Here is a 57,671-nt window from a genome sequence, read left to right on the forward strand (position 1 = left end):
AGAGCTTCCTGCTCGAAGATGAGCTCGCTGTTCTCGAACTCGAACATGCGGTGGTACTGCTTGACCAGCGCATTGCGGGGCTCGGTGAGAATGCGAACCAGGTCGGCTTCCGAAAGCTCCTTCAGGTTCGTGATAACCGGGATACGGCCCACGAATTCGGGAATCATGCCGAACTTGTTCAGGTCTTCGGGGAGCACCTGCGCCAGCAGCTCGGCGTCTTCGTGCTTCTTGCTTTCGGGCAGTTCCGCATTGAAGCCAATGCCGCTCTTGCCCACGCGCTCGGCGATGATGTCGGACAGGCCCACGAAGGCACCACCCAGAATGAACAGGATGTTCGTGGTGTCGATGTGAATGAGCTCCTGCTGGGGATGCTTGCGGCCGCCCTGCGGGGGCACGCTGGCCTCGCAGCCTTCCACGATCTTCAGCAGGGCCTGCTGCACGCCCTCGCCCGACACGTCACGCGTGATCGACAGGTTTTCTGCCTTGCGGGCGATCTTGTCGACCTCGTCGATGTAGACGATGCCGATTTCCGCGCGGGGAATGTCGAAGTCGGCGGCCGTGATGAGCTTGAGCAGGATGTTCTCGACGTCTTCGCCCACGTAGCCCGCTTCGGTGAGCGTGGTGGCGTCGGCGATGGCGAACGGAACGCGCAGCGTGCGCGCAAGCGTTTGCGCCAGGAGCGTCTTGCCGCTGCCCGTGGGGCCCAGGAGCATGATGTTGCTCTTGGCGAGCTCGACGTCGTCGTCGGAAGCATCAGCATCGAGGCTGATGCGCTTGTAGTGGTTGTACACGGCCACGGAAAGCGCGCGCTTGGCTTCTTCCTGGCCCACCACGAAATCGCTGAGGCGATCGTAGAGCTCGTGCGGCGTGGGCAGGTTCTCCAAGACGTCGGCAGGAGCCGGCTCGCTGGACTCGTAGGACGCAGCGAGCTCGGGGTTCTCGTACGCATCGTGGGTGTTCATACCCATATCGCGCATCATGGCCTCTGCGCATACGGAGATGCACTCGTCGCAGATGCAGATGCCATTGGGGCCGCTAATCATGGAATTGACCTGCTGCGGCGTTTTACCGCAGAAGGCGCACCTGATGTCTTCCTCGCGGGTTCCGTCGTTCCTGTTTTTCGTCATTGAATTCTATCCTGCCCTATGTTCCCTCTGGGATTGTCTATGCGTTCTGAGCGACGCGGGAAGAGACCACCTGGTCGATGAGACCGTATTCCATGGCTTCCGTAGCGCTCATGAAGTTGTCGCGCTCGGTGTCGCGCTGGATGGTTTCCAGGCTCAGGCCCGAGTTGTCGGCCAGGATCTGGTTCAAGCGCTCGCGGATGTAGAGGATCTCCTTGGCCACGATGGCGATTTCGGTCTGCTGGCCCTGAGCACCGCCGGAAGGCTGGTGAATCATAACGCGGCTGTTCGGCAGCGCGTAGCGCTTGCCCTTCTTGCCGCTGGACAGCAGCACGGCAGCCATGGAGGCGCACTGACCAATGCAGATGGTGCTCACATCGCAACGGATGTAGTTCATGGTATCCAGAATGGCCAGACCAGCGGTGACGCTGCCTCCGGGGCTGTTGATGTACAGCGAGATGTCCTTTTCAGGATCGGCGGATTCCAGATGCAGCAGCTGAGCCACCACGGAATTCGCAACGTTATCGTCGATCGCCTCGCCCAGGAAAACGATGCGCTCGTTCAGCAGGCGGGAATAGATGTCGTAGCTGCGCTCGCCACGGGGCGACTGCTCGATGACATAAGGAATAAGCGCAGACTGCGGGGTAACAAATTCGTTCATAAACGACCTCTGTTCTTCCTTGACTCCTAATTGACTGCAGACATTATACGTAAGTGAAACGGGTTGACGACCCATGCCGCCAACCCGTTATCTTTACGCAATCGTGTTAATGCGACGTAACGTAACTACGGTTCCCCGTGCTGCTTATTCGGCAGCGAGAATAGCGTCGACCAGCTCAGCCTTCTTCAGACCCTTGACGTCGATGCCCATGCCCTCGGCCATTTCCTTCAGCTCGGCAACCTTCATCTTGTTGAGGGCCGTCTTGTTCGGCTTGTCGGAAGCGGCAGCTTCGGCCTTGGGCTCTTCGGCGGCAGCCTTCTTCTCGGCCTTCTTTTCAGCCTTGGGGGCAGCCTTCTTCTCGGCTTCTTCCGCAGCAACGCTGTTCAGCTTCTCGCCCGGCTTGAGCTCTTCGACCTTCATGCCTTCGATGATGGCATCGAGAGCACGGCTGCGGCGCATGCCCGCACGCAGGGAAGCGATGCGGCCAGCCTCGCGCCATTCGCGCTCGAGGGCAGCAGCGTCGTCGGAGCCAGCCTTTTCGAATTCAGCGGTGATTTCCTCATCGGTGATTTCGATCTTGGCGTTGCGAGCCCAGGCGTCGAGAGCAAGATCCTGCTCGGTGACATCCTTGGCCTGACGCTTCAGGTCGTCCTTGAAGGTGTCGGGGGTCATGCCCATCTGAGCCAGGTAGGCGTCGAAGGTCATGCCGGACTGCTGAATCTGCATGAAGAAGTTCTGCAGCAGGTTCTGCTCTTCCTGCTCGCACAGCGAGGCAGGAGCTTCGCCCTGCAGGCGCTCCTGGATGGCATACAGTGCTTCGTTCTCGCGCAGGCGAGGCATCATCTGGGACTTCTGATCCTTGATGCTATCGGCAACGCGGTTGCGCAGCTCTTCGACGCCACCTTCGAAGCCAGCCGTCTCGCGGGCCCACTCGTCGGTGATTTCGGGGAGGATGCGCTTCTTGACCTGGTTGACCGTGACCTCGAAGGCAACCTTGCCCTTGGTGCCGGCAGCCATCATGGAAGGCTCGGCAGCCATGTCGATCTCGAAGGACTTGGAATCGCCCTTCTTCATGCCCACCAGTTCGGCGTCGAAGCTAGCGGGGAACAGGCCCTGACCAAGCTGGTACAGGCGAGATTCGCTCTCGAGCGACTCGATGGCGTTGCCCTCTTCGTCCTTGGCGGAGATGGCCAGCTCGGCGAAGCTCTCTTCCTTGAGCTTCGTGTTGGCGGCAGCATCTTCGAACGTGTAGTAATAATTACGCAGCTCTTCGATCTGGTCGTCGATTTCAGCGTCGGTGGCTTCCTCGGAGGGGAGCTTCACGGAAATCTGATCGTAGCTAGAAAGCTCGAATTCGGGGCGGGTCTCCACGGTGACGGTGAAGCTGAAGGGCTTGCCGGCTTCGACCATGGCCTCGGCGTCCTCGAACTTGGGCTGGCTGATGGCGATAAGGTCTTCAGCATCCATAGCCTGGGGATACAGCGAGTTCAGCACATCGTCGGTGACGGTGGCCACCACGGCTTCCTTGCCCAGCACGTTGTCGATGACGGGACGGGGAGCCTTGCCCTTGCGGAACCCGGGGAAATTGTACTTGTACGCGAAGTCCTTGTACTGCTTCTTGATGCGCGCATCGACTTCCTTGGCGTCGATCGTGATCGTCAGCTTCTTCTGGTTGCCGTCCAGAGCCTGAACTTTGGTTTCCACTCGAAATCCTCCATCTGTTTTCTTAACCCAAGATGCGCATAAGCGCATTCGTGTACGTTTGTGCAGCTAAACGCTTTAATGTGTTGGTGCGGGTGAAAGGACTTGAACCTTCACGAGTTTCCCCACCAGAACCTAAATCTGGCGCGTCTGCCAATTCCGCCACACCCGCGCGTATTCTGCCAACGCGCGTATACGATACCTGTCTTGGGGCGAAGGATACAAAAGATTGCAAAATAAACGCACGCGCCACACAAAATAGCGGGGTGGCCGAAGCATTTCGACCACCCCACCCCATTGGCTCTTTTAAAGTTCGCCTAGTGCTCGCGGAACATGCCGCCCTTGGAATCGTCTTCCTGGCTGGCGCGCAGGGCTTCCTCGTCGGCGAAAACCGTCTGGTTCACGCGGTCGGTAAGCTCCTTGGCCATTTCGCGCAACTTGTACTTCTGCACCTTCTTCGCCGGGTTCATGGGGAACTCGTCCACGAAGAACACGCGCTTGGGCACCTTGAAGCGGGCGATGCGCGGGATGGCGTAGGCGCGAACGTCTTCCTCCGTCATGTCCTCGAAGCCAGGGCGCGTGCGGATGAAGGCACCCACGATCTCGCCCAGCTTCTCGTCGGGAATGCCGACGACCTGCGCATCGAGCACGCCCGGCATGGTGAGCAGGAAGTTCTCGACTTCCAGCGGGTAGATGTTCTCGCCGCCGCGGATGATCATGTCCTTGATGCGGCCAGTGACGCGGTAGTAGCCGTCTTCGTCGACCGTGCCCATGTCGCCCGAATGCAAGTAGCCGTCGGCGTCGATGGCCTCGGCCGTCTTGTCGGGCATCTTGTAGTAGCCCTTCATGACGTTATAGCCCTTGCAGCACAGCTCGCCATGCTCGCCGGGCGCGCACTCGTGGCCATCGTTCGGATCGACGACCTTCACGCTCACGGGCGGGTGCTTGCGACCCACCGTATGGCACTTGTGGTCGATGTCGTCGTCTACGCTCGTCTGCGTGAACACGGGGCTCGTTTCCGTGAGGCCGTAGCAGATGGTGATGTCCTTCATGTTCATCTTCTCGATGACCTCGGCCATGGTGGCGGGAGGACAGGGGCTACCAGCCATAATGCCCGTGCGCAGGCTGCTCATGTCGTACTGGCTGAAGTTCGGGTGATTCAGCTCGGCAATGTACATGGTGGGTACGCCATAGACAGCCGTGGCCTTCTCGCGGTCGATGGCGCGCAGCACCATTTCCGCGTCGAAGCTCTCCACGCCCACGATGGTAGCGCGATGCGTGAGGATGGCCATGATGCCCAGCACGCAACCAAAGCAATGGAAGTACGGTACGGGCAGGCAGACGCGGTCGTTCGGCGTGAGCTTCATGCCCTCGCCAATGAAGAAGCCATCATTGAGGATGTTGCGATGCGTGAGCATAACGCCCTTGGGGAATCCCGTGGTGCCGCTCGTATACTGCATCATGACCACGTCGTTGTTGTCGAACGACTTCGTGACCTCGTACAGTTCCTCTTCCGCTACGTGCTGGCCCAGCAGAAGCAGCTCGGGTACGCTGTAGAACCCACGATGCTTTTCAGGCCCCATGTAGATGAGGTTCTTCAGGAACGGGTACTCTTCCGTGTTCAGGTAGCCACGCTGCTGCGTGAGCGACTCGGGAATGAGCTCGCGCACGATTTCCTTGTAGTCGATATCGCGGAACGAGTCGATGATGCACAGCGCCTTCATGTCGCTCTGCTTGAGCACGTAGTCGAGTTCGTGGCTCTTGAACACGGGGTTCATGGTAACCATGACCACGCCGATCTTCGCGCAGGCATACATGAACGTGACCCAGTCGGGCACGTTGCGCGCCCACACGCCCAGATGATCACCCGGACGCATGCCAATGTAGAGCATGCCGCGCGCCAGGTTGTCGGTGCGCTCGTCGAATTCGGCGTACGTCCAACGCAGGTCGCGGTCGGGATACACCATGAACTCGTGATTGGGCTCGATTTCCGCACGTTCGCGCAAGTACTGGCCGATCGTCTTTTCGGAATGCATGGGGAAATCCTGGTCGCCCGGCAGCACCGGCGTACCATCGGCACGCGGAGACGGGTTGTCGAATTCCTTCTGCTGCTCGCGACGATGCGCGATTTCGGCCGGCGTCCAGCCGAATTCCTCACGCAGATGGTCGCGGTTGGTTTGCTTGTTCTGTTCTTCCGACATGGTTCTCCCCAGCCCTACACCGGCGTGTACACGCACGCCAGGAACTTCGCCGTCTGACCCTTATGGGCGCGCACCTGATGAGGCACGATGGAGTCGTAATAGATGGACTCGCCCGGATGCAGCACGTAAAGTTCCTTGCCATACTCGATTTCCACTTCGCCTTCCAGGCCGAAGAGGAATTCCTCGCCTTCGTGGCCCACCAGCTTGTGATCGAGCTCGCCCGAGGGGGAGATGGTGATGATAAAAGGATCCATGTGGCGCGAGGGATGGCCCGCGGCCAGGCTGAAGTAGGAAAGGTCGCCGGCATCGCTGGCGGTTTCCAGGCTCTTCATGCGCACGACTTCCTTCATCTGCGACTGCGAGATGTAGGCAGGGCCCAGATTGTCGTCATCGTCCATGAGCGTGCCCAGGCGAACGCCCAGGGCGCGGGTAATCTTAATAAGCGGGGCAAGCGACGGGGGCAATTCGCCAGCCTCAAGGCCCTGGATGGTCGCAAGATCGGCACCGGTGCGATCAGCAAGATCCTGCTGAGAGAGATGGTGCGCTTCGCGCAGCGTGGTGATTTTAGCGCCGAGCTTGTTTTCTTCGGTCATCCTGAACCTCCTCATTTGTAGCCGGGAACCGGCCCACCGCCCTTCGGTGGTTTTGCACATTCTAGTGCTTACTGGTACAGCTTACCGCAATTACACAATACTATCGCAGACTAAAGTACGAAATACCGATGCCATCCATGTAGATGCGAGAATGTTCTCGCCGAACAGGCAGAAAGTCATCCGCACGCGCCCCAGAGAGTGCTACAGTCGTTGAAACCTATTGAGCCAACCGATGCGAAGGAGGGTACATGCCACGCGTTTACAATTTCTCGGCCGGACCGGCAATTCTGCCTGAGCCCGTGCTCGCCCAGGCGGCAGCCGACATGATGGATTACCAGGGGTGCGGCATGTCAGTGATGGAAATGAGCCATCGCTCCCCCGCCTTCCAGGGCATCATCGACACTGCCGAAGCCGACCTGCGCGACCTTATGGGCATTCCCGAAAACTACGACGTGCTGTTCCTGCAAGGCGGCGACAGCCTGCAGTTTGCCGCGGTGCCCATGAACCTGGCGCTTGCCAAGCATGGCGTGGCCGACTACATCGTCACGGGTCAGTGGTCGAAGAAGGCGCAGCAGGAAGCAGCGCGTTTCATCGACGCGCGCATCGTGGCAACCGGCGCCGAGGACAACTTCAGCCATCTGCCCGACTGCTCCGACCTCCCCCTTTCGGAAGACGCCGATTATGTGTACCTGTGCCAAAACGAAACGGTGCATGGCCTGCGCTTCGCCCAACTGCCCGACACGAAGGGCAAGGTGCTCGTAAGCGACCAGAGCAGTATGTTCCTTTCCGAACCCGTTGACGTAAGCCAGTTCGGCCTCATCCACGCAGGCGTTCAGAAGAACGTGGGGCCCGCAGGCGTGCAGATCGTCATCGTACGCCACGACCTGGTACCCGAAGGCGACATCGACGGCGTGCCCGTCATGATGAACTACAAGACGCACGTGGACAAGAAGAGCCTGTACAACACTCCCCCGTGCTGGAATATCTACATGTGCGGCTTGGTGTTCAAGCATCTGAAGGAACTGGGCGGTCTGGAAGCCGTGCAGAAGATGAACCAGGAAAAGGCTCAGCTGCTCTACGACGCCATCGACGAAAGCGCGCTGTTCAAGGGCGTAGCCGCGAAGGAAGACCGCAGCATGATGAACGTCTGCTTCGTTACGGGCGATGCCGACCTCGACGCGAAGTTCGCCAAGGAAGCCACCGCCGCAGGCCTTACGAACCTGAAGGGCCATCGCAGCGTAGGTGGCCTGCGTGCGAGCATCTACAATGCCATGCCGCGCAAGGGCGTGGAAGCGCTCATCGCCTTCATGAAGGACTTCGAGGTTCAGAACCGCTAAGCGCAACCCAAAACCCAACACGAGAAACGCCGCTCCGATTGGGGCGGCGTTTTTGCTGGAAGCGGGTGACAGGGGGACGGTTCTACTGTCACCCCTCGAAATCGCGTATCACCGTTCAACTAGGTAAAAGGGATGACAGGATAACCGTCCCCCTGTCACCCTTACTACCCGACTAAGGTGACAGAAGGTACGTCCCCCTGTCACCCTGCGCGCTTCACCAGGAAGCAGCGGTGAATCTTGGGATTGCGCTCGAAATCGTGTGGGATGGTCTGTTCGCTTATGTCCTGCACGGAAAGCCCCGCCGCATCAAGCGCCGCGGCATCGATTTTGAACCCGCGCAGGTTGCAGCTGAATACGATGGTGCCCTCGGGCTTCAGCACGCGTGCGATAGCCTGCAGGAGCTTGGCATGATCGCGCTGCACGTCCCACGTGCGCTCGCCCATGGCCTTGCCGTTGCTGAACGTGGGCGGATCGCAGAACACCAGGTCGTAGCGATGTGAGGTGGCAGCCTCCTGCACGATCCAACTAGTGACGTCGGCACGCACGAAATGATGCGGCGCACCCGTGAAGCCATTGCGCTGCATGTTGCGCCGCGCGCGGTCCAAATACGTTTGCGACATATCGACGGTCGTCGTGGAAAACGCCCCGCCGCCAGCCGCATGCAGCGTAGCCGTACCCGTGTACGAGAACAGGTTCAGAAAGCGCGCACCTTCCGCCATCTTCCCCACCATCTGACGCGTCACGCGATGATCCAGGAACAAGCCCGTGTCCAAATACCCTGAGAAATCGAGTTCGACCAGGTAATCAGTCTGCTTCAGATAATCGGGCTCGGTGGTGAACGCCACGTGCGATTCGTGCTGCTCATGCGTGTACTGACCACCACCCTTGGCCTTGCGGCGCTGCTTGGCGAACACGTTTTCGGCGGGAACGTCGAGCGCGAAGGGAACCACGGCGAGCACGTCTTCGAAACGCACCGCTGCCTCGTCTTCGCCGATGGATGCAGGGGCCCGATACTCGGCTACCACGCAATAGCGATTGCCTTCCGACTCGCCCTTGCCCTCGAAGAGCTCGATGGCCACGTTGTACTCGGGAATATCGGCGTCGTACACGCGATAGCAGGCAATATGCTCGCGCTTTGCCCACTTGCGGCGTTCCTTGGCCACCTTGCGCACGCGATCGACGAACTGGCGCACCTTCGCATCATTCACCTCGACCACATGCTCGGCTCCACCATGGGCGTCGGGTACGGAAATCGTGGGCATACCGGCTCCTTGCAGTACGGGCGCCCCAGGCGCAGCTAACAAAAGAAAAGCTGGCATTCCGACAGGCACGAACAATGCCATACCGCGGAATGCCAGCGAAAAAGCGAAAGCGGAAGATTAATCCTCCAGGTAATCCTTCAGCTTCGAGCTGCGGCTGGGATGACGCAGCTTGGCGAGCGTCTTGCTCTCGATCTGGCGAATGCGCTCACGCGTAACGCCAAATTCCCTGCCCACTTCTTCCAGCGTGCGGGGATGGCCGTCCTGCAGGCCGAAGCGCAACATGATGACCTTGCGCTCGCGCTCTGCCAGGCCATCGAGCACCTTCGTGAGCTGTTCCTGCAGCATGCTGAAGCTCGCGGCATCGGGCGGCACGATGGCGGCATCGTCTTCAATGAAGTCGCCCAGCTGGCTGTCTTCTTCCTCGCCGATAGGCGTTTCCAGGGAAACGGGCTCCTGGCTGATCTTCTGGATTTCGCGCACGCGATCGGGCGTGAGATCCATTTCCTCGGCGATTTCTTCCGGGGTTGGCTCGCGACCAAGATCCTGCAGCAGACGACGCTGGATGCGCACGAGCTTGTTGATGGTTTCCACCATGTGCACGGGAATGCGGATGGTGCGGGCCTGGTCGGCGATAGCACGCGTAATGGCCTGGCGAATCCACCAGGTAGCATACGTGGAGAACTTGAAGCCCTTCGTGTAGTCGAACTTTTCGACGGCGCGAATGAGGCCCAGGTTGCCTTCCTGAATGAGGTCGAGGAAGAGCATGCCACGACCCACGTAGCGCTTCGCGATGGAAACGACCAGACGCAGGTTGGCTTCGATGAGCTGCTGCTTGGCGTCGAGGCCCACCTGCTCGATGCGAGTGAGGCGACGGCGCTCGCGGCGCTCGAGCTCGATGCCCTCGGCTTCAGCTGCCTCGAGCTTTTCGGTGGCTTCCACGCCAGCTTCGATCTTCATGGCGAGGTCGATTTCCTCGGAGGCATTCAGCAGAGGAACCTTGCCAATTTCCTTCAGGTACATGCGCACCGGATCGCCGGTGAGCAATGCGACGGAGGTATCGGAGGAACGACGGCCGCGGCCCGTGCGCGAACGCGCATGCGTCACCTTCGGGAGGTTGACGTTCGTAGTTGCCTTGAGTTCTTCCTCGGGGATACCTTCGAGCAGGTCGTCGCCATCCTTGTCAAGCGAATCCTCGCTCGACACGCCCTCGTCTTCGGGAGCTTCGTCGGTTACCGTTTCGGGTGCTTCGACGTCTTCCAGATCGATGGACTCTTCATGCTCGACATCTAGCGCTTTTTCAGAAGTTTTACGAGAGGCTGCTGCCACGTTACTCCCTTCACAGCTGTTTTTACCAACCCTGTTCACGTGAAACAGGGCATAGAGATACAGCAGAATACTTTACCACACTTGTACCGTTTTCCGCCCGTCGCGCGACAAGAACATCACAGTCTTGCAGGTCTGTTCCGGTTGCGGGTCCATCCCCGGGGCATCCCGAGTCGTTCCAGGCCGTCCCGGGGACCCCGAGGGGCGAAGCCCGCTGGCGCACCGCTCCGCTGCTCGCGTGGTTTCGGCCCCGCACGGGCCGAAACCTACGCTCGTGCGCTGCGCTGGTTCATGCTTTTACTGGGCGCTGTTCGGGATGGGGCCTTCGAGTTGCGTGAGGCTTCGCCTCCCGCCCTCGCCGGCCCCATCCCGAACGTAGCGCCTTTTAGAATGCTTTCACAGTGTCGCCTGCGGGCTTCGCCCCTCGGGGTCCCACTGCCACGATCGGGTAAACCCGCCGTGCTCGGCTTCGCCTTTGCACGGCGCAGCGGCGGGTACGGGTCGCAAGCATCAGGGGCTGGAACTCGATTCGCTTCGCTCGGCTGCGCCTTTGCTCAGCCGCATGACGGTACGGGCAGGAACCGAAGTGGTTGGGGCCTTACCTGCTTCGCTCGGCTGCGCCTTTGCTCAGCCGCATTGAATCGGGGTCGACAACGTTAAGGCCGATCGTGCATCTGCCTTTTGTACTTCTGGGGTTGGGGAACCCGTTTCCATCCCGAAAACGTTATGGGTTGGGGTTCTTGCGCAGCCGCGATGACAATGGGGCCGACAGCGTTAGTTCCGATCGCGCATCTGCCGTTTGTACTTCTGGGGTTGGGGAACCCGTTTCCATCCCGGAGCTGGATATTGCTGAGACGCTAAACCACTCCCGTATTGTCGAAGGCGGGGATGAAGCTTTCGGTAGCAGCACCGCCTTCTTGCCAGAAGTAATCGACCATTCCCAGAGTGTCAGCGAAGTCGAGGAGCTGGTCGTATTCATGCTCGGGGACTGTATGGTTGAGCTCGGGCAGGTTGGGGAAATCACGCATGGGCGTGTATTGGTTCATGATGCTGTAGAGCACGCTGGAACCGTATTCGTGCCAGAGGTAGTCGAGGATGTGCTTGCTTTCCTGCAAACGGCCGGGCATAAGCAAATGGCGGATGACGACACCGCGCTCCAGGCGTTCTTCCCCACCAAAGAGGCCAAACGCGGGCTCGCCCGCTGCCTCCGCCATCGCAGCCAAAGCCTGCGAAGCAACATCGAAATATTCGGGCGCATGGGAATACGTGCGTGCAGCATTGCTTTCGCCATCGCGCCAATAGCGGAAATCCGTGAGGTACACGTCAATGCAATCGGAATACTCGCGTATGGTCGAAGCATTCTCGTAGCCACTCGTGTTGCAAATGAACGGCAGCTCGAAGTGACGCTTGGCAACGCGCTTTCGCTCGAATTCGGAAAGGGCACCCGCTTGCACGCGCTGCTCAGGCAGCGCGTCTTCCATGCCCGCAAGCAATTGCTGCGCTTGGCGAATGAAGGGAAAATAATGGCTGGGCGTAACCAGGTTAATGTTCGCCGCGCCCTGCTCGCGCAGCTCAACGAAGATGCGCGCCAAGCGATCCACACTCACGTCGGTGCCGTGGTTGCCGCAGGCAATCTCGACGTTCTGGCAGAAGACGCACCGCAGAGGGCAATGGCTAAAGAACACAGCCCCGCTACCCGCACCCACGCTAATGGGAGGCTCCTCCCATTCATGAAGCGCGGCGCGCGCAATACGCAGCTCGCTAGCCGCGCCGCACACGCCGCGCTCCCCCGCCGCGCGGTTCGCACCGCACCGGCGAGGGCAGAGTTCGCACTTAGTTGGCAGAATAGCCACCGAAACCGCCAAAATCCTCTTCTTCATGATGATGGTGATGATGCCCACAATCGCACTCGCCATCATCATCGTCATCGTAATCGTCGGTAGCGCCCAGCGACGTATAGGCCTCCTGCGCGCGATTCCAGTCGAGACCGAACTTCGAGCTCTCCTCCTCGTCGCGATACACGAGGGAAAGCGCAGATGCGGCCATGTCGACACCACCAATGGTGGCAAGCAAGCGCAGCAGATAATCGGCCGCTTCAGACAGCGGAACAATAAGGTTGAACTCATCGGCGCAGGCCATGACGGTCTCGATCTCGCCAAGCAGCACCTCCACGGTGCACGTACTCGTGAAGGAATTCTCCTCGAGCGCATGTGCCAGGCTTTCGATCTGAGGCGATACCATCTGGGCACGCACGACGCGATCGGCCTCAGCCACGGAAGCGGAAAAGCCACCCGCCACACGGCAGAGCGCATCGGCTTCCATGAACGCCTGAAGCGCCATGATCTGTTGGATGGTGAACGAGCACTTGGCCAGCTGGGCATCGCCCGAGCCACCGCAGGGTTCCACCGTACCCACCAGAGCGGCAAGCATTTCGGCTACAGCATTGGCATCGGCTTCCTCGCCTGCCACCAGGGCAAGCAGGTTCTGCGGGCTGCCAAACGCATTCGGCAGCGTAACGTCGCGCACCACAAGCGGCGCCTCCACGACATGCAGGTCGTTCACCTGGGCAACCGCGGAAAGCTCACGCGCAAGCGACGGAGTGGCGGCGCTAAAATCAACCAGATAGGCACCGGGCTTCGCCTTCGAGATGATGCCATCCTCTTCCAGATAGACGTTCTCGAGCGACTCCTGCGACGTGCAGTACGTGAAGATGACGTCGGCACTGTCGACGTCGGATGCCGCAGGAAAGCCAGCGGCAGCAAGGTTCTGGGCGAGTACCTGGCAGATACCCTGATGACCCACGAAAACAAAAGACTTGGGCATATGCCCTCCTTTTCGTCGAAGCGGGATGCCTTGGCATCCCGCGTTGTTCAGACTAATTAGACTTAACCCTGTTGGCGATGCGATCGGAAACCGAAAGGTTCTTCCTGCGATCGTTGCCCCAGAAGCAACAGGAAAGCATGCCCGGCCCCACGTGGCAGCCGATGGTGGGCCCGATGTTCAAGTTCAAGAACATCGCCCCCTCGTCTTGCTTGGTGAGCAGCGCCTCAAGCTTATCCACATCGTGCGGAACATCGGCATTGCCCACGGCAATGGGCTTGCCAAGCGAGTCAACGTCACGGTTCTTCATATAGAAATCGACCATGCGCTTCATGCCCTTCTTGCGGCCGCGCGATGCGCCGATGATGGACAGCTTGCCCTGCAGATCGAACGTAAGCAGCGGCTTCACGTCGAGCTTGGTGCCCGCCACCGCAACGCTGGCGGGAATGCGACCACCGCGATGCAGGCATTCGAGGTCTTCCACCATGAAGATGATGTGCGTGAAGTACCGGGCCTCGAGCGCCCAATCGGCAAGTTCCCTGGCCGTCATGCCGCTCTGTTGCAGGCGCATAGCCTCCTGCACGAGCAAGCCAAGCGGCGTGGAACCAATAAGCGTATCGACCACGTAGAGCTCGATGCCCTCGCCAAATTCGCGCTTCATGCGATCGAGGGCCATAAGGGCACCATCGTATGCACCCGAAATGCCGCTCGACATGCACAGGTACACTGTGGGAACGCCCGATTCCACGGCAGCACGGAAGGCTTCCTCGTAGACCATCTGGCTGGGCTGCGACGTGGTGGGCATAGCGCCCTTGCCGATCCACTCGTAGAACTCATGAGGAGTGCGCGACTGGAACGAATCGTCTACGTAGCTGGCCATATTGTCGGAATACGAGAACGGCAGCATGGTCACGCCGGGAACATCCCACATTTCCTTGGGCAGGTCACAGCAAGAATCGATGATGAGATTGCACTTATAGTTCATGGTTGCTACTTACCCTTCACTCGGCGTGCGATGCGGTCGGCCACGGAAAGCTCTTCGCGGCGGTCGGGCCCCCAGAAGACCACGGCGAGCATGCCGGAGCCCACGTGGCTGCCAATGACGGGGCCAATGCTCGAATCGACGAACACGGCCGTGGGGTTCACCTTGCCGATTTCCCCACGCAGGCGCTCCATGTCCTTCGGACAATCGGCGTTGCCCATAAGCACCTGGTTGGAGCCGCCGGAAGCGTCGAAATGCTTGTCGTAGTATTCGGCCAGCTGGCGAATGCCCTTCTTGCGACCGCGCGCCATGCCCACCAGGGAAAGATGACCTTCCAAGTCGAAGCCGAGCAGCGGCTTCACGTCGAGCTTGGCACCCGCAAGCGCAACGCCCGAAGGGATGCGACCACCGCGACGCAGGGCATCCAAATCGTCGACCATGAACTGCGCATTCACGAAATAACGCGCCTCTTCGACCCATGCAACCATTTCCTCGGCGGAAAGGCCAGCGGCGCGCTGCTCGATGGCACCCATGACCAGCAGGCCCTCGGCAATGGAGGCAAGCTTCGTATCGACGATGAGCAGCTTGCCGTCGGGATGCTGCGCAGCCAGCGAATCGCGCATGAGCACCGCAGCGTCGTAGCTACCAGAAAGGCCACTGGAAAAGCTCAGGTACACCGTGGGAACACCGCTTGCATACGCCTTCTCGAACTCGTCGTGCAGCACGCGCGCGGGCAGCTGGGACGTCGTGGGAGGCTGACGCTTCTTGTCGCGCATGGCGGCGAAGAAATCGCGGGGCGACGTGGTCTGGTACAAATCGTCGATATGCTCCACGCCGTCGAAGACGTACGGGAACTTGATGAGCGTAACGCCAGACTTGTCGACGGCGCTCAGGGGAAGATCGCAGCAGGAATCCACGATCAGGTTGCACTTCGGCTGCATAACACCTCTATTCTGCTAATGCGTGCACGCTAGCTGCTGCACATTGCCCGTGATCTTCAGGGCAAGCGGATTATTGCATTGGTAGGCCAAGCCCATGGCCGGGCCCACGTGACAGCCCACGACGGGGCTAACGGGAACGACGTCAACGGAGCGCCCAATGTGCGGCTCGACCACCTCGCGAGCCCACTCAACGGCGCGCTCCTTGCTGCCGATATAGTGAACCACCAGGTGCTTCAGGCCACCAGCTTCCTGGATGTCCTGGTCGAGCTGGGCAAGCATGCGCGAAAGGGCCTTCTTCTGGGAACGCACCTTTGCGATTACGCGCACGCTGCCATCGGTAACGGTGAGGATGGGACGCACGTTCATGAGACCACCCAACAGCGCACTGGCGGCGCCAATGCGGCCACCCGCACGCAGGAAGGCGAGCGAATCGGGCGAGAAGATGATGCGCGAGCTCTGCACGCCGAAAAGCGCACGCTGCACGCAATGCGAGAGCGAATGGCCCGCATGCACGGCGTCGAGCGCTTCAAGCACGCCACCCGTGGAGTCGCCACCCGTAGCGCTGGTGTCGATGAATGCATAGCGGAACGAAGCATGGCGCGCTTCGACCACGCGAGCCGCGCGAATTACGCCCTCATACGTGCCCGAAAGGCCCGACGAGAGGAACAGGCCAATTACGCTATCGCCTGCCTGGGCGGCGTCTTCCAGCTCCTTTTCCACTTCCAGCGGAGAAGGCTGGCTCGACGTGGGAATATCCTCGATCATATCGCCGATATGGGAATAGAATTCATCGATATCCATCTGGGATTCCACGTATTCCTTACCCGCATGGCGCACGAAGAGCGAAAGCACGCGCAGCTCGGGAGCGTTACGCACCTCGGGCGGCAGATACACGGTGGAGTCTACGAGAACGCGAATCACGGCAATCCTTACTTCAGGCCCCGCAGATGAGCCGCCAAGTCGCGGCGTCGGGCGAACAGGCCTGCTTCCAGGCCAACGGGGTACGAATGGGGGTTATACAGGCGCTTGCGCGATTCGTCGAGTTCCGAGAAACCACGAACGGCGCGCTCGCGTGCCTGCATGGCATCGCGATATTCCGCGGGAAGCACCACTTCCCCACCCTTCACGAGCGGATGGAGCAGCGTTTCGTGACGCAGGCCGGAAAGCGTCTTCTGACGCAGTTCGTCGGTGGGGTCTACGATACGTTCCTGCTCGTTGATGGGCTCGTTCACGTCGAATACCATGTCACCGGCGATGGAGCCGTCTTCCTGGTAGTAGCGGCGAATATCGAGCACGCCGGGAAACGTGAGCTTGGCGGTACTTTCCGTGACCTTCACGTGTTCGCGCCAGCGAGTCTCGCCCGGGTTGCGCGTGGCAGCCAGCTTGTAGACGCCGCCCAACGTGGGCTGATCGTACGCCGTGGCAAGCTTCGTTCCCACGCCCCAGCTGCCCACGATGGCACCCTGCTCGCAGATGGAGTGGATGGCGTATTCATCGAGGTCGTTGGAGAGCACGATGCCCGTTTCGGTAAGGCCAACCTCGTCGAGGCGCGCGCGGCATTCCTTGGCAAGCCATGCAAGGTCGCCCGAGTCGATGCGCACGCCCAGCAGCTTCTCGCCGCGCTCCTTCATTTCCAGGCCCACCGTAATGGCGTTTTCCAGGCCCTGCTTCACGTCGTACGTATCGATGAGCAGCACGCAATTGCGCGGGAACAGCTTCGCATACGCGCGAAAGGCGGTAATTTCGTCTTCGAAGGCCATGACCCACGAATGGGCATGCGTACCCGAAACAGGGATATCGAACATCTTGCCGGCAAGCACGTTGCTGGTAGAGGCGCAGCCACCCACCACGGAAGCACGGCTGGCCCACAGGCCGCCGGTGCCCTGGGCACGACGCAGGCCGAATTCGGCTACGGGACCACCCGCGGCCAGGCAGACGCGCGCAGCCTTCGTGGCGATGAGCGACTGGAAGTTAACGCAGTTCAACAGGGCCGTTTCAACCAGCTGGCACTGAATGATGGGGCCCTTCACGCGCACGAGCGGCTCGTTGGGGAACACGAGCGTTCCCTCGTGGACCGCGTCGACGTCGATGGAAAGCTTCATGCCCTTCAGGTACTGCAGGAAGTCGGCATCGAACAGCGGCCCACCCGCGGGAGCGGAAAGGCCAGCCAGGTATTCGATATCGGAATCGCTGAACGAGAACGTCTCGAACATTTCCGCCAGCTGGGCCATGCCGCACGCTACGGTATAGCCACCCGCGAACGGATTCGCGCGGAAATACATGTTGAAGCAGGCCTCTTCATCGGCCTTGCCGCTCTGCCAATAGCCCTGGGCCATGGTGAGCTGGTACAAATCGGTGAACATCGCGTAATCGACGCATGCACCGGCATTACTCATTGGATTCGCCTCCCGACGTATGGCTGCGGCGACGGCTGCGACGATGCGTGCCGCCACCCTGTTTCTGCTGGCCGCCCTGACCCTTCGCGTCGCGTGACTGCGAAAGCGCGCTGGACTTCTGACCAGGACGCGGCTTGCCCTGCGAGCCACCATTGCCGCTACGCGTGCGCGGCTTGCGCGACGACGACTTCGCCTGCTTGCCTTCCTGCGCGGAGCTCTTCTTGCGCGAAGATTCCTGCTTGTTGCCATTGCCGCCACGCGACTGCTTTTCGGAAGCATTGCTGCGCGACTGCTTTTCCTGCGAGGAGGACGAACCCTTGCCGCGACCGCGCGAACGGCGGCGACGCTTGCGCGTGCCCGATTCCGAGGATTCTTCCTCGCGCTTCTTCTTGCGCTGCGGGTTGTGATGCGCTTCCGGCTTGGCGAGCTTGTCTTCGGTGGTGAATCCAGCGGTATCGAACGAGGCCAGGCCCACGGAGCTGGCGAACGGATCGGGATTCGCGTATTCGTCGAACACGTCGCCGATGCTCTTCGGACGCTTGGATTCGGCATCTTCGGGAACGGGGTCCATGGCGGAAAGCGGGAACGTGACCTGCTTGCCATCGCCTTCCTCCAGGCGCACCGTGACCTCTTCCTTGGGCACGTTGAGCGAGGTGACCTTCGCGCAGCCTTGCGGCGTGGAGATCTTCGCGTTCTGTTTGGGCGCACGGCTCTTGAAGTCCTTGTACGCGTCGAACTCATAGCGCAGGCAGCACATGAGGCGGCCGCACACGCCCGAGATCTTCTGCGGGTTCAGGGAAAGATCCTGCTCCTTGGCCATGCGGATGGACACGGGCTTGAACTCGCAGCCCATGCGGCGGCAGCAAAGCTCCTGGCCGCAGTGACCCAGGCCACCCACCAGGCGCGCCTCGTCGCGCACGCCAATCTGACGCATGTCGACGCGCACGTGCAGCTCGCTCGCAAGCTTGCGCACCAAATCGCGGAAGTCGATGCGCTCTTCCGCCTCGAAGAAGAACACCGCACGGTCGCCCTCGAACAGGTACTCCACCATGACGGGATGCATGTCGGGGTTCGATTCGGCCGCCATTTCGCGGAAGATGGGCAACTCATCGCGGCCCAGCTGGCGGAGTTCTTCAATCTTTTCCAGGTCTTCTTCCGTGGCAACACGCACCACGGGCTTGAGCTTGCTCTTCAAGCGGGCGAGCTCGGATTCGTCAACTTCGATGATGCCCTTCGCGCGGCCGTAGTCGGTGCCGCGCTCCGTCTTCACGATGACCTGGTCGCCATCGGCAATTTCCAGGTCACCTGGGTCGAACCAGAGCGTACGAGGGTTATATTGCAACGCCACGGGCGCAATGCGAACCATACAGTTCCTCTCTTATCTGCAATAGAAGCACATCGATACACGTTTCAGGGGAAACATTATATCGAATAGCCTTATCGGCTTCATCGACCGCCACGAGCGCACGCGAAATGGCGGCCGTGTCGGCACGTGCGGCGGCTTCTTCGATGCCGCCACGATAATCTTCGTTGATAACCAGCTGACCAGCCCCGCTACGCACCATGAGTACGTCGCGAAGCCAGGAGCGAATGATGGACGTGGTCTGGAAGAGCATGGAGCGGCTCTTCGACGACAGCGCGCGCTTGTTGCGCGCCTCGATCTGACGCAGCGCCGAAGCCGCCATGAAATCGGCGGATGCGGCGAGCTCCTCTTCCAGCTTGGAACGCACCAAGTCGAGCGGTGCCTTCGTCTTTTCCAGCAGCTCGGCAGCGTATTCCAAAACATCGAGGTCGTCAGCCAGGGGCAGCGCCTGCAGAATGTCGATGACACGCCCGCGAAACGCAAAGCGGTCGGAGCTCTTCACGAACTCGATGGCACCCGTGATGGAACCATTGCACGCCTGGATGGCGGCAAGCGCATGCTGTTCCGAGCACCCGCTGTTCTGCACCACGATTCCAGCAGCTTCCGCGGCGGGAATGAACCTGAACGGCACCACCTGACAACGCGAGACGATGGTGGGCAGAACTCCGTCGACCGTACGGCCCATGAGAATGATGGTGCAATCCTCGGGCGGCTCCTCGAGCGTCTTCAGGAATGCATTGGCAGCCTGCACGGAAAGACGGTCGGCGCGATTGATGATGTAGACCTTGCCCTTGGCCTGAATGGGAGCGAGCGTGACATCGCTGACGATTTCGCGAATCTGCCCCACCAGGTAGTCCCCCGATGCGCTTTCGGGTTCGTAGAAGCGCACGTCGGGATGGCGATGACGCATAACGCGCTTGCAGGTATCGCACGTGCCACAGCCGCCCTCTTCGCAAAGGATGGCCTGGGCAAAAGCGTATGCAGCCTGCGTCTTGTTGGACCCCACGGGGCCCGTGAACAGGTACGTCTGGCCTACGCGACCCGACGAGATGACGGCGCGAAGAAAGCGACGCACCTGAGGCTGGCCAAGAATGCGGTTGAACGAATCACTCACGAGCGAGCACCCGATTCGACGCGCTTGCGCCTCTTATTGGCCTGCTGAAAGAAATCTTCGCTAAACGGCAGGTTATCCGGATCCCAGCCGACGCAATCGGCCACGGCGCGAAAGACGGCGCGCGCGGTTTCCGACTTCGGGCCCGAGGACTCCACAACGCGCACGCGCTGCGGATCGACTTGGTTCAGCCCCTCGAACGCCTGGTTTACGCGCTCGTGGAAATCGAGGCCCGCCTGCTCCATGCGGTCGGCCCCCTGGGCACGCGTGGCGCGATGCAGGGAATCGGCGGAAGAAGCGGCCTTCAGCAGAACGGTGCGATGCGGACGGATGCCCTGGCAAGCGAACGCATTCGCAGAACGCACGAAATCCAGCGAGAGGCCCCGGCCGTACGCCTGGTATGCCACCGTGGAATCGTAGAAGCGGTCGCACAGCACGACCTTGCCCGCTTCGAGCGCGGGCTTGATGACTTCGGAAACAATTTGCGCGCGAGCTGCCTCGTAGATGAACAGCTCGGCTTCTGGCGTCATGGCACCATGACTGGGATCGAGCACGATGCCGCGCAGGGCCTCGCCAATGAGCGTGCCGCCTGGCTCGCGCAGGCACAGCACTTCGCGCCCCTGGGAACGCAGGGCATCGGCCAGAAACGCGATGTGCGTGCTCTTGCCCGCGCCATCGCCGCCTTCGAACGTTATGAACGTGCCCTCCATAGGCGTGAGGTCCTTCCCCAATTCGAAAAGCGGGCACAACCCGCCTGGTTTCCTGCAACGATTATAGAAGCCGCCGCGCTGCACGTTCGCAACGCGGCGGTAACATCGTTCAATCTCCGTTTATCGCAGATGCGCGCGCAAGCGTGCCATCCGCGCAAACGCGACCCCTAGGCTATTTCTTCGCCTTCGAGGACTTCTTCGCGGGCGTCTTCTTGGCCGCGGCCTTCTTCGCGGCGCGGGCGGCCTTGCGCTCTTCCTTCTCCTTCGCGGCGATTTCCCTACCGGGGCACTCGAAGTTGGGGCACAGCTTCCACGGACCGCGATTGGTGGTCACGATAACCATGGGCGCACCGCAATGCTCGCACACCTCTTCGGTGGCGGTGAGCTCGCCGTACTGCGGGAGCGGATAGCGCGTCTGGCATTCGTCGAAGTTCTCGCAGGTAATGGAACGCTTCAGCGTGCGCGGATTCTTGCGCGCGATGAGCTTGCTCGTCTTGCCCAGTTCCTTGCACTTGGGGCAGACGCCCACTTCCACGTCGGGCTCGCGGTTCGTCTCGCACTCCGGGTCGATGCACTGCATATGAGGCTTGCTGCGGAACGGCGTCACCTTGATCATGGGCATGCCGCACGTCTCGCACAGCTGGTCGGTGGATTCCACCTTGCCCTTGGGCAGCGGATACGTGACGTCGCATTCGGGCCAGCCGGCGCAGCCGATGAACATCGAACGCGTCTTCTGGCTGGCGCGCAACTGCAGGTCCTTGCCGCACTTCGGGCACTTGCCCACGTAGGCATCGGCGGCCACGGCGTCGGCCAGGGCTTCCTTCACCTCTTCGGAATGAGGCATGAGCTCGGCGAGCTGCTCGCCCAGAAGCGCACGGCTATGCGCCACCACGCTCTCGCGCGTGTTTTCGCCCTTGGCGATGTTGTCCATCTCGCTTTCCAACTCGGCCGTCATATCGGCCGTGGTGATATGCGGCGCGAAGCGGTCGAGGGCGTCGACGACGGCCATGCCGAGCGCGGAAGGCTCGATGGGGTCGTTCACGATGTAGCTCACGTTGTACAGGCGCTCGATGATGGCGTGGCGCGTGGACTTCGTACCCAGGCCAAGCTTCTCCATTTCCTGAATGAGGCGACCCTGCGAATAGCGCGCAGGAGGCTCCGTCTGCTTCTTGGTGAGCTCGGCGCCGCCAAAGCCTATGACCTGCCCCGCTTCGAGCGCAGGAAGCTGCTCGTCCTTCTTCATGCCATACGGGTAGATCTCGCGGAAGCCCTTATGCACCATGACGTCGCCCTTGGCAGCGAAGATCTCGCCGTTCACGTCGAGGCTCACCTTGGTGCCCTCGATCTCGGCCGCATCGGAAAGCGTGGCCAGGAAGCGGCGGGCGATGAGGTTGTACAGCTTGAACTCCGCGGGACCCAGCACGTCGGGGCTGGCAGCCGTAGTGGGATAAATGGGCGGATGGTCGGTGTCTTCCTGTTTGCCGCGCGTGGCGTGCAGCGGGCCGGAAGCCAGCAGCTGCTTGCAGTACGGGGCATAGGCAGGGTTCTCGGACAGGCGATTCACCACATCGGCCAAGTCGAGCGAATCGGGATAAACCGTATTGTCGACACGCGGGTAGCTGATGAAGCCATCCATGTACAGGCTTTCGGCGATGCGCATGGTGCGCGCGGGGCGAATGCCCTCGGCAGCGGCAGCGGCCATGAGCGACGTGGTGTTGAACGGAGCCGGCGGGTTCTGCTTGCGCTTGCGCTTGGCTACGTCGACGACCTTGGCGGTAGTAGCGCCCTCGACATGCTGCATCACGGCCTGGGCTTCGGCTTCCACCTTGAAGCGAGCCGTGGAATGCGGGGCGAAGAACTCGATGCCATCGTCGTCGAACTTTCCGCGGATGACCCAAAAGTCTTCCGGAACGAAGGCTAGGCGCTCACGTTCGCGCGCCACGATGAGGGCAAGCGTGGGCGTCTGCACGCGACCGGAGCTGCGCACGTTGCCGTAGCCAGCGAACTTCACGAGCGTAAGGTAGCGCGTGAGGACGGCGCCCCAGATGAGGTCGATGTCCTGGCGCGATGCACCGGCCGAGGCCAGGTTGTCATCGAGTTCCACCAGGTTCTGGAATGCATGCGTGATCTCTTCCTTGGTGAAGGCGGAATAGCGGGCACGCGAGACGGGAGCATCGGGATTCTCCAGGCTAATCTGGGAAAGCGCGTCGGAACCGATGAGCTCGCCCTCGCGGTCGAAGTCCGTTGCGATCACGATGCTGTCGGCCTTCTTGGCCAGGTTCTTCAGCGAACGGATGATGTCCTTTTCCTTGGGAAGCTTTTCGATGGGCGCGTACACCAAATACGGCAGCGCATCCATCTTCCACGTGGAGAGCAAGACGCCATCTTCCGTAAACGGCTTGCGCTTCTTGAAGGGCGGCTTGGGCAGGCTGTCGGGCACGTTCGCCTCGAGCACCTCACCATTGGCGTCGACGCCGCGCCAACCACCGCGTTTCTTATATACAAGCTGGGGAGCAAAATCGGGTTCCAGAATATGGCCACGCAGACCAATGGTGACCCATTCCTCCCCTTCAACGGTGAATCGATACACGGGGGTGTTGTACACCTTGTCACGCTTCGGACTGCCCGCGCCAAGCAGCTGCGAGATTTTCTCGGCTGCGTCGTTCTTCTCTGTTACAACCAGTTTCACACGAAGCCCCTCTCTTTGATTTAACGTGCGTGGGGATACCGCGCCGCATCGGGCGGCCCGGCTAAACAGTGCGTAATCATACCTAAAGCAGGCGGAGTTGTCGATTTCGTATTTTCTTTGTCCGCTCACGCTGAATGTCGCACGCATCTTCTGAGTAAACATCCCCAAACCCCTTGCCTAGACCTATAGTATGCGCAGGGGAAATAAGAAAGCATGGGGGCTAAAGATGTATGTAAGACGCTTTCTATTCATGGGCTGCTGCGTAGCCATCATTGTGGCTATCGCCGTATCGGGGTATCTGTCGCTCTTTCCGAACGAGCGACCTACGGCATCCAAGAGCGTGGCGTCGCCGTCACAACTCATTCAAACGGTGCGAACTCCCAACGAAGCGCCATTTGCGGCGCGCGCGCCGAAGACCGTCTTCGACACCACGGGCGTAAAGACGAGCGCCCAGCAGGCGCTCTTCGACAATGCCGATGCCATTGCCGAGCAAACGGGCATGTCCCAGTCTGCCGTGGAGGCAAGCGTTACGGCACTCGACCTGCCCAGCTGGACGGCCGTCGACCTACCGAGTACTGCCACGGAAAGTGCCACGTACGATATTAGCTACGACGACACGACCGCAGCACTTACCACGTACCTCGACAAATCGTACCTCACCATTTCGCTGCAGGGCCAAGCAACCACCCTTTCGGTGCCGCAAAACGCCCAGCAATACTTGGCTTACCTGGGGTACGAGTAGACCGCACGCACAAAAGCAAAGCAAGGGGGCGACGTCCACAATCATGGACGTCGCCCCCTTGCTTTCAAACGAAAATACGTTAATTCGCGCGAGCGGTTACGCCGGCGGCAGCTTCGCGCTCCTCGCGCTCGAGCACGAGCTTCATGGCCGCAATGGCGCATTCGATCTGGTCGTCGCTCGGCTCGCGCGTAGTGAGGTACTGCATCTGCATACCCGGCCACAACACGACCTTCACCAGCGGGTTATCGGGATGGTTACCCGCCCACTTCACCGTGATTTCGTAGCTGATGCCGGCGATGACGGGCATAAGCACGATGCGCGTAACAATGACGAGCGCCAGTTTGGGCAGCCCGTCGGGAACGCCCCAAGCGCCAATGAGCGCGTTGATGGGCGTAAGGGTATACACCAAAATGGCAATGACCATGACCATAATGAGGAACGCCGTGCCGCAGCGCACGTGCAAGCGCGGGAAGCTACGGGCATTTTCGGGCGTAAGCTCCAAGCCATGTTCGAAGCAATGAATGGTCTTGTGCTCGGCGCCATGGTAGCCGAACATGCGCTTAATGTCGGGCATGAGGCCAATGAGGGCGATATATCCCACGAAGACGAGCACGCGCAGCAAGCCGTCGACCAGGTTCCATGCGAGCGTCGCCTGGTCATACTCACCCACGATGACGTTCGTAATGGCCGCAGGCGCCACGATAAAGAGCACAATACCCAGCACCAGGCCCAGCACCATGCTCGCCGTCATGGCTCCATGGGAGAGCACGCCTTCATCCTGGCCTTCCTGAGCGGGCGCCTCTTCGGAATCTGCGGCACTTGCGGATTCGCCGCCCAACTCGGGCGCGCCCTTGTCGCTGGGCTCTGCGGTACCCGGCTCGGTCACCACTTCCAACGTACGCTGGGCACCCAGGCCATCGACCATCTCGTCGGGATTACCAAAATCACGCGACCAGGAAAACGGCTGGTCATCCGTCTGGCTCGCGGACGACGCAGCTTCGCTTACGACAGGCGTCATTTCAGCGTTTGCCTGCTCGTCTTCCTCGTCTTCGTCGGCAAAGGCATGCGTAGCGGCGATTTCGAGCGCCTTGTAGCCCAGGGCAAGCGATTCCACGAAGGCCGTGCATCCACGCACGACGGGAACGCGCAACCAGCCGTTCTTCGCGCGGCCACTGGCCAGATCGTGCTCTTCCGTGTAGATGGTTCCCTGCGGTTCGCGCACGCCAACCGCCCAATTGAACTTGCCTCGCATCATGACGCCCTCCAGGAGCGCCTGACCACCCACATGGGTCTTCAGGGCGCCGTCTTCGGAAAACGCGCGGGACAGGTCGGACTTCTTCTTCATGGAACCTACTTCACGGAACGGGACACGACAAAACGAAGCGCTACAGGCTTGCGCGATCGATGCGCGGATACGGTTCCCCGCAGGTCATCTTACCTTCGGGGCAATGGCCGCGTACGCAGCCCGGGCCCGCATCGGCAAACACGAACGGGGCGAGTGGACGGACGAGCGCGAGCATCTGCCAGGCAAGCTCGCGAATCTCCCACTGCGCACGATTGCAGCAACGCTCGGAGAAGAAATGATACAGGGTGCGCGCGTTCATGGTGACGACGATCTTCGACTCCGCTGCATTGGGAAGCAGGTAACGCGCGTCTTCGGCCGGAATGCCCAGCTCGAGCAGCTTGACGTAGGCGTCGGTAGCCGCATCGATGGCCTGCTGGTAGACTTCAGCCGCCTCGGCGCTTTCCGAAACGGTGTTCGGCGTAACAACGGCAACGCCCTGCTTGAACTTCACATACCTCTGGCTCTGCTGGTTATAGCTGGCAATGCGATGGCGCACGAGCTGATGCGTAAGTGCACGAGAAACGCCATCGATGGCAAACGTGAACGAAGCATGCTCGAGCGTGCTGAAATGCCCGCTGCTCATGATGGTAGAAAGCACGCTGTGAACGCGCTCTTCGGACATCGTCTCCATGAGCTCCGAAGCACCCACGGGGGCATAGCACAGACGCGCCGCCGTAGCGATGGCGCGCTCGGGGTCGGGGGTATGATACAGAAGTTCAACGTGCATAATCTACCTTCTTCCCACTCGAGAATAGTCTGCCTTCTACTTGTTCTACAATACCCTTGGTAGGCACCGAAAAAGGGAGCAAGATGACGAATCCGCATAACTCGCAGTCCAACGGCGAAACGATATCCCTCCTCCAGGAATCCGACTGGAACGAGGAATGGAAGCGGCTCCAGCGCATACGCCGTCGTGCCGACGACGCGCAGTATTGGAACAAGCGGTCGAAGAACTTCAGCAGCAAGGACTCCCCCAGCCCCTACGTTTCGGAATTCCTGAAAATGGCCAGCGTGCAACCAGGCGAACGCGTGCTCGACATGGGCTGCGGAACGGGCAGCATCGCCGTACCGCTCGCACTGGCAGAAAGCCACGTCATCGCCGCCGACTTCAGCCAGGGCATGCTCGACGAAACCGCCGCGCGCGTGGAAGTGGCCGAACGCGAACACGACGCGCATATCGCCGACCGCATCGAGACGAAGCTCATGAGCTGGGATGACAACTGGGATGAGCATGGCATGGGCGCCCATTGCGTCGATGTTGCCATCGCCTCGCGCTCCATTGCCACCCACGATCTGCGCCAAGCGCTCATGAAGCTGAACCACGTAGCAAGCCGTCGCTGCTGCGTTACGCTTACCACAGGTTGCAGCCCGCGCATGGACCGCAACGTCCTTTCGGCCATTGGCGTACGCAATCGTCACGGAAACGACGCGCAATACGCCTGGAACATCCTGACGAACGACGGATTCGAACCAACGTGCAGTTACATCCGCAGCACGCGCCTGGACACGTTTGACGACCTGGCAGATGCCGCCGTTGACTTCGGGCGGATGATTACCGACACGCTCGACGAGAACGACACGGAAGGCATCGCCCAGGCTAAGCGAAACCTGGAAACCTGGCTGCAAAACAACCTAGTGCCGAACGAGAACGTAGGTAAGCCCGACAGCAAGGGCATTCCCCAAAAGGCCCTACGCTTGCGCAACCCACGCGTCATCACCTGGGCGTTCATTTCCTGGGAAACGAAATAGCCGCTACGCGCACCCATGGTCGAGCAGCACGAACAGCTCCTCGCGCGAATGAACTTCGAGCTTCTGGTAGATGTGCTTCACGTGCGTGCGCACCGTGCTTTCCGAGATGAACAGCTTCTCGGCAATGTAGGCGTTCGAATGGCCACGCCCCAAATACGATAGGATCTCGTTCTCGCGACGCGTAAGCTTCTGCGAAATGGCAGCGGGAATAGTCACGGTTGACGCACGATGGGAGCTCAGCTGAGAGCCATCGGCATGCTCCGCGCGCGAAGCGACAAGCTCGCCTTCCCCATCCACATCCGCTACGGCCGTAATGGTGCGCCATGATTCCCACCCCAGTGAAATGACCATGAGGGCGCAGTACACAGCGATGATCACGTAAATCACAGGCTCGTAGCTATCCAAGCCGCCAAATACGTTCACCCACAGAAGACCACAGAACGAGACGGTGCCACCCAGGAACAGCGCGAGCCCCACCACGAACTCGCAACGAAACTCCCCCGCATGAATGACCGCAATGATCTGCCCCAGCGCGACAATGGCAAGTGCCGATAGGAATATATACACGAGCCAAAGCGCCGCCCCATGCGGAAACGTACCTGCGGGAAAGCTCACGAAGACAATTACCACGCCACCGATGATGGGAGCAATCACGCGATAGATGAAGGCAGAAGCGGGCTTATCCGTGCGAATAAGCAAAATGGGCACGATGAGCAGGGCCGCAACAATTGCGCCAATGAACTCGGCGTCGACCGCACCCCACAGCAACACCTTGTTAATGCTCATCATGAATGCATAGATGACCAATCCGATAACGGGCAAACGCAAGACATGAAACAGATTGCGCGTCGAAGTAAGATCGCCTTCCGAGGATGCACTTTCAGCCGAGGCATCGCGACGAGGCGGGTCCATGAGGACGGGACATATTCCACCGGCAATGGCGATTAGCACATAGACAACCGCACGCGGATAAAGCGGCAGCGCCTGAAACCCAATGCCCACCACTGACGTGGCAATGCAGAGAAGAGAGCTGCAAACGAGACCTTCTCGAAAGTCGAGCGCCGAAAGGAACGCCGCCCAGCGCACGGTGATCACCACGGTAGAAGCACCGCACACCACGCCCGCAACTGCAACGGCAACAGACGGAACGGCCCACCCCAACGACAATGCCGCGAAGGCCACAATGGATGCAGCGTACAAAACGCTTGCGCAAAGGAGCACGCCCCGCGGAGGCTTCCGGGAAACGCGGCGCGAGGAAACTACAAGTACAAGCGATGACAAAGCCAAGGAAATGAACATCGAGAAGATGTAATACGGCATGAACCCCGTTGCGACGGCTCCTCGGAAGATCGACGCGTTGGGCGAGAAAATGGGCGTGGTTACGGCAAACAGGCCAAAGAGCGCAATGCGCCACACAAGCGAACGAGACAAACCAGACACGTCGAAAAGCCCTCCCTACAAGCTAGACGGTAGCGCGATTATACCCTCCCCCTCTTCGACCCACCACAATAGGATTTGCACTGACCAGGCACTTTGCGAAAATACCCCAAATCCGCGATGCCGCAAAAGGGCGCCCCCAAGGCAAATACCCCATTTCCGCAATTACGCGAAAGAGCCGAGCAGCCTAGGGTTGAGGCAGGTTAGGAGACAGACGCAACAGCGTCAGCGCCGACACACAAGGGAGGTCGGCGCGTACCACAAAGGAGGGAACCATGACCGAACCCGTACAGCTCTCGCGCAGGAATTTCCTGAAGGGCGGCGCCCTTGCATCGCTGGCACTCGGTGGAGCCGGCGCGCTTTCCGCGTGCTCTTCGCCCAAGGCCAAGACCGAGAGCACTGCAGAAGCAGCCGAGTCTTCCTGGAAGACCGCACCGAGCGAGGTAACGAGCTTCGAGAGCACCACGTCCTGCGACGTTGTCGTCGTGGGCATGGGCTACGCAGGCACCACGGCATTCCGCGAACTTGCAGAAGAAGGCTACGACGTCATCCTGGTGGAAAAGCAGGCTAAGGACACCTTCGCAGCCGTTGGCAACGAATTCGCCTCGCTTAACGCCAAGGTGCTGCAGGATCGCGGCGTACCGCACATCGACCCGGTTGAGTTCTACCAGAACTGGATGAAGATCACGGGCAACAGCGCGAACCAGGACCTGGTGATGAAATTCGCCCAGAACTCCGAGGCGAACTGCAACTGGTACCTCGACCAGTGCACCGAAGAGGACTTGGCTTCCATGACCACCTCGTTCTTCCCCAAGACCGAGCATCAGATGGACGAGCTTTCTGGCATCAAGTTCTGGCCGAGCGTATGCAGCTTCTACGGCGACTGCAACGAGACGAAGCTCATCGGATACAACCGCGCAGCGGGCGAAAAGGCCGGCGGCACGGTGAACTGGGAAGAAGAAGGCTACTACGTCGTTATGGACAATGGCGAGGTAGCGGGCATCGTTACGAAGAGCGGATCGAGCTACAAGAAGTACGAGTGCAAGGCGGTCGTGCTGGCCACGGGCGGCTTCGGCGGCAACCAGGAAATGATGAACGACCTGATGTACGATGCCTACGGCAACCTGGTAGGCGACGAGCAGCTCTCCAGCATGAGCACCAACGACGGCGCAGGCGTGAGGATGGCTTACTGGGCCGGCGCACACCTGGAGACCACGCCCGTCCCCGGCATGAACTTCCGCGGCCTTTCCGTGCCCGGCAAGATGAACTGCCTGCCCCAGGCCGTATGGATTGACGAAAACGGCAAGCGCTTCTGCAACGAGTACTACCCCACCAGCGAGCAGCGCGGCCTGACGACCCAGATTCGCGCCCGCAAGACCAAGTTCGCAGTTTGCGATGCGAACTTCCCCACGTACCGCCAGTACACCATCCCCCAGCACGCTGGCTTCACCGCAAGCGAAGAGAACATCGCCAGCCTGCAGGAAAGCCTGGACAAGGCATATGCCGTCTTCAAGGGCGAAGCTACTGCCGATGACGCATCGTCGGAAGCCGCCGCTGGCCCCATGACCACGGTAACCTACATCGCCGATGACACGCTCGAGGGCCTGGCTGGCCAGATGGGCCTGACGGGCGATGCCAAGACGAACTTCCTGGAGCAGATTGCACAGTGGAACTCCTACTGCGCGGCAGGCGCCGACGCCCAGTACGGCCGCGACGCGAAGGTACTCTTCCCCGTTGACACGCCCCCGTTCTACGCCTGCACCTACGAGCCCGAATTTGGCGAGACGATGGTCACCTGCGGGGGCATTATCACCGACGGCGAGCAGAACGCCCTGGACGAGAACTTCGAGCCCATCCCCGGTCTATACGTAAGCGGAAACGACTGCGGCAAGCGCTTCGGCTACGAGTACATCACGCCCATCCCCGGCTGCAGCCTGGGCATGGCCATCGTGCTGGGCCGCGAAGCCGGTAAAAGCGTAGGCAAGTTCCTGAAGGCGTAACCAAATGCCCTTACGTGAACGAGGGACGGAGATCCGTTCACGTAAGCATCGTGCATCTCATCCGCAAAACGCGTGAACGAACCTCCGTTCCTCGTTCACGCTCAGCACATTCCGAAAGCACGGGGTCAATCCCTCCCTCGGCCCCGATGCAAGCAAATCCCGCCGGATCATCTATCCGGCGGGATTCGTCATTCCAGGGATATAGGCTGCACTACAGCTCGATGCGCTCGAACATTTCCTTGCCAGCGCCGCAGATGGGACACGTGAAATCATCGGGAAGCTCATCGACGTACTCGATATGGCCGCAGAGCATGCACTTCCACCCCACCTTGGGAGCAGCATCTGCAGGGGCCGGCGCAGGCTCCTCGGCAATGTAGGAGGAGGCCTTCGGAGGCGTCTTACCGCCCTTCACCTGATGATAATAGGCATAGGTCATGGGAGGCTGCGTCGAGAGCGTTTCGGCTTGCTCGACCAGGCCGATGAAGAGCATATGAGAACCCAAATCGAGCTTATGCTGCACCTTTACGGAAAAGCGCGCGCACGCATGCTCGGCAACGTAGGGCATATCCGCCGCATCGAAGCAGGTCTGCGCCTGGGCGAATTTGTCGGTATCGGCAGATGAGTGGAAGCCGAAGGTGCCAATAAGCTCGAGCGGAGCGGTCTCGTCGAGCACGCTCACCGCGAAGCGGCCTGCTTCCAGCACTGCCCCACACGTGGCATTTTCCTTGTTGATAGCCACGCTACACTGTTCGGGTTTGGAAGTTACCTGGGAAAACGTATTCACGACGCACCCAGCGTTCCCCTTCGCCCCCTTCGTGGAGACGATGTAGAGCCCATAGGATAGAGTACGTAGCGCCTTCGCGTCCAACATGACAAACCACCCTTCGCCAGATGACTACATGGTGGCATTGTAACGCCATGAAACGCCCCGTGCGCAAACGGTTACCAAGCAAAGCGCGGGCGCGGTTTGCCATCCTTCGCGCGCATCAACGCACACCCCCGCATATAGCATGCTGACGCCGCAACGGGAGGGTGCTGCGGCGTCAAAAGGAGGTAGGTTGTGGCGGCTTTGCGCTTGAGGGAGGAGAGGTTGCGCGGCCACCACAATCCCAGGGATATGTCGGAGACATGCGCCCAGAGGGGAAGGCGCTTCGCCCCATGCGGGGCACCGGCTGGAGCACGATAAGCGCGCTCCAGCCGGAAACGTCCTAGTACAGCGGGAACACCGAGGCACCCATCTGGTAGAACACAACGCGCAGGCAGAGGGCTGCGACGAATGCGGCAACTACGCCGATTGCGCCCCAGGTCTTCCACTCGCCCTGCTTCTTGCCCATGTAGGCAGCAACCACGCCAACCAGGGCGGCGATGATGGCGCATGCCGTGAAGGGCAGCACATCGCCGGCGAAGGGAGAAAGGCTCGCCGAGCTGGTGACGTCACGCGTAGGAGACGTGGGGTCGAACCAGTTCGCCACCGAGAAGAACGCGCTGGTGGAAGCACCCATGACGATTACGTAGATAACCGTGAGCGCAGCATTGAGGCCGTGACCGATGAGGTTCACCTTGCCGCTGTACTCGGCGGCTTCGCCCTTCAGCTGGGCCAGAAGCGCCATGGTGGACGCACCGAGTGCGCAACCAGCACCCAGGATGGAGCCAATCTGCACGATGTTGTTCCAGGCCGGACGCGAAGCCATCATGTAGCTATGTGCGCACACGATGAGCAGCGCAACGGCAACCACGATCGCCAGGATGGCGAGCCAGGAAGGCAGCGCGCCTTCTTCGCCGGCACGGCGCAGGTACACGAAGAACAGCACCATAACAACCACCATCACGACGATTGCGATGAGCTCCTGGGTGATACCCGAGGTGATGTGGCCGAAGCCATTGAAGATGCGCTCCCAGTGCTGCAGGTGCATGAATACGGCGATGCCGCCCACGACCAGCAAAACGAACGAAGTGATGAGGGCGCTCATCTGAGCCTTCGCTCCCTCACCGCGCAGCGCATACAGCCCCTGGGCGCCGAACAGGCCGGCGGACCATGCCATGAACGTGGTGAAGAGGATAAGAGGCCATTGCAATTCCATGGGTTACTCCTTTCCCTGCCACGTGCGATTGCGCAGGATGTAGGCAATCTGGGGTCCATTACCAACGTCGGTGAGGTGATAGACGTCGCTATCGCTCCACTCCTCCAGCCATTCCTTGGCCGTGGTGCGCGATTCCTGCATGTCCTCGTACGAGGTAGACAGATCGTGCGTAGGTGCAGGTGCCTCGAAGGTGGCGATGCCCTTTTCCACGTCGCCGAAGAAGCGGGCACGCGAACCGCACTGCATGACGCACTGAGGCAGCTCGCCCTGGGAAATACGCTGCTCGCACAGCGTGCACTTCTCGACCACGCGCTCCTCGTCGTTCAGGTAGCGAACGCCGTAGGGGCAGGCCATGACGCAGAACTGGCAGCCAATGCACTTGGACTTGTCGATCTGCACGGTGCCGTCCTCCAGCTTGTGGGAGGCCTGCGTGGGGCATACTTTCACGCATTCGGGGTTCTCGCAGTGCTGGCACTGAATGGGAAGGAAGTACATCTCCACATCCGGCCACTGGCCGCTGCCACCCGCCTTGGGCGTGGGGCCAATGCGCAGCGTCTTGATCCAGAAATCGCCCGGACGGACGCCGTTGACCGTCTTGCAAGCCGTCGAGCAGGCCAGGCAGCCTACGCAGCGGTTGAGGTCGGTCACGATACCATACTGAGTCATTTACATCACGCTCCCATCCCACTCGGGCTCGCCCTGCACGCGGGAACGAATGCCGGTGCCGGTGGGCAGCCACTGGCGCAGGCGCGGGTCGGATGCATCGTGAATGCACTCGGTGCCGTTGGGATCGCATGGTACGGGGTTGCCGAACGGAGAGTTTTCCGCCGTCGCCTTGTACACAACCGTTGGGGTGGAGCGCATCGTCGCGCAACCGCCAACGCAGCACTGGCCATACGGGTCGTTAACGACGTTGATGCCAACCAGTTCGAAGCCATGGGAGGCGTTATCGAACTCGGGGAACCACCACTGATGGTTCGCATTGACCACGCCTTCCGAAATGCCGTAATACAGGTCGAGCACTTCGCGAATCTTGCCCCAAGGCGTTTCGATCCATACCCAATCGCCCTGCTTCAGGCCAAGCCTCTCGGCATCCTTCGGATTCATCTCGATACGCGGCGCAGGCCACAGCTCGCGGCACCAGGGCAGCTGCCTATGCTCGGAGTGGAAGTAGACCGGCTGGCGGGAACCCGTGGTCATGAGGAAGCAATTGTCGGGATACTTCTTCAGCGTATCGGCATAGCTGTGATTCATGAAGTACGTGTCGTCCGCCTGGTCGACCTTCGTGGCATCGTAGAGCTCCGGCTTCAAGACCGGCGAGTCGGTAGGCTCGCGATAGAGCGGGAAGCGGTCGTCGTCGCCCTGGAAGTACTCCAGGTCGCCCTTCGCCCAGCGTGCATCGCTGCTGTAGTCGCTCACGATCTGGTCGTTGTCCAGAATGGGCAGCTTCTGTCCCATATTGCAGATGTAGGCTTCGCAGGTGAGGGACCAGATTTCCACCAGACCCGAAGGCGTCATGAAGCCAGGGTGCGTGTCGACGAGCGGGAACAGGTTGAAGCCGCCCTGCTGACGACGCCAGCCCATCTCGTGACGACGGAAGGTGCCCCAGCGCTCGGGATGCCACTTGCGACAATCCATCCAGCCGTGCTCGGTGAACCATTCCTTGGCCTGGGCCCACGTGGGACCATCGGGGTACATCTCGGTCTTCCACTGGTCGACGTTATCCTTCAGGATGCGATCGTGATCGGGCCACAGGTAGCTAGCCTTGCCATTGATGGCCTCGGTGTACACATCGCCCAGCTTCTCAGTCCACTTGGCAACGTTGGTGCTGCTTGCGGGCTTCACGTTCACGATGTAGTCCTCGGAGCTACCCGTAGCAGAGGTGTCGCGGGTGTTCCAAGGCACGCCCATGGCGCGGTACATGCCGCAGTTCCAGTCGGGGTCGTAGATCGTCTCTCCCGGAGGCTCGATAGCCTTGCAGCCGCAGCCAAACATGCCGCCAGCACCCTGGGACACGCGGGTGGTGTCGATTTCCATCCAGTGGTGGCACGGGAATACAACGTCTGCGTTGCCATTCGTGGGGCAGAACCACAGGTTGATGTCCACGAAGAAGTCGAGCTGGGTCATGGCGTCCCATGCACGGGCGATGTTAGCCATGTTCATGATGTCGCCAGACTGGCACACGCCACCATGCAGAGCATACGGCGTGGACTTCACGTTGTAGCCGACTTCCTTGTTCTCGTTCTTCATGCAGAGCGACCAGTCGGGGTCCTGCAAGCCGCCATCCCATACGCAGTTGGCATCGACCCAGCGAGCCCAGAAGCGATTCAGCGGGAAGCGCTCGGCGTCGATCTCGCCCGCATTGCGCGTGAAGATCGTCTTGGGGTTCGGCCAGACCTGGGAAGGCCTCATGGCGCCACCCATGCGCTTGGCGATGATGATGGCCTCGTCGTAGCTGGGGACCTTGTTGCCGTAGCGCTCGGCCAGAGGCGACTTCTCGTCGATGAGATACTGCACGAAATCCTGCATGTAGGCAGCCATCTCGTCCAGGCTCTTGTCGCGGCCCGTCCACGTCTTGGCGGAATCGCCATACGGATCGGAGGCCTGCATGTTGGAACGACCGGGATTGCCGTCGAACTGGCTCTTGCAGGAACCGCGGTTGCCGGCGGGCTCGTCGGAATTACCGGTAACACAGCTCATCATCTGCAGGATGCGGCAGTTCTGAATGGCGTTGCCATTCTGGTCGGTGGCCAGCTGGAAGTGGATGCCGCCATTGCCGTGACGCGCGTCAATACGCGTGGTCCACAGCTTCACGGCCTTCTCGTTCAGCTCACCGGAAACGCCCGTGATCTCCTCGACCGTATCCCAGTCGTACTGGCTGGTAAGGTCATGGAAACCATCCCAAACGGTGCGGCACTTGTAGGTATTGCCGTCACGCAAGGTCACTTCGACGACACCGGGGAACAGCGCGGGCTTCTTGGGCAGGCCAGCGGGGTTGGTGGTTGCACCCTTCTCGTTACCAGCATCCCAGTAGGAATCGAACTGGCTGTCGGCAGGGTCGCACCACACGCTGGGATCGGGCAGCCAGCCATCGGCCACCAGGCCCGTAAGAGGATGCGAGATGAAGGAGCCCGTGATGGGAACCTTGTGGGTCTCGCCTTCCCACTTGCCCTCTTCAGCATCCCAGTAGGTAAGGCGGTTGTTGTTTTCGTCCCACACCATGAAGCGGGAGTACTTGCCGCCTTCCTTGATGTCGGCTTCGGTGATGAGCTTCGTGCGCATATCGATGCCGCCGTTGCCTTCCACCAGCCAGCCATCAGTGAGCCAGGGCTTGTCATCGCAGTACAGGAACGGGGCGTTGCTCCAGCGACGCACCATGGTGTCGTCGTAGGCCTCGTTTTCGATGATCCAGTTGAACCAGCCCAGGGCCAGTGCGCCGTCGGTGCCGGGACGCAGGGGCAACCACACATCGGCTTCCTTGCCCAGCGGCGTGACGCGGGGGTCGACGTCGATATGATACTTCGCGTGAGGCGCGACGTCGGAAATGGTACGGTTCGTGGTGTCGTAGTTGGAATACTCGACTGCGGTGCCCCACTGCAGGTACACCTTCGGCTCGGCTTCCACTTCCATCCAGGGCGAACCCATTTCGTCGGTCATGATGCCGCCCCAGTGACGCGGACCCTTGCACACCTGATATGCCAGATGCGCGTTCGGGGTGCCAAAGAGCTGCTTCATACCCTGGTAAGGGCCAAGCGACCACACGCGCGACGTGCCGCACATCACGAAGATGCTCTGACCGCCGTACTTGTCGACGCATTCACCCAGACCCGCACCGGCCAGCTCGAACGCTTCGTCGAGCGTGATGCGCACCCAACCGGGATCGTCGGAACCCTTGGGGTTGGTACGCTTGACCGGGTAGCGGAGTCGATCGGGGTGATACGCCGCTTGCATGGAAGACTGCGACTTTGCGCAACAATGACCGCGGCTTTGCGGTGCACTCTCGTCTCCCTCGACCTTTATGGCTTTGCCATCCTGCACGGTAACCCACACACCGCACTCGACCTTACCGCACGCACGGCAGCATGTACGTACATGCTTCAGTTCGCCGGTAGAGGTGTTGGTAGTCTCGGCAAGAGCCTGCATAGGCTCCACAGCCGAAGAACTAAGCGCGGCAGCGGCACCAGTGATTGCCAGCGTCTTCATGAACCCACGACGCGACATGGTGAGCTGTGCCATTAGATCCCCACCTTTCTCTCTCTTCGCTTTCCGTCTGCTTGCTTCCTAAAACGAAGACCGCGCCCGCGTCCAACCACTCCCCTAGTCGGCTTCCCCGAAGGCATGGGCGTTCCCTTTAGGCTGATTCAAACTGTACGAAGATGAGATGGGTGGGCATCGTAGCACCCCCATGATTTAGACCGCTGACAGTATCATATTAGTCATATGATTTATGCGTTTACCCAGGTAAAGGCTATATTAGCCATCTGCTACACCACCTAGACTAATGCTAGAATAGCCCAAGGGCGTTTGGGGCCCATGGCGCAGGGGACGAGGTGCGCCAGCACGCGCAAGGACAACAAGGGGACAGCGCGTAGGGAGGAGATGGCAGCTGTGAAGCTACCGAACATTACGGTGGAATTCCGCGAAGAGGAGAGCTGCGCCCTGGGGCGCATTTCTATTACGCTCATCTTGGGCATGGCCGCCCACATAGCGTGGATGTACCTATTCATCTTCAATGGGCCGCGCTTCTTCTTCCCCAATTTGGAAGAACCCGGCAAGCTATTCTTCATCAGCTCTCTCATAACGTTCGCGATAGTGCTGCTGAGCTATGGAATCTTCCTTAAGCGGGCACGCGCCCTATTCAAAACGCTCGAGCAGCGCCGACGCAATCGTGGCATCGCCGCCTTTCTGGTATTCGCATCGATGGTGCTCATGCTGTTCGCAAATGCCACGGGCTTTGCGCCGTACACCCTATCACTCGTAGCGGGCATAACTTCCGGCATAGGCTCGGCAGCTCTGCTCATGAGCTATGGCGTATCGTCATCCGTGTGCGATTTGCCCACCATAACCATCAGCGTATCGGTGTCCCTGTTTATCGCCATGGTTGCCTTCGTGCTGGTTACGAAGATCGGAAACGCGTATCCAGTGATATGCATCCTCTTCACGCTGCTCATGCCCCTCGCAGAAGTAATGTGTCTGAAGAGATGTTCGCACAACCTGGTAGACCGACTAGAATTCAACGACCTCACCACACCCGTGCACACCATTCCCTTCGCAACGCACGTATGCCTGCCCAGCATTGCGTTCGGCATCATCCTGGGAATCACGCGCGCACGCGTGGCGCACGTGCCCTACGACCCCGCCGAATACAACGACATCATCATGTTTGCCCTCATGGCAGCACTCTTTGCCCTTGCCGTAATGCTAGGGTCGATGCTATTCCAGCGCAAGAACAATAACTTCTCGTTCCGCACGATGTTGCCCGTAAGCGCCCTCTTGCTGGCGCTATTGGTCATCCCCGCATGCAACCAGATGCCATACGTAACGTTCTTCGTATTCGGCGCCTACATCATGATGGAAGGCTGCATGTGGATCTTCTATTCCGACATATCGCAGACCTACCGCGTCAGCGCATTCACCGTTTTCGGATTTGGGCGTGGAAGCCTAGCGCTCGGCGCGCTCACGTCGTATCTGCTCGAGATAAACAACGTACCCGTATACGACTCCATGAACAACGTAGCCGCATTCATTGCATTCGCATTCGTCCTGTTCTCGTTTGGGCGCTCGCTGCTGCCCACCAACGCGGAACTGCGCGATACCCTGAAGCGCGGACGCATGTGTCCCGCTCTCATTTCGGCTGACGAACTCGCGCTCCACGAGGTGGTGAACATGAGCCGTCAAACGATGCGCGCCATAGACGATGCGCAGGCAAACGCGCTCAAAGCAGGCAAGGCAGAAGGCGGAGAAGAGCATCCGGAGGACAAGACCGGCGCAACCCCGAAACCCTCTACCGCAACCGCGCACGATGGCGTTCACAAGCAGGGCATCTTCAAGCGCAAGTGCTCGCTCGTCGCCGAAACGTACCTGCTCTCGCGCAAGGAGACCGAAGTGCTCTTCCTGCTGGCCAAGGGACACAATAGCGCAGCCATCCAGGAACGCCTGTACATCAGCGCTGGCACGGCCAACACGCACATGCGCCACATCTATCGCAAGCTCAACGTGCATAGCCAGCAAGAGCTCATGACGCTCGTGGAAAGTACCTGGGTAGAGGAATAAACCCGCACCCTGGACGCCTCACGCTTCCTTAGCTGGACGTCTTCCGGGGCGGAGCGGGGATGCCCTCGCGGGACATCGCTTTCGGGTTCTACGTTGCGTAAAGCCCACTGGGCTTTACGCTAACTTGAACCCTTCGCTGCTTCATGTTTTCACTTGGATTTTTCGCATACGGCGAAAAATCTGGCCCAGCTGAGCTGGGCCTTGGTGAATGTTTTCAGAATGTCCCGCGAGGGCATCCCCGCTCCGCCTTGGCAGGCGGTCGGAGGGACGGGTCGCGAGCTGGCCCGCCCAGGATGCGTGTTGGAGTAGCAAGCCTTGGGGCCGGTCGAGGGGTTTACGGAATCCCGTGTGGGTGCCTGCTCCGCTTTGGCAGGCGGTCGCCGTTGCGGGTTGGGGCTCGCCTGCCCAGGGTGCGTGTTGGAGTAGCGAGCCGTAGGGCCAGTCGGGAAAGACAAACCGTTTGGCCGATTGGGAACGATTGGCGCCTTCGGCGGGACGACAATAGTGATCTATTACATGGTGGCGGAGCCAATAACGAAGAGAACGAATCCCAGAAGAATCATGGCGATACCGATAATGAGGACGATCGTATAGGGCTTGTTCGAGCCGTAATGAAATGGCTGAGCATCCTTGGGCTTTTTGGGGTTGTACCAGATGGTGCACGTATCCCCCACGTTATGCGCTTCCTTACTGATGATCGTCGAGGTAATACGGTACTCAACGTCTTGCACCGCATACGAGTAAACATACGAATGGCTCACGTTGCCCTGGGAATTGCGATGCCTACGAATATCCACCAGCGTACCCTGCACCTGCTCTGAGCAGCGCTTATTCTTCCGCTTATTAATGGGATAACAAATAACGAAGATGATGCCCAAGAGAAATAGCGCGAACCCAGCCACAAACATCATGCACCCCCAAGCCACAGCCCTGCACTTGCAGTTCTATTATACGTCTCACAACCCAATCAGAACCACACTGCGAAGAGCGCAGCGAATTCGCCCGAGGAGCCACGACCAGTCCCCCAGCCCCGGCCGTAACGGCCGAAGAGCGAAGCGATTTCGGCGCAGGAACTCACGACCCGAACCCAACAAAGGCAGCCCCGGCCAGACAGCGAAGCGCATCTGGCCGCCAGGTCGAACACGTCCCCAACCTGGAACAATCGCGCGAGCACTCTCCCACGCGCCCGCCGGAGAGCGAAGCGAATCCGGCGCCGACGAGTTTCAACCCGGAACTCCCCACGGGTCCCGGCCGGTTAGCTATCAGGAGCACTGACCTCCCCGAACGATAGCCAATCGGGGTCGTGGGCCGCAACTTCGGGCCCGCGGGGTGTCCCCTGCGGGGGCATTCTGAAAGCAATCCCCTAGCCCAGCTTAGCTGGGCGCCGATTTTTTCGCCGTAGCGAAAAAATCCAAGTAAGCGCATGAAGCAGCGAAGGGTTGGAGCCCCGACAGCCCAGTGGGCTGTCGGGGCTCCAACCCGAAAGCGATGCCCCGCAGGGGACATCCCGCGGGACCCCAATAATCCCCCAGCCCAAACCCCAAGCAAGGTTATCGTTCGTACACCTGGTCAGTGTTCATGAAGAGCTCGGCCTTATGCCAGATGGTATGCGCCGTGCCCTCCTTCACGGCGCGCGGCGTCATGGTATAGCGATCGGTCATGCCGGCAAGCATGTCGCGCGCGAAGACCTCCTCGGAAATGGTGAGCGCACCCGTGGGGCAAATCGCAGAACACGTACGACACTTCACGCAGTCGCCCGGGTAATGATCCACGCCGAAGGTGCCATCCTCGTCGACGAAGCGAGCAAGCGCACCCGTAGGGCAAAACGTCGAGCACATCTGGCACGATGAACACGTATCGGTATCGATAATCACATGCCCCCACAAACGCGTATCGATCATCACGTCTTCGGGCTCACCCAACGTAGCGAGGGAGTTCAGCAAGGCCTCACGGCGATCGGGCAGAAAATGAGGCAACGTGCCATCATCCATGACCTTCGTATAGCGCGGTTCTTCCGGCTTGGGCGTGGCCTTCTCGCCCAGCGCATCACGTACCGCGTAGTCCACGGCAATCGCGCCCATACGCGCACCCTCGCGCTTCGACGACTCGAAGAACGCGCGCTTGCCCTTGTCATAGCCATCATCTTTGGCACGCGTGCATTTCGGCAGCTTATCGGCTAGGCGAATGTCCGCCGACGCACCCCAGGCCTCCAACAGCTGGCGTTCGGTATCGCACACGCGCTGCACCATCTCAAAGCCCGTGGCATGCGCGCATGACTCGCACGCACCGCGCACGAGCACGATGCTCTTCGCCCCCTGGGCAACCAGCTCGGTAAGCGCCGATTCCTCGACGCGCCCCAGGCATTCCACGCGAACGACCGCATCGCGATCGACCAAATCACCCACACGTTCAAGCAGCGTTCCACACGCCACCGTAACGATGCCATCGCACGCGCCTGCAACCGCAAGACACTGATTCATGAACTCCGCGTCGTTGGGATGATGCGCCTCGAGCGCGCACGTGGGACATATGGTCGCACACGTGCCGCATCCAATACAACGCTCGGGCGAAACCGTAAGCTCTTCCCCATCGAAATGAATGCACCCCGTGGTGCAAACGCTCGCGCACCGCAAGCAGTCGGCATTGCGATTGCGAACCTGAACGCACCGTTCGCGATGAACGGTAATGAACGAGCTTTCAAGCTCTTCGATCAAGTTGACCATGGAAGCGATCTTCGGCATATTCCCCACCTGCCATATTCGTGTCACCTTGCAGATACACCCACGTTTGACCTGCAATTTCTCGTCTAAAGGCATTCTATTTCGCTTTTCATATCCCAAATCATAGAGGCCATATTATTTGCCATATGAAAGGGATTCCTATACTTGCCCCCGATGGACGGGCGCGGCGACGAGAGAGCACCGTGCCATTGGGGAATCAAAGGAGGAGTCATGGTCATGATTCGACCATCCTTGACCCTTGTGCTCGATTTGGACGAGCGAGCAGCGGGCAAGGAAACCATTCTCGAAATCAAGCGGAACTACGCATATGTGTGTACGCCCGTGATTCGAACCCATGCGGCGGAAAGCGAGGATGAACCCATGCGCAACACCGCACGCTTCATCATCAATATGGGCACGTATAAGTACCTGCTTTCCTCCGACGAGGGAGCCGATGACCGCTGGAATGAGATCGTGGAACCCTGGATTGGAAACATGTTCCACAAAGTGGGTAACACCATGAAAGTGTTCAACGACCGCCAGCGCAAGATCAAGCTGCCCGAAATCATCTTCGAGCGCGTCAATCTGGAAATGCAGGGCGGCGCCTTCAACGTAAGCCTGCACACCGACCCCATCAGCTTCATCAATCCCGAGCTCAACGCCCAGGTGGGATTGGCTCGCATGCTTCTCAACGACGGCACGCTCGCAGGAGCCGTCCAGGTGGAAGCGCCATCCGACGCGTCATGGCAGACCCAGAACGAGAGCGCCTGGAACGCATGGATCGAGGAGCACCCCGAAGCACTCGAGCCCACGCCCGAGCCAGAACCCGAAACCGAAGGCGAACCAGAAGAACAGCTCACGCGCGAAGAATGGCTCGAACGCGACAAGGAAGCGAAGAGCTACGAGAACACCGCCGTGCCCGTAACGGATTCCGAATCGCTTCCGCCCATTCCCCACGAAGAGGAAGAGGAGGAGCCCGAGCAATTCGATTTCGACGTGGACTACCACATATGGAACGTGACGTTCGAAGACGGCACCACGCGCATCTTCGACGCGAACGAACGATCCTTCGTCGAATAGCAGGGCATCATGTTGGAATCAGCGCAAAGTCAGGTAGCAAACGCACCTGAAATCACCTACGTGAAATGGCGCACGCCCGGTGAAGAGCTATCGAGCACCGCGCTCATCGTGGCCCACCTTACGCGCGAGCACATCTGCCGCCCCCGGCGCATATGCGTGGCCGTGCCAAACCGCACGTGGGCAATACGCATGCGAGAAGTGCTCGACGACATGGATCGCAACACGGTGGGACTGCACACCAAGCACGTGAAGATCGCGTATTACAACGCCATCGAAGACAACTACGACTGGCTGTTCCTCATGGGCTGCGTGGATGGCTTCATCCCGCCCGCTCAGGCATCGGGAACGACCATCCAAACCAACGACGAGGCGCGCGCCGCATGGGGCAACGCATTCAACCACGCCACAAAGCGCGTAATCGCATCGAGTTTTGCGAAAGCAGATGCCACGTTCGCGAAGGCAGCGGGCATTCAGAGCGACCGCCGAAAAATGGAACACGGGCGCGTCATGGCCATGTGCAAGCCAACGCCCTTCCTTCGCGACAAGGGGCGTTTCCGTCCCTCCACCGTAGGCGGACAGGCCCTGCTGCGCAGCTTCAACTTGAACTAGACGCATAACGAGGAGTGAGACATGAAAGACTTCAGGGATTTCGGGGAGTTCGACTTCACGTTCGACCCCGAACTCGAGGGAATGACGGAAGAGCCAACGAGCATGGACGAGATCTCGGGTAACTTGGGCGTATTTCTGCCCAACACCGAGGGCCGCACGGAATTCCTGCCGCCCGACCCCGAAAAGGTTCCCCAGATTGAAAACGCCATCGACCAGGCGTCGGAAGCCTACGCGCAGCGTTCGCCCGAAGACCGCACGCGCGAGCTGTTCGCGCAAATGCGCCCCCAGCGCGCCATCCTCCGCGCCATCATGAACGCGGCTGACGAACCCATTTCCGAAAGCAACTTGGAGGAGATCGTCAACGAAGTGCGCACGCGCAAGTTCTCGGTATACTCCACCGCAACCATCTGCCACATGATGGAAACCGCCGGCGCCATTCAACGCGTTACGGATACGGGCGCGCCCTACGACTCGGTCGAGGCCGTTCCCGCCATCGTGGAAATCGACGGCATCGAATACTACGAACCCACCACTCCGCCCGAGGTGCATTGGCTTGCCACGGAAGCGGGCCTGGCCATCATGGCCGAAAACAAGCCCCTGGAGCGCATCGAAGAGCTGTTCGAAAAGGAAGCCGACTACCTGAAGATCTACAAGCGCGTGCTCACCCTCGCATCGGAGGAAGGCGGCACGACCATGCCGAAGCTCTCCGCCGCCGTGGACAGCGATCCGCTCATCGCCGAACCCACGCGTGTGTTCTTCGTGCAGCACTTCACCGACCTGCTGGAAAACCGAGACGCAATCGAGTGGCAAGGCTCCACATGGGCCGTTACCGAAGTGGGACGCGCGGCGCTCGATAAGCTCGCCGAAGTCGAAGACGACTTCGCAGGCGAAGAGCAGGAGCAATCCTTCGCGGTGGCAGCCGAAACCGACGGCATCAAGTGGTAGCAGGGAGTGACGAACATGACGAACGCAACGATGGAAGAAACCCAGGAAACCCGCGAACAGCTAGCCGAAGCCTGCAGGCAACGCGCAGCGCAGTATGGCTTCATATCGCGCCTATTCCGCAAGGAAATCACGTCTGAACTGCTCGATGAGCTGCATGGGTTGCACTACCGCGTGCACACGGGCAACGACAACATCGACGAGGGCTATCGCCTGATCGCAACGTACCTTTCCGGCATTTGGGACAACACGATCACCGAACTTGCCGCCGACTACATGCGCACCTTCTTCGGACACGGCTACAGCGGCCATGCGGCAGCCTACCCGTTCGAAAGCATTTACACCAACGAGAAGCGCCTGCTCATGCAAGGAGCACGCGATGAGGTGCTCGCCCTGTACCGCGCAGCGGGCCTCGACAAGAAGGACGACTGGAAAGAGGGCGAAGACCACATCGCGCTCGAACTGGAATACATGCAGGTGCTTGCGCTACGCACCGCCAATGCCCTTGAAGTAGGCGACGAGCGCCAGGCCACGACCCTGCTGAAGAGCCAGCTGAACTTCCTGGACGACCATCTGTACGCCTGGGCACCACTGCTGGCAATCGACATGAAGCGTTTCTCGCAGACCGACTTCTACACCGGACTCGCCTTCCTCATGGAGGGCTTCCTGGAGGAAGACGTGGAACTTTTGGAGGACATCCTCGAGGAGTAACGAGGGTTCCATATACAGACGAGCAAGGAGAGAGGCGTATGGAAGAAGAGAAGGAGAAGCAGGCGCATGCCGGCATGTCCCGGCGCGCGTTCGCCATTGGCGGAGGCGGTGCCGCGGTGCTGCTCGCCATGGGCGGATTGAAAGCCGTACCAGCGCAAGCCAAGACGCGACCGCCGGGAGGCCAGGATGAGGACCGCCTGATTTCCGCATGCATCCGCTGCGAGCGTTGCGTTGAGATCTGCCCGCGTAACGCCCTGGCACCCATGCACATCGAAGATGGCATCTTGGGCGTGCGCACGCCGGTAACCAACTTCGACAATGGATACTGCGACTTCTGCCAAGAAGCAAATGGCGGCGACCCCCTATGCGTCAAATGCTGCCCCACGCAGGCGCTCCAGCTGAGCGCGTCCGCTACGGCGGAAAGCACCATCATCGGCAAGGCGGTCATCAACGAGAATTGGTGCCTCGCCTGGTCGAAGGCAAACGGATGCCGCTTCTGCTACGACGCCTGCCCCTACGAGGCCATCGAGCTCACCGACAAGGACAACCGCCCCGTGGTCATCCCCGATCGCTGCAATGGATGTGGCGCGTGCCAGAGCGTATGCGTCAGCCTGCAGGAAGGCTCCATCACCCTGGGCGCAACCGCACGCGCCATCGTCGTCGTACCCGAATCGGAACTATAAGGAGGCCAGAATGAAAACGAACAAGCTACGCATCATCATCCCTCTGGCCATCCTGGCTATCGCGGGCATCGCCTTCGCGGCGCACCAGAGCCTGGGCACCCTTTCCGCCCTGGGCTGGCAGGACATCTCGGTCCTGTGCCCCATTGGCGCGCTGGGAACCCTTCTCGCCAGCAAGACCCTCGTACCGCATGTGCTCATCTCGCTCGTGCTCGCCGTCATTGGCATCGTAGTTCTCGGCCGTGCCTTCTGCGGATGGATTTGCCCCGTTCCCGTATGGCGCAAGCTGCGTTACCTGTTCCATAAGCAAGATCCCAGCCTGAAGGGCAAAGCGAAGATCAACCCCGATTCCCCTCTTACGGAAAAGGAGCAAAAGGCCCTCCATGCGTCCTGCGGCAACATCTGCCACGCACGCAAGCCTTCCGATTCCCGCCACATCGTGCTGGGAGCCGGACTGCTCTCCGCAGCGATCTTCGGATTCCCGGTGTTTTGTCTCATCTGCCCCATCGGCCTTTCCTTCGCGCTGGTATTCACGGTCATCCTGCTGTTCGGCGGAGGTGACGTAACCTGGTCGGTCGTATTCATCCCCGTGCTCCTGCTCGTGGAAGTGGTGTTCTTCCGCAAGTGGTGCAGTCACGTCTGCCCCGTAGGAGCGCTCATGAGCCTGGTCTCCCGCGCGAACCGCACCCTACGGATACGGGTGGATCACGCCAAATGCATCGAGGACACGCGCGGTGTGAAGTGCGGCCGCTGCTCGCAGGTATGCAACGTGGGCATCAACCCGCGCCATCCCGAGCTGGGAGCAGGCATGCACGAATGCACGAAGTGCCACGCCTGCGTGGAAAGCTGCCCGGGCAACGCCATTACCATGCCGTTCCTGCCCAAGGGCAACGGGGAATCCCCTGCAGCAGAACCAGTCGTCATTACTGACAACATCGAGAAGTAGCCCTTCCCCGCCGCGCATCAACCCGCGGCGGGGCTCCTCCCAAGATGGCTCTTGCGGGTAATAAGAGCCATCTTGGGAGGAGGGCGGGTCGTTCGATTCCCCAATTGTCCTCGAGTGGCCCGCTCCTTCCACATTGCGCATCGTGGTTGGTCGTCGACGCATCCCCTAGCGATACGATGGCCCACCATGATGCGACGAGCTTTCGAAAGGACGCGCGCATGACCGCATGCGAGAACACACACCCTCACATCACGCTCTTCCTGGGCGGCCCCGCATGCGGGAAAACGACGGCACTGCTCGAGGAAGCTCATAAAGCCGAATCCATCGATCAACCGCGCGTTCTCTTCATAACTGCATGCGACAGGAACTGCCAAACCATTAAAAGTCATATTGGAACCATAGACAGTCTCATACAAGTGACGAGCATTCAGAATCTTGCCCGAAACATCCTCAACGAACCAGAAGCGCACGAGATAATCGGCCGAAGCGCGCGCATACTCGACTCCGTTGAGGAAGGCATTCTCTTTGAGGACATGCGCTCGCTGGGAATCAAGCAACGACGCCTGCGTGGCCTTTGCAGCTTCATCCAGCGCGGCTGGAGCGACTTGGCAGACGAAGATGAGCGCTGGCTCCAGACGCTTGAAGAAGAGCTCGTAGCGCAGCGCATGCGGGAGAATCTGCAACTCGTTGACGGCATGCTGCGCAGCGAACTCGAAGCATGCGCCCTACGCGTAGTGAGCCAATGCGAGCGCATTCGCAATGCCTACCAAGCTCCCGCGGTACTTGTCGACGACTTCACCCTTATGGGACGCGCCTCACAGCAACTTGTTCGCGCGCTTGCCACGCAGGAACTATACATGGCTGCAAGCGATGCACCCGGCATGCCCGTTGCAGACCCCTACCCCTTCGAACGAGGAGTGAAGGAACTGCTTGAAGCATCCCCCGACACGCAAACGCATGCGCTGCATACGTGCTATCGCCCCACCACGAGCGTGAGCATCATCAACAAACTGCGCACGGAAGCCGGACGCGCACCCCTTACCGCCAACGACGAGCGCAAGGGAACCATCGAGACGCATTACATTGGGGGATTCGCAGAGGAACAGGAAGCGATCCTGCGGACCATCGATGCTGCCCATGCGCAGGGGACGTCCTTGTCACGCATCGCGATCGTAGGCGCGAACGGAGTCTGGCGAGCGACAATCGCACGGGTACTGAGAAGCAACAATATTACCGTCACTACCACTAAACCGACCAGGATGCGTATTCGCGATTATCGCGATGCTGAAGCAAACAAAACCCTGGAATGCAAAACGCTCGAGCAACTATCGCGCGACCCCGAAAACGCCCTTGCATGGCGCACCTGGTGCGCACTGGGTGACTATCTAGCCAACAGCGTGGGCATCGATGCCCTTCGTGCGCCCGCCCTTAGGGCAGGACTTACACTCCCCCAGGCGCTCAACGCTCTTCTTGCAGGCAAACTTGATGGCCTCTGCGCAAACGACCCCATGGTCGAAGGGCTCCTCGCCCGCTATCGAGCAGGACTGGACGAGCTACACGCTCGAGACGCGGAGGCAACATACGACCCCACGAACCCACCTGCAGAGCGCGAAGGCGTCTTGCTCTGCAATCCCCGTGAGCTGCAGGGGCAGACATTCGACCTGGTTATCTTTGGAGGCTTCGTAAACGGCTTCTTCCCTTCGCGCGCCTGGTGCGAAAACGAGGTCATCGGCACCGCACGCACAAGGGAAGCCCAGCTCTACCAAACTCAACTCGCCTCCGTTGCCGCAAGCGCAACGAACCGCCTGGTCTTCACTGGATTCACCACCTGTTCGCTGGAAACGGCAGAGCGCCTTGATCTATGCGTGGAACGCATTCGGCTCACGCGCGGCATACGCATGGCAACCATATCTCCAAGCGCGTTTCTCTCCCTTATCCATTAGGGGATTTCCCCACTCTTTCAGCTTGGCAACAGGACGCCAACGCACGTGGTGCCCGCGCGTAATACCACATATATGTTAGTAGAATTGTTCCATATTTGTGGGGTCGCAGTATGCCCATTCGGGCAAGGGGGTCGAACGCCATGGGAAAGAACGTCTTTGCGAAGCAGGTGGGAATGCGGCTTGTCGTTTTCGCGGCAGGCTTAGCACTGGCAATCACCGCACTCTTTTGTATGGGAACGCAACAAGCGTGGGCCGATGACAGCATCTCGCTGGGAAAGCCCTCGTGGAACGCGAATACCACCGCATACACGCTGCCCGACCTAACGGTCAATACGAGCAACGCCTACACCACGGCGATCGTATCGGTTGATGCAGGCTACATGACTACCGACAACGTAGACCAAAGCATCGTGGCATCCAAGTTCGAAGACCTTTCGAAGACCACGTACACCATGATCTTCAAAGACGGAACCACCATCGCCCAGATCCAGGCAGCGCTGCGTAAATTCGAATTCCATCTGCCCTCAAGCGGTGCAACCACGCAGAAACCCCAAGTAAAGCTTTCCACGCGTGACACCATCTTGCCTAACGGCGCGACGATTACCGCTGGCACAGGCGACCTTGCCGGTCACTATTATATGTATGTAGGCGGAAGCCTCAGTTGGACCGATGCATACAAGACCGCGAAGACGTGGCAGTACATGGGCATGAAGGGCTACCTGGTTACCATCACCAGTTCGGCCGAAGATAGGATTCTGGACAACATCACCAGCGCTGCCGCATGGTCGGGCGGCACTCGTGCGCTCTTCAATGACAGCAAGGCAAACGACCAGGATTCGCTTGACGCATACGGTTTCAGCTATCCCAGCGACTACTCCAACAACGCCTACTACTGGGCATGCGGCCCCGAAGCTGGCAAGAATTACACCACGATCGGCTACTCCAATTGGAATAGCGGCGAGCCGAATAACTCCAATGGCGAAGGCTGCATGCAGGTGCATGCGAGCGGACGCTGGAATGACCTCTCGAACGGATCGTCAAGCGTCGCCGGGTACTTCGTGGAATTCGGCGGCTACGGAAACGAGGACCCCGGATACGGAACGAGCACGTTTTCGGAAATCACCTCCGACACGAGCGTGGTAGTCGTAACGCCCGTCGCCATCACGAGCCTTACCCCGAGCGAAGATCGCCCCTACTTCGGCGAGGGCGCCAGCGAGGTTACGGCTACCGTTGCCCCCAGCAATGCCACCTTCGTAACCTACCAGTGGTATCGCAGCAGCACGGCAGGCGCCACTTCGGGCGGCACGGCCATCGAAGGCGCCACCGAGGCAGCATACCAGCCCACCGAAGATGACGAAGGATACTACCTATATTGCGTGGCATCGGGCGAGCTTGAATCTTCGGGCGTCGCGGCAATCTCCGGAAAGGTTCTTCCGGTCACCGCAACGGTGGCCTACGCATGGAACGGAATCGATGCGGCAACCGTGAGCAATGGCGCCGCGGCTGCAGGCAGCACGTGGGCCGTACCCTCGAAACAGGGCGCAACCTTCACCGGATGGTATCTGGAAGACAGCCATGAGACATTGTTCGCCAACGCCAGCGGCAACTACGCGCTCTCGGGTGCTGTAAGCGGCATCGTTGCAACCGACGGGACCTGGGAAGTGCCCTCTGCTGGCATCACCATCTACCCGGCATGGGCGCCCATCGGCGGAGCCGAGGCCGTAGCCCAGATGTTCGTAACCGAACCCACGAGCGGTTCGGGCGATGACGAAAGCTTCGACAGCGACCAGATCGCCGTCACATGGGATGGCGAAGAGGGCACCTGGAAGGTGACCCTGAAGGAAGACATCGAGAACGCCTCCATCGAGCTCTCCGAGCTTTCCGACGGCTCGGGCATCGACATTGCGCTCGATCTAGATGGACATGCCATCTACGGCGCCTCTTCCACCACGAGCGCCGGCACGCCGGGGCTTACCCTGAATGATGGCGTTTCCCTTTCGATTGAAGAGGGCCTCGTGCAAGGCGGCGACGGCACCACGGGCGCGAACGGCATCTCCCTTGCGGGAACGGACACGTCCGTATCCGTGGGAACGAACGCGACGATTCGCGGCGGCAAGTCCATTTCCGCCGGAGGCGATTCGGGTGCGGGCATTAGCACCACGGGCGGCGGATCGGGCACGGTCGACGTCATGGACGGCACCATCGAAGGCGGCAGCTCCACTGCTCCCGGCACCAATGGCGGCGACGGCATTTCCGGTGACGTAGCCGTGAACGTTACGGGCGGCAATATCGCCGGTGGCGATGGTGTCGCGGGAGAGAACGGCGCTAGCGGCGGCAATGGTGGCAATGGCATTGCCACCACCTCCACCGACAACCCTGCCGTGCAGGTTACGGGTGGTAGCATCGCCGGCGGCGATGGCGCTGCAGGCGGTAACGCCACGGGCAACGATAACGGTGGCAACGGAGGCAATGGCGGAAGCGGCATCTCCGCACCGGGCGGCATCGACGTGCAGGGCGGCGAAGTCTCGGGCGGCTCTGGCGGCAACGGCGGCGGAGCCGAGAACGGCGCTGGCGGCGCTGGTGGCGCTGGTGGCTCGTCCATCACGGGCGCCGGCGGCGAAGGCGGCGATGGCGGCAGCTCCGCAACCGGCAATGGCGGCAATGGCGGCAATGGCGGCGCTTCCGAGTCTGGCAACGGCGGTGCGGGCGGCGATGGCGGCGCTTCCACTGACGGCGCAGGCGGCAACGGCGGCACGGGCGGCACGTCCGCCACTGGCAACGGCGGCACGGGCGGCGCTGGTGGCAACTCCACCAATGGCGCTGCAGGCGCTGGTGGCGCAGGCGGCACCTCCACCAGTGGCACGGGCGGCGCAGGCGGTGCGGGCGGCAGTTCCGTCAACGGCACGGCAGGCGCCGGCGGCGAGGGCAGCCCCGCAGGCGACTCGGGCGCGATCGACTACTCCCCCGCCGAGGAATTCGTTACCGCATACCTCACGAGCAGCGGCACCATCTTCGCAGACGTCGATGGTACCAACTACGGCCAGATCATAGCTGCGTCTGACGCCTGGGATGCACTTTCCGACGTACAGAAGGAGCACGTGAACCAGATGCTCGCGGACAACGGCAACACAGCAGATGCCAATACGTATCCCGAGCTGCTGGCAACGGCCACGGCAGGAACCAACTTCGTAAGCCTGTATCTCACCGATAACGAAGAGGTCTACTCCACCGCGACGGCGGCGAACCACACGAAGATCGCTATGGGCGCTACGCCCTGGGAAGCGCTTTCCGAAGCCTCGAAGGCAGTCGTGAACGCACAGCTCGCCACAAACGGCAACACTGCCGACAATGACACCTATCCCGAGCTGCTCGCGCAAGCAACGGCACTGCAAGATGAGGCCGACAATTTCATCGGAACCTACCTGACGGGCGCGAACGGCATCTACAAGACGCCAACCGCCGCAAACAACGCGCAGGTTCTCTCGGGAGCCGTTGCCTGGAACGCGCTTTCCGATGATGTAAAGGCCATCATCAACGAAACCCTTGCCGACAATGGCAATGCTGAGGCATATGACACCTATCCCGAGCTGCTCGCGGCAGCGCAAGAGCAAGCCGCTAACGCAGATGCATTCATTGCCGCCTACGTGTCTAACGAGGGTGCAATTATCGAGGCGCCAAGCGCGGACACTGCCGCTCAGGTCATTGCGGGAAATGATGCTTGGAACGAACTCACCACCGAAGAGCAGCTGCTGGTTGATGCAGCGCTCGCGGACAACGGCAATGTTCAACCCTTCGACACCTACGAGGGTCTCTACACCCATTCCCGCGCCATCCAGTTCGCGCAGGACTTCCTGAGCGACGATGAGGGCACGCTCTACGATGGCGCCAACGCGGCCAATGCGCTGCAAATCGCAAGTGGCGAAGAGACCTGGAACACCTTCTCGCAACGCGAAAAGGACCTGGTAAACAACATGCTGCGGGAGAACGGGAACGCCGACGACGCCGATACGTACGAAGAGCTACTCGAGGCGGCTAGCACCATGTCCAGCTCGGCACAGGGTTTCATCGATCGCTTCCTCACCGACGTTGAAGGCGTAATCCATTCCGCGGTGAACGCGAACAACTACGAGCAGATTATCGCAGGCGAAGAGGAATGGCCCGCACTTAGCGAACAGCCCCAGGAAATCGTGAATGGAGCGCTTGCCAACAATGGCAACGCAGCAGCCAACGACACCTACCCCGAACTGCTGGCGCAGGCCAAGCAGCTGAGCGAAGCGGTGAAGGGATTCCTGGCGGAATTTGCCAGCGACGCAGCTGGCAACCTGTTCAATAAGGCAACCGAAGACAATTACGAGCAGATCCTCTCGGGACAAAACGTATGGGACACGCTCACCGATGACGAGCGCGCCGCCATCAACGCGCGCATCGCCCAGAATGCCGAAGAGCATGGTGGCGCCACCTCGTTCACCGAGCTGCTGGCGCAGGCCAACGACGTGAAGGACTCGCTTTCCGGCATCGAGGTCTACCGCCTGTACAACCCGGGCTCGGGCGATCACCTGTACACCACGAGCGCAGAGGAGCGCCAGATCGTCATCAGGGCCGGATGGCGAGACGAGGGCGTGGCATTCGTGGCCCCCTCGCAGAAGGGCGACCCCGTATACCGCGTGTACAACCCCGTGGTGGGCGGGCACCACTACACCACGAGCGCAGCCGAGCGCGACGCGCTCGTGAGGGGCGGCTGGAACGACGAGGGCGTGGCCTTCCTCTCCGCCGACCCGGCCAAGGGCTCGCCGGTGCGCCGCCTGTACAATCCGAACCCGGGCACGGTGTGCCACCTGTTCACGACCAGCCTGACCGAGGCGAGCAACGTGGAGGCCTCGGGCTGGAGGGCCGAGGGCATCGCGTTCTACGCCCTGTCCTAGATTGGAGCCCTCCGGGGGCGGCGCGCCCGCTCCCCTCCGGGGCACCCGCTCCGCTGCTCGCACGGCGGGGCCGCAGAACGAATAAGGGAACGCTCGGTCAATCCGGGCGTTCCCCTTTTGCGTCCGAGGGAGCCGTGCTCGTGCGCTCGCTGGTTCATGCTTTCACTTGCGCTGCTTGGGGTTTTCTCAATGATTAGTCGGAAGCTTCGCTTCCTCCCCCATTGAGCAAACCCCAAGTTCAGCGCTTCTTTTTGCTTTCACAGTGCCCCCGAGGGAAGCGGGCGCGCCGCCCTCGCGAGTCTACGCGGGGAGCCCGTTGAACGCGCTGCCAGACTCGGAGGTGGACCTTCTTGCGGGCAGCATCGCGTTGCTCGCCGCCCCAGGCTAATCGCAGATGGCGCTCCACGCCCACCCCACGTCTTCGCAGGCTGCGAACCGGGCGACCCGATCGCGCATCGGAGAGGGAGGGCACGCAGGACCTCTGTAAACCGTTATTTAGGTTGGTGCAGTATTCCATATGGAAACGATTCCCAATCGGAACAACGGTTTATTAGAGGAAGAAGCTTCCCGCTCTTACGGCTGGCAGGGCGAAGGGTTTCCATCCGCCATCTTATTGAGCGGGAGAAAGCCGGCCCGGGGTTTCCTATCGGGGGCACTGTGAAAGCATTCTAAGAAAGCGCTCCGTTCGAGATGACGCGGAGGGCGGGAGGCGAAGCCTCACGCAAATCCGCGCCTTCTCGAACAGCGCAAGTAAAGGCATGAGCCAGCGCAGCGCACGAGCGTAGGTTTAGGCCCGTGCGGGGCCTAAACCACGCGAGCAGCGGAGCGGTGCCCCAGATAGGAAACCCCAGGACGGCAGGACGATTCATGGACAAAAAGAAGAAGGCGAAGGAAAAATCCTTCGCCCTCTTGCAGGTATATATAAGTGTGAAGCTTATTCAGCAGCTTCTTCAGCGACAGCCTCTTCAGCAGGAGCAGCAGCGGCAGCAGCTTCGGCTTCCTTGGCAGCCTTGGCCTCGGCTTCAGCAGCCTTCTTGGCGAACTCAGCAGCACGCTCGGCCTTCTTGGCGGCCTTTGCCTCGCGCTCGGCCTTCTTGGCGGCCTCAGCAGCGGCGACTTCTTCGGCACGCTTGGCCTTCTTGGCAGCTTCGCGAGCAGCAACGGTTTCGCGAGCGGAACCGAACTTGTCGGTGAAGCGCTGGACGCGACCACCGGTGTCGATCAGCTTCTGCTGACCGGTGAAGAACGGATGGCAAGCGTTGCAGATGTCGATCTTCAGCTCGGGCTTGGTGGAGCGGGTCTGGAACGTGTTACCGCAGGTGCAGGTGACCGTGCAGTCCACGTACTCGGGATGGATACCCTTTTTCATGTTTCTCTCCTTCATGCGCCTTGGTTTCCATACAAGGCTTATGACAACCTGGACACTATAGCACGATATGAGCGTTCGAACGTGAAAAACGCGGCTCCTTCACATGTAGCTTCGCACTGTGCCCACATGCGGAAACTCAACGGGAACATTTCAGCTGATGCGAGCGTGTTGCCCCACTACCTATACGACAGTAAGCTAGTAGCATATGTCTGGGGTCGTTAAGGTTGCCCAGGTAACTGGGCGAGGGGGTATTCGCCATGGAAAGGTACACCTACCGCAAGAGTCCATCCATTCGCATAACGCTTGTATTCGCTGCGCTAGCGTTCCTTTTCGCTTGCATGCTCACGGGAGCAAACCAAGCCTGGGGCGCCAACGAGAGCATCTCGCTGGGCAAGCCGTCGTGGAACGACACAAACAACGCCTACACACTCCCCGAGCTCACCGTTACGGCCGAAAACGCCTACACCACGGCAATCGTCTCGGTTGACGCCGGCTACATGACCACCAACAACGTGGACCAGAGCATCGTGCAAGCCACATTCGAAGACCTCACACGGACTACCTACACCATGGTATTCAAGGAAGGAACGACCATCGCGCAAATCCAGGAGGCGTTGCGCGCATTCGAGTTCCACCTGCCAACGAGCGGCGCGGTATCGCAAAAACCGCAGGTGAAGCTCTCGACTCGCGAGACCATCCTCCCCAACGGAGCAACCGTCACGGCAGGTACGGGCACACTCGCAGGCCACTACTACATGTACGTTCCCGGCAATACGTCCTGGGATAACGCTTACAACACGGCCAAGACGTATAAATACATGGGCATGAAGGGCTATCTGGTAACCATTACTAGCTCAGCAGAAGACACCGTACTCGACAACATCACGAATGCAGCTGCTTGGTCGGGGGGCACGCGAGCCCTCATCAGCGGCGTGACGCGCATCGCCGACCCCGACACCGTTGACCGCAGCACTTTCGCACTGCCTTCAGACATCAGCAACAACGCATACTATTGGACATGCGGACCAGAAGCTGGAACGTACTATACGCAAATCGGATACTATAGCTGGAACTCGGGCGAGCCGAACAACGCAGGCGACGAAGCGTATATGGAAGTTCATCACAATGGTGCGCGTTGGAACGATCGACCCATCGACTCCCCCGCTCCCAGTGGCTACTTTGTCGAATTCGGCGGATACGGCGAAGAGGACCCGGGCTATAGTGGCGGAACGTATTCGGAAATCGTTTCCGACGAGGGCATCGTGGTCGTAACGCCCGTCGCCATCACAGGTCTTACCGCCAGCGCGGGGCATCCCCTCTTCGGTGAAGGGGCCGAAGCAGCAACCATGACGATCGCCCCCAGCAACGCAACGTTCGTAACCTATCAATGGTATCGCAGCGACACGGCAGGCGCTACCTCGGGCGGTACGGCCATCGAGGGCGCAACCGAATCGAGCTACGCACCCACTTCGGACGACGAGGGCTACTACCTGTACTGCATCGCATCGGGCGAACTCGATTCGTCGGCGGCGGCCACTCTCACGGGCAAAGTACTCCCCATCACCGGAACCATCACGTACGCATGGAAGAACCTAGCCAACGCAACCGTCAATAATGCGACGGCCGCAGCGGGAAGCACATGGGAAATGCCCACCAACCCCGGCGCCACATTCGCGGGATGGTACTTGGAAGACGAATTCGCAACCCTCTTCGCTGACGCAAGCGGCAACTATGCGCTTGCCTCCGCCACCGAGGGCGTGGTCACAACCGACGGCACGTGGGAAATACCCTCTACGGGCATCACCCTCTACCCGAAGTGGGACCGCATCGGCAATGCGGAAAGCATCGCGCGCATGTTTGTCGCCGAACCCCAAAACGGTTCGGGTGATGGCTCGGCATGGGAGTCCGACGAGATCTCCGTCGCCTGGAATGACGCGGAGGGTCGCTGGGATGTCACGCTGAAGCAGGATATCGAAGATAGCACCATCGTGCTTTCCGAATTGCAAGAAGGCGCAGGCGTCTCGATTGGGTTGGACATGAACGATAAGTCCATCTACGGAGCATCGTCCGAAAACGCAGCGGGCACGCCCGGCATCACCCTGGGCAATCGCGTCTCACTCGCGGTGATCGGCGGACGCATCCAGGGCGGAGACGGCACCACAGGCGCTGACGGCATATCCATTGCAGGCGCAGAGGCATCGGTCAACGTGGGCATCGGCGCAACCATCGTCGGTGGCGCATCCATTACGCCCGGCGGCGACTCTGGCAGCGGCATCGGAACCGCAGGCAGCGGCTCTGGAACCGCAAGCGTTGCCGGCGGCGAAGTCATGGGCGGCGCACCCACAGCCCCCAGCGCCAATGGCGGCGATGGCATCTCCGGCAACGTAAACGTCACCATGACCAGCGGCTGGATAACTGGCGGCGACGGCGCTACGGGCCAGAATGGGACCAATGGCGGTGATGGCGGCAACGGCATCAACACGACTGCAGGCACTTCGATCTCGGGCGGCGAAGTCATAGGCGGAGACGGCGGAGACGGCGGAGACGCCACCGGCGACGACAATGGCGGCAATGGCGGCAATGGCGGCACGGGCATCATCTCCCCCACGGGACTTGACGTATCCGGCGGCGAAATCTCGGGCGGCTCCGGCGGCAACGGCGGCTCTGCCGAAAACGGAGATGGCGGCGCTGGTGGCCTGGGCGGCTCGTCCACCAATGGAACGGGCGGCGAAGGCGGCGCGGGCGGCAGCTCGGTAACCGGTAACGGTGGCAATGGTGGTAACGGCGGTGCATCCAGCACCGGCAATGGCGGAGAAGGCGGCGATGGCGGCAGCTCCACCGACGGCGACGGAGGCAACGGCGGCGCTGGTGGCACCTCTAGCACGGGCAATGGCGGCACCGGAGGCGC

General features: G+C 60.3%; 41 protein-coding genes and 1 tRNA gene (2 of these 42 only partly in view). 14 read left to right on the forward strand and 28 right to left on the reverse strand.

Annotation, left to right across the window (positions count from 1 at the left end; genetic code table 11):
• The 6 genes from clpX to AAY81_RS06625 form a co-directional block, all read right to left on the reverse strand.
• Positions 1 to 1,127, reverse strand: the 5' portion of a protein-coding gene (clpX, locus tag AAY81_RS06600; protein WP_066662955.1) for an ATP-dependent Clp protease ATP-binding subunit ClpX. The gene continues 217 nt to the left of window position 1, outside the view; 1,127 of the gene's 1,344 nt are visible here — the first part of the coding sequence; its start codon is at positions 1,125 to 1,127; its stop codon lies beyond the left edge, outside the window.
• Between the two features lie 37 nt (positions 1,128 to 1,164).
• Complete coding sequence (gene clpP / locus AAY81_RS06605) at positions 1,165 to 1,785, reverse strand: ATP-dependent Clp endopeptidase proteolytic subunit ClpP (protein WP_066662957.1); 621 nt, start codon at positions 1,783 to 1,785, stop codon at positions 1,165 to 1,167.
• A gap of 144 nt (positions 1,786 to 1,929) precedes the next feature.
• Entirely contained in the window at positions 1,930 to 3,489 is a 1,560-nt protein-coding gene (gene tig, locus AAY81_RS06610; protein ID WP_066662959.1) for a trigger factor, read from the reverse strand.
• Positions 3,490 to 3,573: 84 nt separating this feature from the next.
• Positions 3,574 to 3,658, reverse strand: a tRNA-Leu gene (locus AAY81_RS06615).
• Between the two features lie 145 nt (positions 3,659 to 3,803).
• On the reverse strand, positions 3,804 to 5,687 hold the full coding sequence (locus AAY81_RS06620) for an AMP-binding protein (protein ID WP_240480564.1): 1,884 nt from the start codon (positions 5,685 to 5,687) through the stop codon (positions 3,804 to 3,806).
• Between the two features lie 14 nt (positions 5,688 to 5,701).
• The gene (locus tag AAY81_RS06625) at positions 5,702 to 6,280 is read right to left on the reverse strand and encodes a helix-turn-helix domain-containing protein (RefSeq protein WP_066662961.1); all 579 of its coding nucleotides are present in this window, start codon (positions 6,278 to 6,280) and stop codon (positions 5,702 to 5,704) included.
• 248 nt (positions 6,281 to 6,528) lie between these two features.
• Between AAY81_RS06625 and serC the strand changes: the two genes are divergently transcribed.
• The gene (gene serC, locus AAY81_RS06630; RefSeq protein WP_066662963.1) at positions 6,529 to 7,617 is read left to right on the forward strand and encodes a 3-phosphoserine/phosphohydroxythreonine transaminase; all 1,089 of its coding nucleotides are present in this window, start codon (positions 6,529 to 6,531) and stop codon (positions 7,615 to 7,617) included.
• A 200-nt stretch (positions 7,618 to 7,817) separates the two neighbouring features.
• Here the strand turns inward: serC and AAY81_RS06635 are convergent, their stop codons facing one another.
• The 12 genes from AAY81_RS06635 to AAY81_RS06690 all read right to left on the reverse strand — a co-directional run bounded on the left by AAY81_RS06635 (position 7,818) and on the right by AAY81_RS06690 (position 23,214).
• Entirely contained in the window at positions 7,818 to 8,879 is a 1,062-nt protein-coding gene (locus AAY81_RS06635) for a class I SAM-dependent methyltransferase (RefSeq protein WP_066662966.1), read from the reverse strand.
• 117 nt (positions 8,880 to 8,996) lie between these two features.
• The gene (gene rpoD / locus AAY81_RS06640; RefSeq protein WP_143117342.1) at positions 8,997 to 10,205 is read right to left on the reverse strand and encodes an RNA polymerase sigma factor RpoD; all 1,209 of its coding nucleotides are present in this window, start codon (positions 10,203 to 10,205) and stop codon (positions 8,997 to 8,999) included.
• A gap of 854 nt (positions 10,206 to 11,059) precedes the next feature.
• Positions 11,060 to 12,118 carry a radical SAM protein gene (locus tag AAY81_RS06645; protein ID WP_240480565.1) on the reverse strand — a complete coding sequence of 353 codons (1,059 nt, stop codon included), beginning with the start codon at positions 12,116 to 12,118 and terminating at the stop codon, positions 11,060 to 11,062.
• A complete protein-coding gene (locus tag AAY81_RS06650) occupies positions 12,036 to 13,025 on the reverse strand; it encodes an NAD(P)-binding domain-containing protein (protein WP_066662980.1) in 990 nt (329 codons plus the stop codon). Before AAY81_RS06650 ends, AAY81_RS06645 begins: the two co-directional genes overlap by 83 nt.
• Before the next feature lie 52 nt (positions 13,026 to 13,077).
• Positions 13,078 to 14,007, reverse strand: a complete 930-nt coding sequence (locus AAY81_RS06655) for a DegV family protein (RefSeq protein WP_066662982.1) — start codon at positions 14,005 to 14,007, stop codon at positions 13,078 to 13,080.
• 5 nt (positions 14,008 to 14,012) lie between these two features.
• On the reverse strand, positions 14,013 to 14,945 hold the full coding sequence (locus AAY81_RS06660) for a DegV family protein (protein ID WP_066662985.1): 933 nt from the start codon (positions 14,943 to 14,945) through the stop codon (positions 14,013 to 14,015).
• A 15-nt stretch (positions 14,946 to 14,960) separates the two neighbouring features.
• Complete coding sequence (locus tag AAY81_RS06665; RefSeq protein ID WP_066662988.1) at positions 14,961 to 15,866, reverse strand: DegV family protein; 906 nt, start codon at positions 15,864 to 15,866, stop codon at positions 14,961 to 14,963.
• 8 nt (positions 15,867 to 15,874) lie between these two features.
• Positions 15,875 to 17,341, reverse strand: a complete 1,467-nt coding sequence (locus tag AAY81_RS06670; RefSeq protein ID WP_066662991.1) for a nicotinate phosphoribosyltransferase — start codon at positions 17,339 to 17,341, stop codon at positions 15,875 to 15,877.
• Positions 17,334 to 18,707 (reverse strand): PSP1 domain-containing protein, encoded by a 1,374-nt coding sequence (locus AAY81_RS06675; protein WP_066663003.1) that lies wholly within the window; start codon positions 18,705 to 18,707, stop codon positions 17,334 to 17,336. Before AAY81_RS06675 ends, AAY81_RS06670 begins: the two co-directional genes overlap by 8 nt.
• On the reverse strand, positions 18,673 to 19,818 hold the full coding sequence (locus tag AAY81_RS06680; protein WP_066663012.1) for a DNA polymerase III subunit: 1,146 nt from the start codon (positions 19,816 to 19,818) through the stop codon (positions 18,673 to 18,675). The genes AAY81_RS06675 and AAY81_RS06680 overlap by 35 nt, the downstream gene beginning before the upstream one ends.
• Positions 19,815 to 20,525 carry a dTMP kinase gene (gene tmk / locus AAY81_RS06685; protein WP_066663013.1) on the reverse strand — a complete coding sequence of 237 codons (711 nt, stop codon included), beginning with the start codon at positions 20,523 to 20,525 and terminating at the stop codon, positions 19,815 to 19,817. The genes AAY81_RS06680 and tmk overlap by 4 nt, the downstream gene beginning before the upstream one ends.
• 172 nt (positions 20,526 to 20,697) lie before the next feature.
• Complete coding sequence (locus tag AAY81_RS06690; protein WP_066663014.1) at positions 20,698 to 23,214, reverse strand: DNA topoisomerase I; 2,517 nt, start codon at positions 23,212 to 23,214, stop codon at positions 20,698 to 20,700.
• 250 nt (positions 23,215 to 23,464) lie between these two features.
• On the opposite strand from AAY81_RS06690, the gene AAY81_RS06695 reads away from it, so the two are divergent.
• Positions 23,465 to 23,956 carry a hypothetical protein gene (locus AAY81_RS06695; RefSeq protein WP_066663015.1) on the forward strand — a complete coding sequence of 164 codons (492 nt, stop codon included), beginning with the start codon at positions 23,465 to 23,467 and terminating at the stop codon, positions 23,954 to 23,956.
• A gap of 79 nt (positions 23,957 to 24,035) precedes the next feature.
• Here the strand turns inward: AAY81_RS06695 and AAY81_RS06700 are convergent, their stop codons facing one another.
• Both AAY81_RS06700 and thyX read right to left on the reverse strand, forming a co-directional pair.
• Positions 24,036 to 25,301 carry a DUF1385 domain-containing protein gene (locus AAY81_RS06700; protein WP_066663017.1) on the reverse strand — a complete coding sequence of 422 codons (1,266 nt, stop codon included), beginning with the start codon at positions 25,299 to 25,301 and terminating at the stop codon, positions 24,036 to 24,038.
• A gap of 40 nt (positions 25,302 to 25,341) precedes the next feature.
• Positions 25,342 to 26,028, reverse strand: a complete 687-nt coding sequence (thyX, locus tag AAY81_RS06705) for an FAD-dependent thymidylate synthase (RefSeq protein WP_066663019.1) — start codon at positions 26,026 to 26,028, stop codon at positions 25,342 to 25,344.
• Positions 26,029 to 26,111: 83 nt separating this feature from the next.
• On the opposite strand from thyX, the gene AAY81_RS06710 reads away from it, so the two are divergent.
• Positions 26,112 to 27,050, forward strand: coding sequence for a class I SAM-dependent methyltransferase (locus AAY81_RS06710; protein ID WP_066663021.1), 939 nt, complete (start codon positions 26,112 to 26,114; stop codon positions 27,048 to 27,050).
• Positions 27,051 to 27,053: 3 nt separating this feature from the next.
• On the opposite strand, the gene AAY81_RS06715 is transcribed toward AAY81_RS06710, so the two are convergent.
• Complete coding sequence (locus AAY81_RS06715; RefSeq protein WP_066663023.1) at positions 27,054 to 28,490, reverse strand: response regulator transcription factor; 1,437 nt, start codon at positions 28,488 to 28,490, stop codon at positions 27,054 to 27,056.
• Positions 28,491 to 28,762: 272 nt separating this feature from the next.
• On the opposite strand from AAY81_RS06715, the gene AAY81_RS06720 reads away from it, so the two are divergent.
• Positions 28,763 to 30,487, forward strand: coding sequence for an FAD-binding protein (locus AAY81_RS06720; RefSeq protein WP_066663026.1), 1,725 nt, complete (start codon positions 28,763 to 28,765; stop codon positions 30,485 to 30,487).
• Between the two features lie 211 nt (positions 30,488 to 30,698).
• Here AAY81_RS06720 and AAY81_RS06725 read toward each other — a convergent pair whose 3' ends face one another.
• The 4 genes from AAY81_RS06725 to AAY81_RS06740 form a co-directional block, all read right to left on the reverse strand.
• The gene (locus AAY81_RS06725; protein WP_066663028.1) at positions 30,699 to 31,358 is read right to left on the reverse strand and encodes a flavin reductase; all 660 of its coding nucleotides are present in this window, start codon (positions 31,356 to 31,358) and stop codon (positions 30,699 to 30,701) included.
• 337 nt (positions 31,359 to 31,695) lie between these two features.
• Positions 31,696 to 32,568 carry a dimethyl sulfoxide reductase anchor subunit family protein gene (locus AAY81_RS06730; RefSeq protein WP_066663030.1) on the reverse strand — a complete coding sequence of 291 codons (873 nt, stop codon included), beginning with the start codon at positions 32,566 to 32,568 and terminating at the stop codon, positions 31,696 to 31,698.
• A 3-nt stretch (positions 32,569 to 32,571) separates the two neighbouring features.
• Positions 32,572 to 33,234 carry a 4Fe-4S dicluster domain-containing protein gene (locus AAY81_RS06735; protein WP_066663032.1) on the reverse strand — a complete coding sequence of 221 codons (663 nt, stop codon included), beginning with the start codon at positions 33,232 to 33,234 and terminating at the stop codon, positions 32,572 to 32,574.
• Positions 33,235 to 36,804 carry a molybdopterin dinucleotide binding domain-containing protein gene (locus AAY81_RS06740; protein WP_066663035.1) on the reverse strand — a complete coding sequence of 1,190 codons (3,570 nt, stop codon included), beginning with the start codon at positions 36,802 to 36,804 and terminating at the stop codon, positions 33,235 to 33,237.
• Positions 36,805 to 37,101: 297 nt separating this feature from the next.
• Between AAY81_RS06740 and AAY81_RS06745 the strand changes: the two genes are divergently transcribed.
• Positions 37,102 to 38,841 (forward strand): helix-turn-helix domain-containing protein, encoded by a 1,740-nt coding sequence (locus AAY81_RS06745; protein WP_082867907.1) that lies wholly within the window; start codon positions 37,102 to 37,104, stop codon positions 38,839 to 38,841.
• A 512-nt stretch (positions 38,842 to 39,353) separates the two neighbouring features.
• Here the strand turns inward: AAY81_RS06745 and AAY81_RS06750 are convergent.
• A complete protein-coding gene (locus AAY81_RS06750) occupies positions 39,354 to 39,752 on the reverse strand; it encodes a DUF3592 domain-containing protein (RefSeq protein WP_066663041.1) in 399 nt (132 codons plus the stop codon).
• Between the two features lie 639 nt (positions 39,753 to 40,391).
• Entirely contained in the window at positions 40,392 to 41,582 is a 1,191-nt protein-coding gene (locus tag AAY81_RS06755; RefSeq protein WP_066663044.1) for a 4Fe-4S binding protein, read from the reverse strand.
• A gap of 216 nt (positions 41,583 to 41,798) precedes the next feature.
• Here AAY81_RS06755 and AAY81_RS06760 point away from each other — a divergent pair, with 216 nt between their 5' ends.
• The 8 genes from AAY81_RS06760 to AAY81_RS06795 all read left to right on the forward strand — a co-directional run bounded on the left by AAY81_RS06760 (position 41,799) and on the right by AAY81_RS06795 (position 53,394).
• The gene (locus tag AAY81_RS06760; protein WP_143117343.1) at positions 41,799 to 42,641 is read left to right on the forward strand and encodes a hypothetical protein; all 843 of its coding nucleotides are present in this window, start codon (positions 41,799 to 41,801) and stop codon (positions 42,639 to 42,641) included.
• A 9-nt stretch (positions 42,642 to 42,650) separates the two neighbouring features.
• The gene (locus AAY81_RS06765; RefSeq protein ID WP_066663049.1) at positions 42,651 to 43,250 is read left to right on the forward strand and encodes a VOC family protein; all 600 of its coding nucleotides are present in this window, start codon (positions 42,651 to 42,653) and stop codon (positions 43,248 to 43,250) included.
• A 21-nt stretch (positions 43,251 to 43,271) separates the two neighbouring features.
• A complete protein-coding gene (locus AAY81_RS06770) occupies positions 43,272 to 44,195 on the forward strand; it encodes a hypothetical protein (RefSeq protein ID WP_066663051.1) in 924 nt (307 codons plus the stop codon).
• A gap of 15 nt (positions 44,196 to 44,210) precedes the next feature.
• Positions 44,211 to 44,903: a TorD/DmsD family molecular chaperone gene (locus AAY81_RS06775; protein ID WP_082867908.1), complete on the forward strand. Its 693-nt coding sequence runs from the start codon at positions 44,211 to 44,213 to the stop codon at positions 44,901 to 44,903.
• A 38-nt stretch (positions 44,904 to 44,941) separates the two neighbouring features.
• Complete coding sequence (locus tag AAY81_RS06780) at positions 44,942 to 45,586, forward strand: 4Fe-4S dicluster domain-containing protein (RefSeq protein WP_066663054.1); 645 nt, start codon at positions 44,942 to 44,944, stop codon at positions 45,584 to 45,586.
• Positions 45,587 to 45,596: 10 nt separating this feature from the next.
• Complete coding sequence (locus AAY81_RS06785; protein ID WP_066663057.1) at positions 45,597 to 46,529, forward strand: 4Fe-4S binding protein; 933 nt, start codon at positions 45,597 to 45,599, stop codon at positions 46,527 to 46,529.
• A gap of 416 nt (positions 46,530 to 46,945) precedes the next feature.
• On the forward strand, positions 46,946 to 48,472 hold the full coding sequence (locus AAY81_RS06790; RefSeq protein WP_156501504.1) for a hypothetical protein: 1,527 nt from the start codon (positions 46,946 to 46,948) through the stop codon (positions 48,470 to 48,472).
• A gap of 230 nt (positions 48,473 to 48,702) precedes the next feature.
• On the forward strand, positions 48,703 to 53,394 hold the full coding sequence (locus AAY81_RS06795) for a hypothetical protein (protein WP_156501505.1): 4,692 nt from the start codon (positions 48,703 to 48,705) through the stop codon (positions 53,392 to 53,394).
• Positions 53,395 to 54,328: 934 nt separating this feature from the next.
• On the opposite strand, the gene rpmE is transcribed toward AAY81_RS06795, so the two are convergent.
• Positions 54,329 to 54,763: a 50S ribosomal protein L31 gene (gene rpmE / locus AAY81_RS06800; RefSeq protein ID WP_066663066.1), complete on the reverse strand. Its 435-nt coding sequence runs from the start codon at positions 54,761 to 54,763 to the stop codon at positions 54,329 to 54,331.
• Between the two features lie 338 nt (positions 54,764 to 55,101).
• Between rpmE and AAY81_RS10455 the strand changes: the two genes are divergently transcribed.
• Positions 55,102 to 57,671 carry the 5' portion of a hypothetical protein gene (locus tag AAY81_RS10455; protein ID WP_156501506.1) on the forward strand. It continues 1,678 nt past the right edge of the window, so 2,570 of the gene's 4,248 nt are visible here — the first part of the coding sequence; its start codon is at positions 55,102 to 55,104; the stop codon falls past the right edge of the window.

The organism is Denitrobacterium detoxificans, assembly GCF_001643775.1.
GTDB lineage: Bacteria > Actinomycetota > Coriobacteriia > Coriobacteriales > Eggerthellaceae > Denitrobacterium > Denitrobacterium detoxificans.

What these genes read in the sequence shown, in the direction of transcription:
- AAY81_RS06650 (WP_066662980.1), bottom strand. Translation starts at nt 13,025, where the DNA reads ATGCCCAAGTCTTTTGTTTTCGTGGGTCATCAGGGTATCTGCCAGGTA.
- AAY81_RS06785 (WP_066663057.1), top strand. Translation starts at nt 45,597, where the DNA reads ATGAAAACGAACAAGCTACGCATCATCATCCCTCTGGCCATCCTGGCT.
- AAY81_RS06645 (WP_240480565.1), bottom strand. Translation starts at nt 12,118, where the DNA reads ATGGCGAGTGCGATTGTGGGCATCATCACCATCATCATGAAGAAGAGG.
- tmk (WP_066663013.1), bottom strand. Translation starts at nt 20,525, where the DNA reads ATGGAGGGCACGTTCATAACGTTCGAAGGCGGCGATGGCGCGGGCAAG.
- AAY81_RS06760 (WP_143117343.1), top strand. Translation starts at nt 41,799, where the DNA reads ATGATTCGACCATCCTTGACCCTTGTGCTCGATTTGGACGAGCGAGCA.
- AAY81_RS06655 (WP_066662982.1), bottom strand. Translation starts at nt 14,007, where the DNA reads ATGAACTATAAGTGCAATCTCATCATCGATTCTTGCTGTGACCTGCCC.
- AAY81_RS06755 (WP_066663044.1), bottom strand. Translation starts at nt 41,582, where the DNA reads ATGCCGAAGATCGCTTCCATGGTCAACTTGATCGAAGAGCTTGAAAGC.
- AAY81_RS06770 (WP_066663051.1), top strand. Translation starts at nt 43,272, where the DNA reads ATGAAAGACTTCAGGGATTTCGGGGAGTTCGACTTCACGTTCGACCCC.
- AAY81_RS06765 (WP_066663049.1), top strand. Translation starts at nt 42,651, where the DNA reads ATGTTGGAATCAGCGCAAAGTCAGGTAGCAAACGCACCTGAAATCACC.
- AAY81_RS06660 (WP_066662985.1), bottom strand. Translation starts at nt 14,945, where the DNA reads ATGCAGCCGAAGTGCAACCTGATCGTGGATTCCTGCTGCGATCTTCCC.
- AAY81_RS06795 (WP_156501505.1), top strand. Translation starts at nt 48,703, where the DNA reads ATGGGAACGCAACAAGCGTGGGCCGATGACAGCATCTCGCTGGGAAAG.
- AAY81_RS06620 (WP_240480564.1), bottom strand. Translation starts at nt 5,687, where the DNA reads ATGTCGGAAGAACAGAACAAGCAAACCAACCGCGACCATCTGCGTGAG.
- AAY81_RS06700 (WP_066663017.1), bottom strand. Translation starts at nt 25,301, where the DNA reads ATGAAGAAGAAGTCCGACCTGTCCCGCGCGTTTTCCGAAGACGGCGCC.
- serC (WP_066662963.1), top strand. Translation starts at nt 6,529, where the DNA reads ATGCCACGCGTTTACAATTTCTCGGCCGGACCGGCAATTCTGCCTGAG.
- AAY81_RS06735 (WP_066663032.1), bottom strand. Translation starts at nt 33,234, where the DNA reads ATGACTCAGTATGGTATCGTGACCGACCTCAACCGCTGCGTAGGCTGC.
- AAY81_RS06625 (WP_066662961.1), bottom strand. Translation starts at nt 6,280, where the DNA reads ATGACCGAAGAAAACAAGCTCGGCGCTAAAATCACCACGCTGCGCGAA.
- thyX (WP_066663019.1), bottom strand. Translation starts at nt 26,028, where the DNA reads ATGCACGTTGAACTTCTGTATCATACCCCCGACCCCGAGCGCGCCATC.
- AAY81_RS06725 (WP_066663028.1), bottom strand. Translation starts at nt 31,358, where the DNA reads ATGTTGGACGCGAAGGCGCTACGTACTCTATCCTATGGGCTCTACATC.
- AAY81_RS06780 (WP_066663054.1), top strand. Translation starts at nt 44,942, where the DNA reads ATGGAAGAAGAGAAGGAGAAGCAGGCGCATGCCGGCATGTCCCGGCGC.
- AAY81_RS06750 (WP_066663041.1), bottom strand. Translation starts at nt 39,752, where the DNA reads ATGATGTTTGTGGCTGGGTTCGCGCTATTTCTCTTGGGCATCATCTTC.
- AAY81_RS06745 (WP_082867907.1), top strand. Translation starts at nt 37,102, where the DNA reads ATGGCGCAGGGGACGAGGTGCGCCAGCACGCGCAAGGACAACAAGGGG.
- AAY81_RS06670 (WP_066662991.1), bottom strand. Translation starts at nt 17,341, where the DNA reads ATGAGTAATGCCGGTGCATGCGTCGATTACGCGATGTTCACCGATTTG.
- rpmE (WP_066663066.1), bottom strand. Translation starts at nt 54,763, where the DNA reads ATGAAAAAGGGTATCCATCCCGAGTACGTGGACTGCACGGTCACCTGC.
- AAY81_RS06775 (WP_082867908.1), top strand. Translation starts at nt 44,211, where the DNA reads ATGACGAACGCAACGATGGAAGAAACCCAGGAAACCCGCGAACAGCTA.
- clpP (WP_066662957.1), bottom strand. Translation starts at nt 1,785, where the DNA reads ATGAACGAATTTGTTACCCCGCAGTCTGCGCTTATTCCTTATGTCATC.
- AAY81_RS06720 (WP_066663026.1), top strand. Translation starts at nt 28,763, where the DNA reads ATGACCGAACCCGTACAGCTCTCGCGCAGGAATTTCCTGAAGGGCGGC.
- AAY81_RS06635 (WP_066662966.1), bottom strand. Translation starts at nt 8,879, where the DNA reads ATGCCCACGATTTCCGTACCCGACGCCCATGGTGGAGCCGAGCATGTG.
- AAY81_RS06740 (WP_066663035.1), bottom strand. Translation starts at nt 36,804, where the DNA reads ATGGCACAGCTCACCATGTCGCGTCGTGGGTTCATGAAGACGCTGGCA.
- AAY81_RS06710 (WP_066663021.1), top strand. Translation starts at nt 26,112, where the DNA reads ATGACGAATCCGCATAACTCGCAGTCCAACGGCGAAACGATATCCCTC.
- AAY81_RS06675 (WP_066663003.1), bottom strand. Translation starts at nt 18,707, where the DNA reads ATGGTTCGCATTGCGCCCGTGGCGTTGCAATATAACCCTCGTACGCTC.
- AAY81_RS06730 (WP_066663030.1), bottom strand. Translation starts at nt 32,568, where the DNA reads ATGGAATTGCAATGGCCTCTTATCCTCTTCACCACGTTCATGGCATGG.
- AAY81_RS06695 (WP_066663015.1), top strand. Translation starts at nt 23,465, where the DNA reads ATGGGCTGCTGCGTAGCCATCATTGTGGCTATCGCCGTATCGGGGTAT.